The sequence below is a fragment of the Pedobacter kyungheensis genome (assembly GCF_000812965.1).
GTDB lineage: Bacteria > Bacteroidota > Bacteroidia > Sphingobacteriales > Sphingobacteriaceae > Pedobacter > Pedobacter kyungheensis.
In genome coordinates, this window is the sequence record NZ_JSYN01000035.1 from 57,672 (window position 1) to 113,183 (window position 55,512).

Below are 55,512 nucleotides of genomic sequence, written 5' to 3' on the forward strand. Positions count from 1 at the left end.
ATAACGCGCAATGGCGGCATTATAGTCACTTTGCGAAATCGTTCCAGCCCTTAGCTTAAAGGTTAAATCGGTTACGGTAGCTAATGGCTGCCCCATTGGCGTAGTGTTACTTGGCGCAATAATTAAGTTTTTGTTTACCAGTTCCTGCTCAAAAGCAATGGTTTGGGCAGCATTCATGAGTGGTAACTTATTTAAGTCTGGATGATTGGAAACCGCAGCATTTACAGAAAAATTGATAGCTGGTGCCTGATTGTTTTTTCCTCTTTTGGTATTAATTACCATTACACCGTTTCCGGAACGCACACCCCATATTGAAGCGGCCGCAGCATCTTTTAGGAAAGTAATACTTTCTACATCGTCTGGATTAATAGTAGAGATATCGTTTTCAGAAATGGCCCCGTCGATAACGATTAAAGGAAAACTTTCTGCATTTTGTGGACCTGGCAACGAGCTCCTGCCACGTACGGTCATGCCGTAATCGCTGGTACCCCGGGTACGTGTTCCGCCATTTATAGCATTCATGGTATTGCCATACACAAAACTATTATCACCCGAATTAAGAGTTATTTTTACACCGGGCACCATGGTTTCCAAACGGTAAAGTACATTTGGAACCGGTACTTTTTCAAGTTCTTTGGCCGTAATTACTGTTGCCGCTCCGGTAGCCCTTTCTTTCGATATTTTTTGATAACCGGTAGAAACCACATTTACTTCTTCCAGCTGATTAACAGCAGCTTTTAATACCATTCTTAAACTTTTGGTATTGGCGTTAATCTTTTGCGAGAAGGGTTCGTAGCCCAGATAGTAAACACTAAGTTCTGTTGCATCAGGACTCACAAACATGGCGAATTCGCCACTGGAATTGGTTAAAAAAGTTTGATTGGTAGCATTTGTTTTTAAGGTAGCCCCAGGCATGGGGTTACCATTCTCATCTTCTACCTTGCCTGTTATATAGTGCTCATTCGATTTATCGTTTACTTTTGCAGCATTCGGTTCAATAATCACCGATAAGCTGGTTTTCGTATCCCGGGTTACGATGGTATAGTTGCCTTCGCTTACATATAAAAACAGTAAATTATTTGGATACAATACATTTTTAAGTGCTTCTTCCAGGTTTTTAGCTTTTGATGCTCCATTTCTATCTGCTGTTTTGCCCTGAACAATGCGGTGTTCGTAAGCAAATTTGGCATTGTACTTTTTCGCAATCAGGTTAAGTGCATCAGCCAGGGGGATGCTGTTTTGCTGTGCAAAAGCACCCACAGCAATAGAAACGCCCACAAGCATAAGCACAATGCCCCTTTTTAGGGTTTGTGTAAATTGTTTCATTAAATTGTTTAGGTTGGTTAGTTAGTATTGGTTTATTAAACTTAGTTTTTCATCGTCTTTCCAGGTAAATGGTTTTTCCTTCTCGTCTTTCGTTTACGTTTAAAATATTTTTAAGCACAAAGAGCATGCTTTCTCTATTGAGGGTTGAAATAGTACCGTCAATCTTTTTATCGGCCATTGTGGTATCTGGCAAAATCACTTTGTATCCGTAGAGGTTTTCAAATTCGGCAATGATATCTCCGACCCGGGTTTGAGTCATTAATATTTTGTTGCCAATCCATGATGTTTGAGGTACTGTAGTGGTAACATTTACCATAAACCTGCTGTCTGTACCAAGTCTTGCCATTTCTCCGGGCTTCAGTATTCGCGCTTCTCCACTGGCAATGGCTTTAACCCTTACTTTACCTTTAATCAAAGTAACTTCGTTTACATTAGGCCGCGATTTCAGGTTGAAAACCGTTCCCAGAACCTCAACCTTAAGTTTATTGCTTTGCGCTATAAACAGCTCTCCGTTTTTAACAGCTGATGGATTTTGGTTAAAATGTTTCACTTTAAAGAAAGCTTCGCCCGTAAGTAACACCATACGGTTTTTAGTCCACTTAAATGCCCTTGGATAGCTTAACGATGAATTTGCATTCATACGCACTTCAGAACCATCGGGGAGCAACACTAATTTTGATTCGCCGAATGTGGTGTTAATATGTACTGTTGAGTTGAAAAACCAAACGCCAAAAAGGACCAAAAGTAAACTTGCCGCAATACCTGAGCTCCAGATCATGCGACGGATGCGTAAACGGCGTTTGTGTACCAAGCCATCAATAGACTGGTTAATCCGATCTAACAAAGCATCAGCCTGAGTAGCAGAAATAACCCGATCCTTACTGCTTAAAATGATTTGCAGCTGAAGCCTGGCCTGCAAAAATGCGGCTTTGTTATCAGGCTCATCTTTAAGCCAACTTTCCCAAAATTGTACATCCTGTTGATTTGCTTTTTTGACATAACGCAAAAAATCAGCATCAGCTAAAAAATCTTCTGAATTGAAGTTATTGTAGTTTGAGTTTGGCATAGTTGATTCATGGTTTTTAACCATTCAACTATACAAACAGCAGAAGTTAAATAATTACCCCACGGAAAATGATTTTTTTTCAGAAAAAAATAAAATCAATGTTTTAACGATACCAAAAGCGCAATGAGCACTGCTTTTTCAACCTGCAGAATTTCCCTTAATGCTTCCAGTGCTCTGGCGCTCAGCTTATAGGTACCCTTTTTGCTGAGATCCATCATCTCGGCAATCTGATCATAACTGAGTTCTTCGAAATAGCGCAGATAAATAATTTCTTTTTGTCTGGCCGTTAGCTGATTCATTGCTTCAGCAAGCCTTTGGGCCTTTTCAGTTTGTTCTTCTTTTAAAATATATTGAGATTCTACGGTAAAATCCATGGCAAAGCCATCACGTTCCTGTAACTCCTGATGCTCAATTTTACCTTGCTGGTTTCGGTAGTTAATGATGGTATTCCTTAATGAAGAGATGAGGTAATAGCGAACGTTATCGGTATCGCTTAACCGGGCGTGGTTGCTCCATATTTTTAGAAAAAGATCGTGAATGCAATCCTGAACTGCGTTTTCATCATGTAACAAGCGAATCCCGTACCGAAACAAGGCATCTGCATGTAATCGATAAATTTCATTTAAAGCCTGGCGATCGCCCTGCAATAAACGAGACCAAAATTGATTATTACCGGGATTTGCTTTCAATCAATTATAAATTTGCAAGCAATTTAGGAAATTACCGCTTGCAATAACACATTTTCAATAAAAAAAGCATGTTGGTTTAAACCCTACTGATTCTAAAGGCTAATTTTTAACCATATAAGCCATAACAAGCTTAAATTGCTTACCTGAATATAGGGCTATTGGTTAAAAAAAGATAATCTGGCTTTCTTACTGACTTTTCTTCTCAAAATACTCGCTCGGCATGCAGCCATAATACTGCTTAAATGCGGTAGAAAAATACGAGGGCGAATTAAAACCACACATATAGGTAATTTGTGCAATGGTATAGCGCTTGCTCTGCATCAGTTCGACCGCTTTATTAAATCTAATCCGTTTGATAAAATCAGTTGCCGATTCGCCTGTTATGGCTTTAAATTTTAAATAGAGGTTTGAGCGGCTCATGCCAATCTCCCTGCTAAATTTGTCTACCGAGAAGTCTGAATCGGAGAGGTATTTTTCTACAATCTCAATCGCTTCTTTTAAAAACTCTTCATCGAGCGTATTAAAAGCCAGGTTCTGAGGCACAACCTCTTTGTTTCCGCTGTAATATTCCTTTAAACGTTTGCGCGATTTTAACAGGCTGGCAATCTTCGCACCCAGCATATCTACCGAAAAAGGTTTGGTCATGTAATCGTCGGCACCCATTTCAAGGCCTTTAATTTGCTGGCTCACTTCTGTTTTGGCGGTTAACAACACCACCGGAATGTGCGAGGTATTGATATTCTGCTTTAATCTTTTACAAAAATGCAAACCATCCAATTCGGGCATCATTACATCACTTACCACCAGGTCGAACTGTTCTTTTTCTAAAATGTCCAATGCCATTTTACCATCAAAAGCAGTGGTAATGTCATAACTTTCTTTAAAATAATCCTGCAGATAATCTAAAATTTCCTTGTTGTCATCAACCAGGAGCAGTTTGCTTCTTTGCCCATCGTTTTCATCAGGTTCAGTGGTTAGTAACTGATCGGTATCAGGCTCGTTATTTCCGGAGAGGGCTTCTTCATCGGTAACAATAGAAAGTTCGTAACGGGTAGCTTCAGTTCTTACATCATGCTGATATGCGGCATCATCCATCGGAATGGCAACGGTAAAGCGACTTCCCTTTCCAGGCTCACTTTCTGCTTTAATTGTTCCGTGGTGCAACTCTACCAGGCTTTTGGTAAAAGCCAGCCCCACGCCCGAGCCTAAATTCATTTCCTGGTTGTTAACCTGATAAAAGCGATCGAAAACCTTGGCTATTTCGTCGGCAGCAATGCCCACACCGGTATCAGTTACGGTAATAAGGGCATAATTGTTTTGAGTACTGAGTTCGACATTGATTTTATGATGTGCACGCGTGTACTTGAATGCATTAGACAAGAGGTTGAACAGTATTTTCTCCATGGCATCACTATCGAAGTAGAAGGCTAATTTCGCTTCGCTGGAGTAATAGGTGTACTGCACCTCGTTCTTTTCTGATAATGGTTTAAACGACTCGTAAATCTCATGTATAAAGCTCACAATATCGCTTTTACCTACTTTGAGTTTCCGTGTGCCAGCTTCTGTTTTCCTAAATTCAAACAACTGATCAACCAGGTTATAAAGCCTTTTGGCATTAATGAGCATCATTTCGTGCCGCTTTGTAATTAACTTATCGGCCGAAGGTTTCTTAATCAGCTCTTCCAGTGGCGCCAGAATAAGGGTAAGCGGGGTTCTTAACTCGTGAGATACATTGGTAAAGAAATCCATTTTTACCTGATTGATGTAACGCACCCGCTCTTTATCAACCCGCTCTAATTTAAGCTGCTGCAAAGCCTTAATCCTTTCGGAAATAATGCGATAGGCTATGTAACTGCCGGTACCTGCCAGCGCCAACAGGAGCAGGTAAAACCAGGTAGCATTATACCAGGGCGGGGAAATGATTATTTTCATCGACCTTACCGCACTGGTTTCGCCATTTGGCCCCAGGGCCTTAATCAGAAAATTATAGCTGCCCGCCTTCAGGTTATTATAGGTTATTTTTAAATCTTCGGTACTTAGCCAGTCTTTATCCAAACCATCCAATTTATACAGGTAGCGGGTTCTGTTTGCTGAAATATAATTGAAGGTATTGAAATAGATGGTAAATTGTTTGTACGCTGAAGCAAATTTGAGTTCGTCGCTCTGATCGATATGGTTATCGAGTATTTTGGTATCGTCGCCGCTGGTTACGTTCTTATTAAAAACAGCCAGGCCGGTAAACGTTAACTTTAGGGGCAATTGCTGCTGCTTAATACCCGATGGATAGAAATAAGAAAGGCCTTTAATACCACCAAACAACAGCATCCCGTCTTTTGCCTTACAAAAAGCATAATCGTTAAACTGATTGTTCTGTAAACCATCACTTTCGTCAAAAGCCTGTGTTGTTTTGGTATCGGGATTGTAGCGAATAAGCCCACGATTGGTAGAAACCCACAAATTACCCTCGTTATCGGGCTGCAGGCCATAAATAGTGCCCTTAACAAAATCTTTCCTATCCTTATAGGTTACAAAGCTTTGCCGGCCGCCATCGTATAAAATCAGTCCTTCACGCGAACCAATCCAAACCCTCCCCTTTTTATCTTCGGTAATACAACTAATTACCTCATCGTGCAGCTGCCTGGCGAGGTCGTTATCAAAAAGCAGGTTATCGGGATAGAAAAGTGTAATGCCGTTGGTAGTTCCGATCCAGATCCGGTGTTTGCTATCTTCAAAAAGGTATGTAATATCATCAGAAGCAGGCCTTTTACCTGCCCTGTCTAAATGGATATGTTCAAAAGTCTGGTTCAGGGGAATAAACTGATCCAGGCCCGAGCGGGTACCGATCCAGATCCGGCTTTTATAATCTTTCAAAATGGCATAAACCAGATCGCCGGCAATGCTGTTGGGATCGTGCTCGTTATGGCGATATCGCTTTACGTTACCGGTTGCAGGATTTAAGATGTTAAAACCACCGTTATGCATACCTACAAGCAAATTCTGGTTATCATCAAAGGCGATAGCTTTAATGTTATTCGAGCTTAAACTGTTGGCATTGCTTTCGCTACTGGTAAAATAGCTGATGGTATTGGCAGCCCTGTTCCAGTAATTTAAACCTTTATCATTGGTACCAATCCAGAAATTGCCCTTTACATCTTCTTTAATTACGCTGATTACTTCATCATTTAAAGATAAGCGGCCGGTATTCTGACTTAAGAGGTTAAATTTGATATCGCTTTTGTGGTAGTAATTAACCCCGCCATAAAATGTACCCAGCCAAATGCCGTTTTGCCGGTCTTTAAAAAAGCAACGCACCGAATTCTGACTGATGGTATAAGGTTGCGAAATCTGGTGATAATAATTTTCTAAAGTGCTGGTATTGGGATTTAAAACAGATAATCCTTTAAATGTACCCAGCCAGAAATTACCCTCCTCATCTTTGCCAATACACCTGACATTGTTATCGGCAATGCTATTTTGGGCAGATTGATGGGTAAAAAAAGTAAGCTTAGCATTTTGGCTTTCGTATTTAATGAGTCCGTTGCCTTCTGTGGCCACCCACAAATTGCTGCCGTCGATATTTACATCGTTGATGGCCGGTTTATCTACACCTAAGTTTAACTTTTTAAGCCGGTGGCCTTGTCCGCTAAACTCAAAAAGGCCAACATCGGTACCAATTAACATATTTTTGTTCCAGGCACTGATGTAGGTAATCTTTTTTATACCATGTTCAATGGCATCGAAATTAACGGGTTTAAACTGTGCTGCACCAGCTGTAAGCTTAAATACACTGCCCGTAATGGTAGTCGCCCAAATGCTATGGGCTGCATCTTCTGTAATAGATGAGATATACCACTCGCCCAGGCTACCGGGCAACTTATAATTTGCAAAATCGTCTGATGCATAGTTATAACGGCTAACGCCTTTATTGCCACCAATCCACATTAGGCCTTTATGATCGACAAACAAACAACGGATATAATGTGATTGCAGGCCGTTCTTTTCGCCATCTACCGGACGATAAACTTTAAAACCTTTGCTATCATACCGGTTTAAGCCATCCTGAGTGGCCATCCAGATAAAGCCCAGGCTATCTTGTTTAATCGAAAAAACGGTACTTTGCGAAAGGCCTTTATCGACAGAAATGTTCCTGAAATGCCGGCCATCTACCTGTGCCAGGGCAGCTTGCGAAAACACAAGCAAGGGGATTAATGCAGCGCAAAAGCATACACAGCCTTTTCTGATCTGATGTTTAATATTTTTTATCATCCCGTAATTATTCTCCTTCAACATAGCTGATGCCCGATTTAGAAAAGTATGTATTTGGCTTTACTGCATCAATTTAAACATTTATCATTATTAATGAAACTGTTTTTTGAACAGCTCACATTCTGACCTCCGGCTTTCTTTTTAACCACAAAGCACACGAAGGAAAAAGATGCAGAGGACACAGGGTTGGGTGTTTTATTACATCGTCCATTTTACATCTTCCAGCTTTTTCACCACCTAAGACACCTAAGAACACCTGAGGGCACCAAGCTTTTAGCTTTAGTCTTTCAGCTTTAAGCTTTTTCACCACCTAAGACACCTAAGAACACCTAAGTAGCAAGCGATATCTTAAGCACCCAGACTTCTGACCTCCGCCCCCCGACATCCGACTTTTCTTTTAACCGCAAAGTACACAAAGGAAAAAAACGCAGAGGATACAAAGTTGGGTGTTTTATTACATAGTCCATTTTACATATTCCATTATCTCAATTATCATCCCCCTGCCCCCTTCAAAGGGGGAAAGATCTACTTTAATCGAGATGCTAATCGAAATCAAAGCTGCATTTTTTGTATCTCTAAACACCAATGATCCCTGTTCAGAACCCCGATGGCACTGTTCCGAACTCCGGCGACCTCGTTCCGAACCTCGACGACACTGTTCCGAACCTCAACGACCCCGTTCCGAACTCCGATGACCCTGTTCCGAACACCGACGACCCCGTTCCGAACCCCGGCGACCTCGTTCAGAACCCCGATGGCACTGTTCAGAACCCCGACGACACTATTCAGAACACCGACTATCCCTGTTCCGAACCCCGATGACACTGTTCCGAACACCAATGACCCCGTTCCGAACACCGGCGACCTCGTTCAGAACCCCGGCGACCCCGTTCCGAACCCCGGCGACCTCGTTCCGAACACCGACGACACTGTTCAGAACACCGACTATCCCTGTTCCGAACCTCGACGACCTCGTTCTGAACCCCGATGGCACTGTTCCGAACACCGACGACCCTGTTCCGAACACCAAATTCACGACTATCCACCACCTCAGCACACCTAAGGGCACCAAGCTTTTAGCTTTAGTCTTTAAGCTTTTTCACCACCTAAGACACCTAAGAACACTTAAGTAGCGGGCGACATCCTCTCAGACTCCAAACTCCAAACTCCAAACTCGCTCGACCACCTCAGACACCTAAGCACACCTGAGTAGCAAGCGACATCCCCCTCAAACTCCAAACTCCCAACTCTAAACTCTAAACTCACTCGACCACCTCAGACACCTAAGCAATGGGCGATATCCTAAACGCCCAGACTTCCGACCTCCGTCTCCGGGCCTCTGACTTTCTAACAAGCAATAAACCGGTAGCTGGAAGAAAATTATAGGGCTACTGTAAATTGATCGCCATTGCTTTTACACCATTGTTTAAGGTGGTTGCGCATAGCAATCAGTTTCTTTTTATAGGCTTTATCGACCGCCAGATTTTTAATCTCGCCGGGATCATTGGCTAAATTAAACAGCTGCTCTTTAATCGCTCCTTTATTGTACACGATGTATTTAAAATCTTTGGTAATTACGGCGCGTCCGTTAATGCCAAGCAGTTGTTCGTTATCGGCAAAATCAGTTTCAATAACGAGTGTATCGCGCAGGTTTTGAGCTGGATTGTTTAATCGCTTGCTAATATCCAAACCTTTTAAGTAAGCAGGCTTTTGAATACCAGTTAAACCACAAATTGTGGGGATAATATCTGTTCCATTGCACACCAGCATTTCATCTGTCCGGGGTTTTAATGAGCCATCCATCTTAGCAATAATAAAAGGAACTTTAGCGGCTTCTTCGTACAAAATCTGTTTCTGGTTCCAGCTATGCCCGGCATAACCATCGCCATGGTCGGCCGTAAAAATGATGATGGTATTTTTTTCTACGCCATATTTTTTGAGCGAATACAATACCTGATCAATGTACTGATCTACTTTTTCTACCAGACGATTGTAGGCCCAGCGGTATTGGCGCCATTTTTCGGGTGTATAATTTACCGATGGATAAGTACGTAAGCCTACTGTTTTTTGCTGATCGCGTACAATCTGGGGTTCATTAGCTGGAATTTGCCAGTTAGCCGGCAGTGGCGGGCACTGATCTGCAGGCGGGGCATTTTCAAGTACATCCATTTTTAAATCTTCATCGCGGGCCCATTCGCAAATATCGTGTGGGTTGAGGAATGAGGCCACCAGTAAAAATGGCTTTTCTTTGTTCTCTTTAATAAAACGCGCGCAAAAAGAGGGCGTTGCCCCATCGTTATAATCTAAGAAATTGGTGTTCTCGATGTAGGTAAAACCATGCTGACTCACCTTTTTAGTGGGTACCGGCAAATGCCATTTCCCCACATAACCAGTTTGATACCCACCCTGCTGAAATATTTTACCCATCATGAGCAGGCTATCGGGCCACTGTCCGTCTTTTTCGGTTGCGTTGCCTACAAAGCCTGTTTCGAAAGGCATTTTACCACTAAAAATGGCGGTACGCGAAGGAGTGCATAAAGGCTGTGCGCAATAAGCCCTGGTAAACCGAACCCCATTTTTGGCCAGCTTATCCATAGCCGGGGTATTCAGGTCCTTGTTACCGGCAATACTCATGGCTTCGGCCGTTTGCTGATCGGTCATAATGATCAGAATATTTGGACGCGATTGCTGCTGGGCAGAAAGCTTTTGCAGGCCAATAAGGAAGCTGAGGCAAACCAGAATGAATTTCATAGTATAAATATACGGAACGAATGAAGCAGACTATCTCACCATATCACGGGCACTTTAAATCTTTCACCTGATGGGATAGCTGCTGCAATGATTAACTAATTTTAATATTTAGGGTTATTGCGGGTAATGCCACTGTTTACATCCCTCTCATTTTGCGGAATGGGATATAACTCATGCTTACCAGCAACAAAATTATTGGCTGCATTATATGGATAAACCGAGTTGATTACTTTTAAGGCAGCCTGGGTTGTTTTAATTTTATCGGCCAGCACATTCCATCTGATTAAATCGGCTTTACGCGTGCCCTCAAAACACAGTTCCCAGGCACGTTCATCCTGCACTGCCTGAAAGAAAGCAGATTGACTTAAGGCAGCCGGCAAATCTACGCCAGTTGCGGGCGCCATTAAAGTAACCGTTGCTGTAGCACCGCTCCCAGTAGCTGTACCAGTATTGGTAATGGTTATTGCAGGAGCCGATGTGTAGGCAAAGCCATTGTTTAACATGGTTATAGCCGTTATTTTGCCACCGCTAATGGTAGCCACGGCTGATGCATCGCTACCGCCCCCACCGGTAAATTTAATTACCGGAATGGCAGTATAACCAGTGCCGCCGTTACTAAGGGTAACGTTTACCCTGCTTCCGCCCAGTGCCTGGCCATAAGCACGGCGGCGTACGGTATTAATGGCCTCGTAAGCCAAAGTATTAGGTCCTCCATTTAATTCATTTTCAACTTCGGCGCGCATCAGCAATACATCCGAATACCGCATCAATACGGTATTAATATTTGTATTTACGCGTTCCAAATTAGAATTGTTCTGGTACTCCCGGCTCCATTTGGCTGGTGCCCAAATCCGGTTGTTGGTAAGCAAGCTCAGCCGGTTACCAGAAGCATCAAGGCTATATTTGGCAATCGAAAAATCCCTTCTTAAATCGCCATCTTTAAAGGTATCGTAAAAAGTTTTGGTTACAAAGCAACGGTTTTGCGTAGTACCATAAGGAGAAGTAGTGCTACCTGCAGTTTGCGGGGCATTAAAGGTTCCATAACTGGATTGATTGGTTGTGGCCAACGTAGAGGTATAAACCCCTGCTTCGAAAAGGCTTTCTTTGGGCTCGAACTTTTGTATGCTTTGATTTTTGAAAACCATCGAATAATCTGGATTCAGGGCATACAGTCCTGAGCCAATTACCTCGTTAATCTGTGTTTGCGCCAGTTGATAATAGGTTTTATAGTCGGCTGGTCTTTGCATGGTTCCATCGGCCCTTAACGAATAGCCACCTGCAGCTAAGGCAACCCTGGCCAGGATGGCTTTGGCACCAAATTTATTTACGCGCTCATCGGTTGGCAGTGCAGCGGGTAATAAATCTGCTCCTTCCTGCATATCTTTAATAATCTGTGTATAGATTTGATAACGGTCGGTTAAGGGCAATTTTAAATTATCACCTGTTTCTGAATTTTTAAGTTTAAAAGGCACATCGCCCCATAACCTTACCAGTTCGGAATAGTAGAAACCCCGTAAAAATTTAGCTTCGCCCAGCATCCTGTTTAAGGCTGCTTTCTGATCGCTGCTGCCACTATTGTAGACATCCATTTTCGGGATCCGGTCTATTACCAGGTTGGCCCGGTCAATACCATTGTAAAAGGCACTCCAGGTTTCGTATAAAAATGGCGTTTCCGGAATTCCCAGGTAATGCGGAATAATTCGCCAATCGGGAGTAACCCCATCGCTTATAAACTGGATATCCGAATCGTTATCATAAATAAGGGGTACATACCAGGCATAAGTTGATGGGTATTTCATAATTTCATAAACGCCTGTAGTAGCCAGCTGGGCTTCATCTACTGTGCTGAAAAAATTGGAAGTAGTAAAATATGAATATGGATTGGCCTCGGTGGCTTTTTTACATGAGCTAAACGATGCGGCCATTAACGCAGTGGCCAGCGCACAAGCTTTTATTTTGGATGTTAAGATTTTCATAACGGAATATAATTTTGGTTATAGAGAGATATTAATTCCCGCTACAAATGATCGCGGTCTTGGGTAGGCACTAAAATCTACACCTGGTGTAAGCGCATTATCAATAACACTAACCTCCGGATCGTAACCCGAATATTTGGTAAATACATGCAGGTTATAAGCGGTAACGTATATTCTGGCATTGGCTATTTTAACCTTTTCGAGCCATCTTTTCGGGAAAGTATAACCCAGGTTTACATTGCTTATGCGCAGAAAGGAACCATCTTCAATTACGCTATCGTACATACGCCCGCTGGTATTACCCAGTATAGATGCAACGGAGTTTTTACCCTGATTAAGTGCTGTTAGCTCTGCCGGATCGGTAACCACCTGCCCTGCTGCATTAATAGTCCTCCATCTGTCGGCCTGAAAAGCCAGGTTATTGCTAAAATCGCTGGCAATGGCTAAGTTATTCTTAACATTGGCATTAAAAATTTTGTTGCCCTGGGTAAAGTTCAGGAATATGCTTAAATCAAAACCTTTATAGGCAAATGTGTTGTTAATACCTCCCGAGAATTTAGGATTGGCATTGCCAATGATAGTACGATCGGCATCGGTAATTTTTCCATCGCCGTTAAGATCTTTAAATTTGATATAACCTGGCTGTACGGCAAGCGCATCTTGAACAACTCCCGGCTTTAAGCTGTAAGTTTTAGCCGTAGCATCGTAATTAAAATCGCTTACCTGGTAAAGCCCGTCCTGCTGGTAACCAAACATGGTACCTACCGGCTGCCCAACTTGTAAAATGTAATCCTGATAGCTGTTGTTATAGCTGCTGGTGATTAACGAATTTTCACCATCGCTTAATTTTAACACTTTGGTTTTGTTGAATGTGATGTTGAAATTGGTGCTCCAGTTAAAGTCTGATTTTTTAATGTTTACGGTATTTAAGGTAAACTCTACACCCCTGCTTGAAGTAGAACCAATATTTTGAAACTGGCGGGTAAAACCTGCACTGGCCGGAATACGGGTATTGTATAACAAGTCTTTAGAGCGGTTATCGAACCAATCGACAGTTAAGGCAATGCGTTGTTTTAACAAACCAATATCTAAACCAATATTGGTGGCTTTAACGGCCTCCCATTTCAGGGATGGATTGGCTAAGCTATTCTGAAATACCGTAGGTAAAATACTGTTATTCGAGGCATATTGGCCAGAAGTAAAAATACCCAAAGCGGCATAATTGGCAATGCGGTTATTACCAGAGGTACCATAACTGGCCCTCAGTTTCAAATCAGAAAGGAAATTTAACGACTTCATGAATTGCTCTTCTGTTACCTTCCAGGCAAAAGAGCCTGAAGGAAAATAGCCCCATCTGTTTTCTTCGCCAAACTTAGAAGAACCATCGGCCCTTAATGTTGCGGCTAAAATATACCTGCCTTTATAGCTGTAATTGGCGCGGGTAAAGAACGACAATAGTTTATCTTCTTCGGCATAAGATGAAGGGAAAGCCGCGACGGTACCCAGGCCCAGATTATACCAACCACTATTTACATTGGGAAAATTGGTAGCACCGGCATTCACACTTTCCGAATAGTTATAAATATACTCCTGCCCTACGGTAATATCGAATTTGTGGTCTTTACCGTAAACATCGCTATAGGTAAGGGTATTATTATAATTGAAACGATTATTAAAAGTAGTAGCTATGCCTCCTGATGCCCCTTTATTCCGGATTGCCGTAATGGATTCTGAATCGTTAAAAGTTTTATCAACCCTCGAGGTGTTGGTAAAGCCTACCAAACCATTGTAAGTAAATTTATTGCTGATGGCATATCTGGCCGTAGCACTTGCATTTAACGAACGGATGCGTTGATCGCGCAGACGGGTATTTACGGTTACAATCGGACTTTGAAAGGCAGGGTTACCGGGATCATCCAGCGGGTCTAAAACATCATCTATTAAACCGATATCCGAAACGTTTGGCAAATTTACCGGACGGTATTGCAATAAGGTTTGTAACATGCTCAGGCGCGCATTACCACCTTCCTGGGTACCGCCCGAACCATATATTTTCTGGTTAGAGTAATTAACAATCCCGTTCAGTTTTACTTTTTTGCCCGGTGTATTGGTTACCGTTAATTTAGCAATATCGCGATTGGCGCCGCTTTTAAGCATTAAACCATCGTTTACGTTACGTGAATAGAATAAGTTATACTTCGTATCGCCGCTACCTCCGTTTACACTGATTTTATGATACTGGCTTGAAGCTGTTCCGCCAAATATTTCATCCTGCCAGTTAATACCCTCCCTGTTTCCATAATTAGCAGCAAGCGATTCGAAAGTGCCGAAAGTGCTTAGAAACTTCTGTGCCCTGGTAGCATCACGGGTTGAGTTTTCATAAATATACAGCATATACTCGTACGGACTCAGTACCGGTAAAAACTTAGGTGCCTTTTGCACACCCACATAGCCATCGTAACTGATCGTGGTTTTGCCACCTTTGGATTGTTTTGTGGTGATTAAAATTACCCCGTTAGCGCCCCTTGCACCGTAAACAGCTGTTGAAGCGGCATCTTTCATTACATCAACCGATTCGATATCGGTTGGATCTAAAAATGCCAAACCATCGGTTTGAGGCACACCATCAACCACATATAAAGGTTCGTTGCTCTGTGTAATAGACGAACCACCACGTATTTTTATCTGAGGCGTAGAACCCGGATCGCCACTTGGCATGGTTACCTGCACACCTGCCATACGCCCTTGTAAGGCCTGGGCAACATTGGCTACAGGTGTTTTTGCAATCTCCGCTCCTTTTAATGATGATATAGCTCCGGTTAAATCTTTACGCTGAACGGTTTGTCCGTAACCGATAACCACTACATCATTCAGGTTGTTTACATCATCCTGCAGTTTTGCATCAATAGTAGTGCGACCGTTTATTTTTTGTTCGACTGTTTTTGTGCCCAGGTAACTAAAAACCAATACGGCATCGGTTTTAACGCTGATTTGATAAGCGCCTGAATTAGAAGAAACCGTGACATTTTTAGTTCCTTTTTCTGTAATTGTAGCCCCGGGAATGGGTTGGTTGGTTCCATCTCTTACCACGCCTTTTACGGTGACTACATTTTGGGCCTGTAATCCTTTAAAAAAGCAGAGTAAGCCAATTAATATGATAATTCTTTTCATTTTTTGATTTTGGTTAGTTGTAAATTGTGCTTAAAGCATATAAGCTGATGCGCATAGTTAGGTGATTCTTCTTTTCATGATCTCCTGCTGCTGTCTGGTTAGTTGTTTTTTTTAGTTTGTTTCAGGTTATTTCTTTATCTGGTTAAATCAACGGAAACGAATTTAGCAATCGGGGTAAAAAAGGAGTTTCAAATTTGTTTAAAATACTATCAAATTTGACTAATACCGCCAAATTAATACGTTTCAGGCGCTTTTAATAACAAAATGAGTAAGAAATAAATTATTTTTTTACTGAAATATATAGCCGTATAAATACTACAAAAAAGAAATTACCGGTATTATTGGCTGGATATTGAGCTGTTTTAATGTTCATTAACCACATCAGACATTAATGGAATGGGCATTACAAATGCACTTCTCAATAATCTTTGTTTATAACCTATCGTGTGCGCACATCTCTTGCAATTCCATTCGCAGTATTCGTCATTGCCAGCTTGATCCGATAGCTATCGGATGGCAATCTTTATATAGAAAGCAGATTAATGAACCATTTAAAGGCTTTATTTTTCCCGCAGATAACACAGATTTTTACGCAGATTTTAGTTTGGTATAAACTTTACCCACAGTTTATCGTCCCCGTTTGTCACAAAGTGATTCCTTTGGAATAACGGGGATGCCTGAGCTTAGCGATTTTATCGCTGAAGGATTGAATTAATAGCATGTGCATTACAAATGCACTTCTCAATAATCCTCGTTGCAAACGAGGACTATATGAATACAAAGAAGAATAGCCCTCGCTGCATACGAGGGCTATAGTATTAAATTTTACGTGGTTACGTAATCGAATGCTTTAAATTTTTGAAAAACGTTGGCTGCACAACCGAGTAAGCCTGCCTTGTTGCCCAACTTGGCCGGAACAACCAATGCATGGAGTGAGGCCACCGGAACGGCTAATGTTTTGATCCTCCGCTCTATTTCCCTGGTGTAAAAAGCTCCGGCTTCGCTTATACCGCCGCCAATTACAATTTTTTCAGGACTAAAAATATTAATAAAACTGGTGATACCTGTAGCCAGGTAATCGAAATGTAGTTCCATTGCTTTCACTGCATACTCCTCACCTGCCAGGTACTTTTCTATGATATATCTGCCATCAACTTCATCTGTTTCGGGTATGCCCGGATGAATAAACTGATAATGTTTCAATAATGCTGTTACCGAAGCATAGGCTTCCAAACATCCTTTGGCACCACAGGCACAAGCTAAACCATTGTGCTGTACAATAATGTGTCCTAATTCTGTTCCCCTGTTTCTAAACCCGCCGTACAGTTTATTATCAATCATCACCGCGCCTCCTATTCCTGTGCCAACGGTAAGGAAAACCACATCGCTACAATCTTTGGCAGCACCATAACTCATTTCGCCAAGGCCCATTAAATTGGCATCATTATCCATGATAATGTTATAACGGGTTACATCCTGCAAAATTTCGCCCAGGGCCAGCTGCTTAAAGCCCGGTAAATTATCGGCACCGGCAATAATTTTATTGTTGTATATGGTGCCCGGAAATCCTATGCCAACACCGAGAATAGGTTGTTTAACTTTCGAAGCGCAGGTTTGGATCGCCTCTACAATAAGCGCAATAATTGCACCCTGTGTTTTGGCCTTTTTAAGCGAAATTAGTGTGGAATATAAAATTTCTCCCTGCTGGTTTACCACACCACATTTAAGCGATGAGCCACCAACGTCAATCCCAATCGCACAAGATTGGTCCATGTTGGCATTGTTTAAAGTTATCATTTGTTTGAGGTTTTAGTCTTAGTTTATTCAGCCTGCCTGCCAGCTCACAACATTTTCTAATTCAATCCGCATGCTTATCATACTTATTAAACTGGTGGCATAATCATCCTTCTTAATCCGGGCTAAAAATAAAATGTAGCGTGTATTGAGGACTTAGGTTTCGGCTTAAAATATTTTAACATTGGCTAGTGTTCCCCTCAAATACCTTCCAGAAAATACGCTTTAATTTCGAATACACTAAACAACCGCTAAAAATGATGTTTTAACCAAATTCAAAATATTTCTGGTAAAAATCAAAAGTGTTTGTGTCCGGATGCTCCTAATTTCACAATTATAAAACAATTATCAACAAATATCAAAGATTCAAACCTTAACACAATGAAAAAAGCTTTTTGCTTAATAATGCTGGCCACTACACTTTTATTAAACAGCTATGCTGTGCCTGTACAAAATGACCCACCGGCTGGTTGGCTTAAAAAAACCACTGATGTGATCGCATTTCAGTTGAACAAAGCCAGCCAAACCTATAAACCCGGTCAAAATCCACGTTCTGTTAATCCGAACGGAACCGTAAGACTTGCCGGTTTAACCGATTGGACTACGGGATTTTTTCCAGGCAGTTTATGGTACGGATATGAGCTTACGGGAGATGAGCAATTGGCAGCTGAGGCTAAGAAATTTACACTGGCGCTTGATTCGATCCGCAACATTACCAATACGCACGATCTGGGTTTTATGCTTTATTGTTCGTACGGAAATGCTTTTAGGCTAACCGGCGATAAAAGCTATCTGCCCGTACTGGCCGATGGAGCAAAACACCTGGCAGCCCGGTTTAACCCTAAAGTTGGCGTAATCCGTTCGTGGGATTTCGCCTGGTGGCACTATCCTGTAATTATTGATAATATGATGAACCTCGAATATTTATATTGGGGCGCCAAAACCTTTAACAACCCCAATTACACCACCATAGCCAATACGCATGCTACCACAACTATGAAAAACCATTACCGCAAAGATTTTAGTTCGTACCATGTGGTAGATTACGACGCAACAACCGGAAAAATAATTAAAAAAGCTACCCACCAGGGCCTGACAGACGAATCGGCCTGGGCCCGCGGACAAGCCTGGGGTTTATATGGCTTTACCATGTGTTATAAAAACAGTAAAAACCCAGCCTTTTTAGCGCAGGCAGAAAACATTGCCAGATTTATTATGAACCACCCGAGCCTGCAGAAAAATAAGATTCCGGCATGGGATTTGGATGTTCATAATGCTGATGATCTGGATACTGATGGTGCAGCTCCCCGGGATGCTTCTGCTGCTGCTGTAATTGCCTCTGCCCTGCTCGATTTAAGTACTCAGGTAAAAGATGGTCAAAAATATTTTAACTATGCCGAAGATATTTTGAAAACCTTATCTTCTGACGCTTATCTGGCTAAACCAGGAGAAAACCAATATTTTTTACTGAAACATAGCGTAGGGGCATTTTTATACAATTCTGAAATAGATACACCGCTCGATTATGCAGATTACTATTATCTGGAAGCATTAAATCGCTATAAAAAAATTAAAGGTTAATAAACCATACAGACGATGATTAAGAAGTATTTGTTAACAGTCAGCATTTTTTGCCTTTCGGCACTTGCTTTAATTGCTCAGGAGCCAGCTGTAGGCAGCAATAGCTTTAGCGGCATCAACCTTTCTCAACCAGGCCTCGAAAATGTAGCTAAAGCTGTTGCCAAAAACGATTACGACAAGGCCTCTGCACAATTACTGGCCTATTTCCGCAAACGCAAAACAGCCTTAAGTCCAGACAAAGCTACTAATAAGGTTAATGCCAATACCTTGCAACTTGCCGATGATATTTTGCAGCATAAATTTAAACCCCACAAAGGTTATGGCACCTTTGATTACGGAAAAGACATTAACTGGCAGTACCGTCCGGTTAAAGATCAGTTGCTGAGTACATTTTTACATCGTACTACTTTCTGGGAATCGCTGGGCAGTGCGTATTTAGCTACAGGCGACGAACATTACGCCAAAGAATGGATTTTTGAAGTGCAGGACTGGATTAAAAAGAACAGACAAGGTGCTTATGCCGATGATAAAGATTATGCCTGGAAAGCTTTTGTGGTTTCGTTCAGGCTAAATAACTGGGCAACTTTCTTTAACCAGTTTATCAATTCGCCAAATTTTACGCCGCAGTTTCTGTTAACGTTTCTAAACAGTTATAATGAGCAAGCCAATTATGTAATGGCCAATTATACTGATATGGGTAACCACCGCCTGTACGAAGCCGAACATTTGCTGCTGGCAGGCACCAGTTTCCCTGAATTTACCCAGGCCAATACCTGGCGTAAAAGTGGTATAACTGTATTAAATGAAGAAATTACCAAACAGGTTTATCCCGATGGGATGCAGTTTGAGTTATCGCCATCTTATCACATTGGTACGATTGGTACATTTTTGCGTGCGCTTAAAATGGCGAAAGATGCCGGAATAGCCAGCGAATTTCCGAAAAGCTACCGCGACCTGGTTGAAAAAATGATTACCGCCGTACCTAAATTTTCTTTTCCTGATTATACTTTCCCTTTATACGGCAATTCGTTTATCACCAGTAAAGGCGCAATGATAAAAAATTATCAGGCCTGGGCAGAAGTATTTCCGGAGGATCAAGAGATTGCTTATTTTGCTACCGATGGCAAATCGGGCAGCCGACCGGCATATTTATCAAGCGCTTTAAACAATGCAGGATTTTATGCTTTTAGAAATGGCTGGAACCAGAAAGCTACGGTGATGCAAATCAAAGCTGGCCCACCAGCTGAATTTCACTCGCACCCTGACAATGGAAATTTTGTGCTATGGGTAAATGGCCGCAATTTTACGCCCGACGCCGGAAGCTTTATATATGCTAACGTAGGTAACCAGGAAAACAGTAAAAGAGACTGGTACCGCAGCACCAAAGCACACCAAACCCTTACGTTGGATAACAAAACCATCGAAAATAATGCCAGGTTGGTTAAATGGGAACCCAATGGCGATGTACAAGTGCTAAGCTATACCAATCCGGATTATAAAGGTTTAGACCATCAGCGTACTTTCCTGTTTATCGATCAATCGTACTTTCTCATTATCGACAAAGCCAGTGGCACATCATCAGGCACGTTGGGTATCCATTTCGTACTGAGTGAAGATGCAAAAGCTGATGCTGACCTAAACAACCTCCAGTTTAACACCACCTATGCCGATGGCAATAACCTCAGCATTCAGGTATTGAACAAAACAGGCATTAGCCTGAAAGCTGAAGAAAGTTTTGTTTCGTACGAGTACCAGAAAGAGACACCACGCCCTGCTTTTGTTTTCGAGAAAGAGAAGCTTAATAACCAACCGGGTACTTTTGTAAGTTTAGTCATGCCTTATTCTGGTACTGTAGCCCCTAAAGCGTCGTTAAAAGAAAATGCAGGCAACAATTACGAAACCGGAACAATAGATCTTACCTTAACCATAAACGGCAAGGAAAAAACCATTAAACAACAACTATAATTACACCAATAGCAATATAAACATGATACGTTTTAAAGCAAAAATATTGTTTTCTACCCTTTTGTTGATGGGTACGTTGGCAAAAGCCCAAAACCCTATTAACAAAGCAAGCTTTGATCTGATCAATTTGGAGTACCCCGGTCTGCAGAAAGTAAAACAAGCTGTTGATGCCGGCCAATACCAGGAGGCAGGTAAAGCACTTTTACAATATTATAGAAAAAAACTAGGCACAAAACCCGATTTAAGTAATCTGGAAACACCAATTGATACCGGCAAGTTATCTCCAAAAACTAAAGAGGTAGCAGATAATGCCCTTCAGCATCGTTTTAAAACGCAGGAAAGCTATGGTTATTTCGATTTCGGCCAGGATATTAACTGGCAACTCTGGCCCGTAAAAGATAACGAAGTACGCTGGCAACTTCACCGTGTTAAATGGTGGCTTCCCATGGCCTTGACTTATCGTGCTACGCATAATGAGCAATATGCCAAAGAATGGATGTTCCAGTTTGAAGACTGGATGAAAAAGAATCCTTTAGGCTTATCGGCCGATAATGATAAATATGCCTGGCGCCCGCTCGAAGTATCAGACCGCATACAAAGTTTAGTACCCACACTGACTTTTTTCATCAAATCGCCCAATTTTACCCCCGCGTTTTTATTAACCTTTTTAAAAAGTTATGCTGAGCAGGCAGATTACCTGCCTAAAAATTACGCGGCAGAAGGCAATCACAGGTTATTCGAAGCCCAACGTACACTATTTGCAGGAGCATCATTACCTGAGTACAAGAATGCTGCCGCCTGGCGTAAAAGCGGAATAGAGGTGTTAAATACGGAGATTAAAAAACAGGTACTTCCCGATGGCGTACAATACGAATTATCGCCTGTTTACCATGCGGCAGCCATCGATATTTTTATTAAAGCCTACCAGGGCGCACAAAAAGCAGGTGTTGAAAGCGAGTTTCCACCAAGCTTTAAACAAACCATCGAAAAAATGGCCATGGCTTTTATTAACATCACCTTCCCTAACTATAACCAACCCATGTTTGGCGACTCGTGGATCCGGGAGAAAAAAACTCGTTTAAAACAGTTTCAATCCTGGTCAGCTATGATTCCAGAGAATCCATTCATTCAATATTTCGCAAGCGATGGTCAGAAAGGCAAAAAACCAAACTGGTTATCTAATGCATTAAGTACAGCGGGTTTTTATACCTTCCGCAATGGCTGGGATAGCACATCGACCATTTTAATGCTGAAAGCAAGTCCTCCGGGCGAATTCCATGCGCAACCCGATAACGGCACTTTTGAACTTTGGGTAAACGGCCGCAATTTTACGCCCGATGCAGGTTGTTTTGTTTACAGCGGCGATGCCGAAATTATGAAGCAACGCAACTGGTACCGCCAAACCCGGGTACACAGTACGCTTACTTTGGACAACCAAAATATGCTGATTACCAAAGCAGTGCAAAACAAATGGCAAAGCAGTAAAAACCTGGATATTTTGACTTATACCAATCCCAGCTACAAAGATTTAAACCACCGCAGAACAGTACTGTTTATCGATCAAAAATACTTTTTAGTTATCGATCAGGCCCTGGGCACCGCTACAGGCAACCTGGGCGTACATTTCCAGCTTAAAGAAGATAGTAATCCGGTATTTGATGGGGCAAATAATAAGGTGTACACCACTTATGCTGATGGCAATAACCTGTTAATTCAATCGCTCAATACCGATAAAATTACTTTGCATGAGGAAGAGGGAAAAGTTTCTTACGAGTATGGTAAAGAAATGAAACGCCCTGCATTTGTATTCGAAAAGCCAAAAAATGATGATAAAACACAACAGTTTATCAGCGTAGTTTATCCATACAACGGCAACAAAGCACCAGAGATAAAAATTAATGAAAATGCCGGTAACGATTATAAAAACGGCAATCTCAATATCTCAGTTAGCATTAACGGTAAAACAAACATAGTAAAAGCAAAGCTGAACGGTGACAACACCAATCCATAAAGATTAAATCAGGAGGTAATGGTAAAACATTACCTCTTTTTGTTTAGCCCTAAAAGATTAATATGATATAAAAAATTTCAACTAATCCCTTACTAACCAAAACAACATTTATGAGAAAAAAACCAATTTACTTTAAAAAGTATATGGCTATAGCCGTATTATTTTTAGCCAGCGCGTGCAGTAAAATTCAAAAAGAAAGCGAGCAACCTGCCCTAACCTTTAAGCCTGTCTCGTTAATGAGTGGAGGAGCCCCGGCCAGCTATGGCTATGGCGATACCATTTTAAACATCAATTATGAAAGTGGCACGCTCAATTCGGGCATTAGCGGTCTAACAGCCACAAATGCCACGGCAACTGATGCGGCTTATATCCTTTCGCCCGGGGCTACAGGGAATTATGCCATTGCACACAAAGTAACTTATGGCGATTCTACCTATTACTCTGATGGCAACTGGCGCAGTGAAGCAGCAACAAATGGCGTACCTGCAAGCTGTTACCTGCCTGGTGAGGAACGGAGATATGAGTTTAGCGTATTGTTAAAAGACTGGACGCCCTGGAATACCGGCGACCCGATTAATGAAACCAATTTTTTCCAGTTAAAAATGTCGGGTGGTGAAGCCGTTCCGCTGCAAATCCGTACCCAAAGAAATGCACTGCGAGTGGTTTATGGCAATATGGATAATACCAAAACGGTGGTCGACATTCTGAACGATTTGCGCCCTTCGGTAAACCAATGGATCCACTTCAGGGTAGATGTAAAATGGGCCACTACCGCCACAGGCTCTATGAAAATTTATATGAAATTACCTGGTCAAACCGATTTTGTTTTAGCCAACGAAAGGAATAATGTGGTTACTTTTACCGGCGATGTGGGCAGCGGAAATGTGGGCTATGTTAAATGGGGCGTTTATGTGGTACCTCCAAACCTTACACGCATTGTGTACCACGACGATTTGCGGATTATTAACCTCAACTACCCACCTACCAGTACCGGATTGATTTGGGGTAACAGCATACCAGATGCCAACCCGGCCTACTTAGACGGCCCTTATACCAAAGCTGGCAACATCAGCTTACCTGCAAATTACAATAGCAGCACTAACATTTATCAGCATCCGTATATTCAGTACCAGGATTCGCAAAATATTGTATATGTGAATAGCACCAATCCGGCTCCCAACCCTGCCGACAATGTGGTAGGTACGCCATCGTCTGATTTTTCCAGATCTACGCTTGCTGCATCGGGCATGTCGGGTAGTACGCCGGGTCCGAGTGGGCGCTATTTACTGGGTGGCTGGGCAAATGCATCATCGTCAAGTACTCCCACACCAATTGATCTTACCGAATATTACGAGCTCCGTTTAGCGCCAAAAAGCGGTTATTATTTCAATTTCGGCGATATTAAATTTACCGTACTTCGCGGCAGTACAAGCCATCCTAATACTTTTGTGCTGCGCTCAAGCGTCGATAACTTTGCCAGCAACATTTCAGCTCCGGTTAGCATTAGTGGTACCACTACGCCTACCCTCATTTCGTTTAATGCAACTGCACTCACCAACATCAGTACGGCGGTAACGTTCAGGTTATATGCCTATGGGGCAACAGCAACCAGCGGTAATTTACTGGTTGGGCTTAACGATTTTCAGGTAAATGGTCAGGTACTGCCTTTGCCATAATTATGATTTAAAAACAAAAAAGGCTTTCTTAACCATTAAAGAAAGCCTTTTTCCAACATTATTAAGCTATTTAGCTTAAAATGATCTGGTAATTTACATTTACTCTTTTGGGATAATTACTTTGCTCATTATTTAAAGAAACAAAAGCTGCACTGTTGTGTACTTCGTTCTTTAATGCATGCTCATAGTGTGTTTGAATAGCTTCCTGATAATCGCCCTGAAAGTTTTTGGCAGTTTCGGCTAAAAGATTTCGGTCATTTAAGTTTTCCGGCAATAAAGTGATATCGCAGTTACCCTCACTTATTTCTTTGACTAAGTATTTCATTTTTGTTTTAAATCTTTGTTTCCCGCTTTATAAATAAGATTACGCGAACGGCCAAAAATAGTTGAAGTCTGTATTTTTCATGTAATCTAAAAGTTAATTTTTCGGGTAAATCATGTATCAATTTTAATTCAAAACGTATGATTTGAACCACGCATTAACTTTTCCAGTAAGGAAAAATCTTATAAAACACTGTTTTTCAGCAACAAAAAGAATATCACTTCCTGATTGGGCAAGCTACAACCAGGCTTAAGGTTTCAGGTTAAAATAATTACTTAAAAAAACACTTTGAAATTTAATTGCATTTGCCCAGTAGTCCCAATTGTGTACGCCAGGGCGGGTGGTAAAATCGTGTGGGATATTGTTGTATAGCAATTCATCGTGCAGACGGATGTTCGCTTTATAGAAAAAATCATCTATCCCACATTCAAAAGCAATAGCCAGCGATCCGGGTTTAATCAGGTAAATCATATCAATTACGCTGTTCTGTTTCCAGCGCTCCGGAAATTCATCCTCTTTACCCAGTCTTTTCGAAATATTCCATCCATTCGGGAAAGGTTTAATATCAACACCACCGCTCATGCTTCCCACGGCGCCATATACATCCTGATGTTTAATGGCCAGGTAAAATGCCCCGTGACCGCCCATACTTAAACCCGTTATTGCCCTACCCTTTTTTTCGGCAATCGTTTTATAATGTTCATCAATATAACTCACCAGTTCGGTAGCTACGTAGGTTTCATATTTCCATTCGGGGTCGATAGGGCTATCGAAATACCAGCTGGTTACATTACCATCTGGGCATACGATGATAAACTGGTACTGATCGGCCAGATTTTTAATTCCCGGCACTTTTTTAACCCACTCGGCATAAGTGCCACCAGCACCGTGCAGCAGGTAAACCACCGGAAAAGATTTTCCGCTTTTATAGCTATCGGGCTTAATTACTACGGCCTTAATATTTTTTTTCATCGATTTGCTGTAGGTTACAGCGGTATCTACTTCTGCCGCGCTGGCAGCACAGGTAAACAGGAATAAACAAATGGCTACTAAAAAGCTATTTTTCATGCGTAATTTTTTAATGAGGTTACAATGCGATGCTAAATTTATAAAATTACACCACATTCTTTGCCAGGTGTTAATTTTATTACTTTTGGTTTATTCTAATCAACATGAAATTTACCTCTTTCCTTTGCGGTGCTTTACTGGTAACTGCACTAATTACTAAAAGTACAGCACAAAGCAAGCTGCAATCTGCCAGTTTCATCACTTTTAATGGCTACAGCAATACTTTCGCCGAAAAACTCCAAAAAAATGAACCCGTAACCGTTGCCTTTTTAGGTGGCTCGATTACCAATATGGAAGGTTGGCGCGGAATGGTTTGCAATTACCTTGCTAAAACCTACCCACAAACTAAATTTAAATTCATCAATGCAGGCATCCCATCGTTGGGTAGTTTGCCACATGCTTTCAGGCTCCAACAAGATGTACTGGATAGTGGTAAAACAGATCTCTTATTTATCGAATCGGCAGTTAACGACCATGTGAACCAAACTGCAGCAAAAACACAACGCCGGGCATTGGAAGGCATCATCAGGCATACTTTAAGCAAAAACTCCAAAACCGATATTGTGCTGATGGCTTTTGCTGATGAAGATAAAAACAATGATTTTGACAATGGCAAGATACCCACAGAGGTAAAAGTGCATAGCGATTTGGCCGAATACTACCATTTGCCTTTTATTAATTTAGCTTTAGAAGTAGATAAACGTATTGCCAATAAAGAATTTACCTGGGCTGGCGATTTTAAAGACCTGCATCCTGCTCCTTTCGGACAACAACTTTATTTCAACACCATTAAAACCTATCTGGAAGAAAACGAGAAAAACTCCGGAAAGAAAGCCAGTGGCAGCTTGCCTAAAATTTTAGATAAGTTTGCCTATACCAAAGGGCAGTATGTGAGTGTTGCTGCAGCAGAAAACTTAAACACCTTTAACATCAATAAAAACTGGAAACCTAACGATGAACTGGAAACAAGGCCTGGTTTCGTTAACATCCCCGTGCTCGAAAGCACTACCCGCAACAGTACTTTCGATTTAGTTTTTAAAGGTAATGCGGTAGGTATTGCTGTGCTATCAGGCCCTGATGCAGGCATGCTGCATTACCGAATTGATAACGGAGAAGAAAAAACAATCGATTTGTTTAGTCAGTGGAGCACGAGCCTGCATTTACCCTGGTATTTGCTGCTGGGCGATGAACTAGGCGGTGGCGAGCATAAATTGAGCGTTCGCATTAGCGAATATCACAATAAAAAATCATCGGGTTATGCCTGCCGGATTGCGCATTTTTTGGTGAATGCGAATTAAAACGACTAAACCTGCGGAGTATTTCACCCCTACATTTGTCGCATTTACACTTTTCAGGTTGCAAAAGTTACAATAACTTTGATTAACAATTTAAACCCAGAAAAAAAATGAAAAGCAATGCAATCACCATCGAAACCACAGTAAACAGTCCGGTAGAAAAAGTTTGGGAATTTTGGAGCAATCCGGAACACATTACCAAATGGAGTTTTGCTTCGCCCGACTGGCATACCCCTTACGCCGATAATGATTTGAGAGTTGGCGGTCAGTTTAAAAGTACCATGGCAGCCAAAGATGGCAGCATGAGTTTCGATTTTGGAGGTACTTACACCACTGTAGATCACCTTAAAAAAATCGAATATACTCTGGGCGATGGCCGCGAAGTGAGCATCATTTTTGATGCACTGGGCGAAAGCACCCGTGTTACTGAAACCTTCGATCCGGAAGAAACTAACCCAATTGAAATGCAACGTGGCGGATGGCAAGCCATTTTGGATAATTTCAAACAATATACTGAAGAATCTTAAACATCACGCATATTCCTTATAGATTGAAAAGTCTGTAAGGAATATGCCATTTTTAGCTGTTTTATCATCTTAAAATAATCCTACAGTAACAATTCAATGATTATTTGATTCGCATAATTTTTGATTTGAACCAAATACTTTGATTTTGTGGCCATAATTTACATTTGCCGTGTAAATTATACACCATGTACCGTTTATCTCTATTCTTTCTATTCTTATTTCTATTTATTAATCTTAACACCGGTGCAAATGCCCAAACACTCAGCTTAAAACAGGCTGTTAGTACCGCACTGGCCAATTACGGAACCATTAAAGCCAAAGATAGTTATGCAAATGCATCTAAATCTACTGTGGTGCAGGCCAAAAGAGAGTACTTACCCAATTTTAGCCTGAGTGCCCAGCAAGATTACGGTACCATTAATGGCCAAAACGGACCGCAATATGGTTTTGGTGGTTTAGGTACTGCTTCATCAGGGCCGGCACTAGATAAGCAAAACTGGAATGCTGCATTTGGTGCACTTTACCTGGCCAACATCAACTGGGACTTTTTTACCTTCGGAAAGATTAAAGACCGGATAAAAGTTGCCAATGCCACCTACAACCGGGATAAAAACGACCTGGAGCAGGAGAAATTTCAACAGGAAATCCGGGTTTCTGCAGCTTATTTAAACTTACTGGCCGCACAACGCATCACTAAATCGCAGCAAAAGAATTTAGACCGCGCCATTACCTTTCAAAACACGGCCATCATCAGAGCTAAAAACGGATTGATTGCCGGAGTAGATTCATCGTTGGCCAAAGCCGAAGTTTCGAACGCTAAAATTGCCTTAACCAAGGCTAAAGACCTGGAACAAGAGCAAGCTAACCGGCTGGGCGTTTTAATGGGTTTAACGGCTACCCACTACGATTTAGATACTGCATCGATTACCCGCATACCGCAAAGCTTGCTTGGCGACAGTATTTCGAGCACTCACCCGCTTTTAAGATTTTATCAGAACCGGCTGGAAGTGAGTCAGCAACAGGCGAGTTATTTTAAGAAGCTTTATTACCCCACCCTTTCGTTATTCGGGGTGATGCAGGGTCGTGGCTCGGGTTTTAGTCCGGGTTATGCTTTAGATCAGACCGCCTTTTCATCAAGTTATCTGGATGGCATTAACCCAACCCGTGGCAACTATTTGATTGGCATAGGAATAAGCTGGAACCTTTCTACCTTGCTTAAAAACCATCCGCAGGTACGTGCACAAGAATATATCAGCGAGGGTTTAAAAGCAGAATATAACCTGTTAGATCAGCAATTGAAAGCCCAGCTGGCACTGGCCGAAACCAAACTGACCAATGCCATGGCCAATTACCGCGAAGCACCGGTTCAGGTAAAAGCAGCTTCTGATGCGTACCTGCAAAAAAGTACCTTATACAAAAACGGACTTACTACAATGGTTGATCTGACACAGGCACTTTTTACACTCAACCGTGCCGAAACCGACCGCGATATTGCGTATACCAATGTTTGGCAGGCTTTGCTGCTAAAATCTGCAGCACTTGGCAACTACGACCTATTTATCAACGAATTTTAATTTGCCCCATCCATGAATTTAATACGTTTCGCACTCCGAAAACCCATTTCTATACTGGTTTTAGTTGCCGGGTTGTTCTTTTTCGGTATTGGTGCCATCAACCAGGTTAAGGTTGATATCCTGCCACAAATGAACCTGCCGGTAATTTACATTGCCCACCCTTTTGGCGGTTACACTCCCGATCAGATGGAAGCTTACTTTGGCAAGCAATATGTAAACATCCTGCTTTTTGCCAACGGTATTAAAAGTATCGAAACCAAAAATACGCAGGGTTTAATGCTCATGAAACTTACCTACTACGAAGGTACCAACATGGCACAGGCCGCAGCCGAGCTGAGCGCCCTCTCTACACGGGCCCAGGCCATTTTCCCGCCAGGCTCGCAACCGCCTTTCGTTATCCGTTTCGATGCTTCATCACTTCCGGTTGGCCAGCTGGTATTGAGCAGTCCTAAACGCACCAATAACGAACTACAGGATTTGGCCAATACTTATGTGCGACCCACTTTCTCGTCTATTCCGGGTTTACTTTCTCCTGCCCCATTTGGTGGTAGTCCGCGTACCATAGAGATTAACGTTAACCCTTCTTTACTGCGTTCGCACAACTTAACGGTCGATCAGGTAGTTGAAGCCATCCGCCTCAATAACCAAACTGCCCCTTCAGGAAACGTGCGCATTGGCGATAAAAACTACCTTACCCCTACCAATTATACCATCAAAAAGGTTAAAGATTTCGAAAACATTCCCCTGTTTAAAGGCAGTGTACAAAATCTTCAGCTCCGCGATGTGGCTACGGTTAAAGATGGTGCCGATCTAGTTGCCGGTTATGCCTTAATTAATGGCAAGCGCTCGGTGTACTTAAGTATCGCAAAATCAGGCGATGCCTCTACCTGGGATGTGGTTAAAAACTTAAAGAAAAACTTACCCAATATCCAGAATGCACTACCCGAAGATGTCAAACTCTCTTATGAGTTTGACCAGTCGGTGTATGTAATCAATGCCGTAAAAAGCTTGATCAGCGAGGGAGCTATCGGTGCAATTTTAACCGGTTTAATGGTATTGCTGTTTCTGGGTGATAAACGTGCCGCATTGATTGTAATCCTAACCATTCCAACTTCTATCATTGCCGGAGTACTGTTCCTAAAATTATTCGGACAAACCATCAACATCATGACGCTGAGCGGACTGGCTTTAGCAATTGGTATTTTGGTGGATGAATCAACAGTTACGATAGAAAATATACACCAGCATTTCGATATGGGCAAACCCAAGGCATTGGCCATTTGGGATGCCTGTAAAGAAATTGCTTTCCCTAAATTATTGATCCTCTTTTGTATCCTCGCCGTATTTGCACCAGCCTTTACCATGTCGGGCATTCCAGGAGCCTTATTCCTGCCGCTTGCATTGGCCATAGGCTTTTCGATGATTGTTTCGTTCCTGCTTTCGCAAACATTTGTACCCATTATGGCCAACTGGCTGATGATTGCACACCCGAAAAAAGGCGCCGAACACCATCCGGGCATTACACAGGATGAAGCCGATTTTAAAGCTACCGGTATTACCCTCGAATCGGAAAAAGATACCCTGAACCAAAAAAGGGTGCTGGTAGAGCGCGAAGATTTCAGTGGTGATGGTAAAATTGGTGTTTTCGACCGTTTCAGAAACCGCTTTATGCGTTTCATCGACCGGATTTTACCTTACCGCAAACCTGTGGTGTTGGGCTACCTGGTGGTAATTATTGGTTTGGCAGCACTTCTACTGGCAAACATTGGCCGCGATGTTTTACCCAGAGTAAATTCAAGCCAGTTTCAATTGCGTTTGCGCGCACCCGATGGAACCCGTTTGGAGCGCACCGAAGAAAAAGCCAATGTAGTTTTGGCCGAGCTTAAAAAAATGGTTGGTACCGAACATGTAAGCATCTCTTCTGTTTTTGTGGGTCAGCACCCAGCACAGTTCTCCGTAAACCCCATTTATCAGTTCATGGCTGGTCCGCACGAAGCTGTATTTCAGGTGAGTTTAAAAGATTACGAAGCCGATATGGACGATTTCAAAGATCAGTTCAGGGCAAAAATCAAACAACTCTTGCCTGATGTTAAATTATCGTTCGAACCGATAGAACTCACAGACAAGGTATTGAGTCAGGGGTCTCCTACACCAGTAGAAGTACGTATTTCGGGCAAAAACAAAAAGCTGAATGCTAAATATGCCAATAAAATTATAGCCGAGCTGAAAGAAATCCCTTACATGCGGGATGTACAGATTGCACAACCAATTAAATATCCTTCGTTGAATATTGAAATCGACAGAACGCGTGCGGCACAAATTGGGGTCGATATGGCCGATATATCAAGATCACTGATTGCCTCTACTTCATCATCGCGTTATACAGATAAAAATATCTGGCTGGATGAAAAAGCGTCTTTACCTTATAACGTGCAAGTGCAGGTGCCACTGAACCAGATGGCCAGCAAAGATGATATCGGTGAAATCCCACTATTAAAAAATTCTGCCAGACCCGTACTGAGCGATGTAGCTAAAATTACACCTGATACTACCGCTGGCGAAAACGACAATATTGGGGCTATGCCCTTCCTTTCGGTAACGGCGAACCTTTACCATACCGATTTGGGAACTGCTGCTAAAGATGTAGATAAAGCCATTAAAAATATTGGCGAATTGCCCCGGGGATTAAACATTGCTACCTTTGGTATGAGCATTGTACTAACCGATACTTTAAACAGCCTCCAATCAGGACTATTTGTAGCCATTGTGGTGATATTCTTGATGCTGGCAGCCAATTTCCAATCGTTTAAAGTACCATTGGTTATTTTAGCCACAGTACCAGCAGTTATTTTGGGTTCTTTATTATTGTTAACCATTACGGGTTCTACTTTAAACCTGCAATCGTATATGGGTATCATCATGTCGGTTGGGGTATCTATCGCCAATGCAGTATTACTGATCACCAATGCCGAGCAGTTGAGGAAACACAATGGAAATGCGCTTGAATCGGCACGTGAAGCAGCGGCTTTACGTTTGCGCCCGATTATTATGACGAGTATTGCCATGATTGCGGGTATGCTACCCATGGCCATTGGGCATGGCGAAGGTGGTGGGGCTGTTTCGCCACTAGGCAGGGCGGTAATAGGTGGCTTACTGGCCTCAACATTTGCCGTACTCCTGATTTTACCACTGGTTTTTGCCTGGGTACAAGGCAAACAAACAACCGATTCGATGTCGCTCGATCCGGAAGATAAAGACAGTATCCACTACATTAAAGGTTTAGAAGAAAACGAATAAAATCATCACAAATGAATACGAAGATATTTTCAACAGGGTTATTAAGTGCAGGCTTTTTGGTACTGACGGCAATTTATGGTTGCGGTCATGCCGAATCGAAAGGAGAACCCAAAAAAGAACAGGCACCGGCAATTGCCACTTTCGATCTTAAAAAAGAAAAACTGTCGACAAAATTAAGCTTGCCCGGCGAATTGATTGCCTTACAACAGGTAGATTTATATGCCAAAGTAAGCAGTTTTGTACGTACACTAAAAGTAGATATCGGTTCGGAAGTAAGCAAAGGGCAATTGTTAATGACCCTCGAAGCGCCAGAATTAAGTTCGCAACTTTCTGCCAGTCAATCGCGCATTAAAGCTCAGGAAGCCATTTATACAGCCAGTAAAGCCAATTATAACCGTTTGTACGAAACCAGCAAAACTCCTGGTACCATTTCTACCAACGACCTCGATCAGGCCATGGCTAAAAAGAATGCCGACCTGGCCCAGCTCGAAGCAGCAAAAGCGGCTTATAAAGAAATTGGCTCCGTTCAGGATTACCTGACCATCCGCGCACCGTTCAGCGGCATTATCTCTGCCCGTAATGTAAATTTGGGCGCTTATGTTGGTCCATCAGGCAAAGGTTCTGATTTACCTTTGTTTACTTTACAGGATCAGAAAAACCTGCGTTTAGCGGTATCAATCCCAGAAATTTATACAGGTTACCTGAAAGCGGGCGATGAAATCAGTTTTACAGTTAAATCTTTACCCAGCCAGGTATTTAAAGCCAAGGTTAAACGTTTATCAGGCGCTTTAGATTTACGCTTACGTGCCGAACGCATTGAAATGGATGTAGCCAATGCAAGCAAAATATTGTTGCCAGGCATGGTTGCCGAAGTCAATATTCCGCTGCCTGCAAATGCCAGCACCTTCATCATCAACAAAAAGGCGTTGTTAGATACCAGCGAAGGCTTATTTGTACTAAAAGTGCAAGACAATAAAGCCGTGAAGGTTGAAGTGAAAAAAGGCCGTGAAGCAGATGACCGTGTAGAGATATTTGGCAATTTAACAGAAGGTGACAAATTAGTTGCAGAACCTACCGAAGAAATGCACGAAGGAATGGCGATTAAACCATAACTTTACTTGATAAGCAATAAGCGATGTTAACCAAAAATCAGGAGCTTTCTACCATCCAGAAAAACGAAACCCTGGAGGATTTTTACAATAAGCTAAAAATTAACCGCCCGGAAATCCCTACGCCAAGTTTAGGGATGATTAATGATCTGGGGCATTTTAACGTTTTTAACCGTGCTACGGTTTGTACCAACGTACCTTCGGTTTTTAGCCGTCGCGATTTTTATAAAATTTCATTAATTGTTGGCAACGGGATATTGCATTATCCTGATGCCGAGATCGAAATCAAAGGTCGTGCTTTGTTGTTTACCAATCCGAATATTCCATACTCCTGGGAAAGTACTTCGCCAAAACCTGCCGGGTATTTTTGTTTGTTTACCGAAAACTTTATCCATAACCGCAACGAAACCCTGCGCGATTCGTTGCTCTGGCGCATTAACGATTGCCCGGTGATTCACATCAGCGAAGAACAGGAACTCATCCTGACCGATATCTTCTCCAAAATGATGAAAGAGATGGATGGCGATTACATCCACAAGTATGATTTGCTTAGAAATTATGTACAACTTATTGTGCACGAGGCTTTAAAAGTTAAACCACAGGGCGACGTATTGAAGCAAAATAATGCCTCGGTACGCTTAACCGCACTTTTCATCGAATTACTGGAAAGGCAATTCCCTATTGGCTCTACAGAACAAATACTCGAATTGAAAACCGCACATGATTTTGCCTGCAGACTACTGGTGCATGTAAACCATTTAAACCATGCGGTAAAAGAAGTGACAGGCAAAACCACTTCCGAGCATATTTCGAGAAGGGTAACAACAGAAGCAGTAGCCCTGCTGAAACATACAGAATGGAATATTGCGCAAATTGCCTATTGCCTCGGCTTTGAATATCCGGCCAATTTCAACATCTTTTTTAAACGCCAGATGCAGTGTACGCCTAAAAAGTTCAGGGCTAGTTAGGCTTGCTTAACAATCTTTCCAGTCGGTCGGTGAGGACACCCGACCAATAGAAAAACGCTAAATAAATCCCTATCGATTGGTGTCTCACCAACCGAAATTTGAGTATCCTCACAGGCTAGAAAAGGCACTAATGCACAGACAGATAAAAAAAATAATGCGTTAAAAACGCTTGATTATCGCGCACTCGTTGGGAAACGAGCGCGAGCGAGAATCTATTACCTCAACTCCACCGTATGATCACTTTTATCTGCATCAAGTATATACCGGTAAGGATCTACGGCAACCGTTTCAGGCTTGTGATCAACAACTAGCTTTAACAGGGTTTGATTTTGTGTTATGTGATATTTCTGCGTGTAAACAGGCCTTGTTTCGGCAGTCCAATCTTGTGCAGGCTGATTGAAACATCCTATTTCAACCTCAAGATCGGGCGATTGTTTCGGACCATCGCTTAACCGTTCGGCATTAACCAGCAGATCTAACTGGTATTTTCCGTTTTTAAGCAAGGTGCATTGCTGTAGTTTCAAACCAAGATCATAAGTAACCACCTGGTTGAAACAATCATCAATAAACTTTCTTTGTTCAGGTGAAGCTGCTTTAAGCAAAGCATTAACCAGATCGCTTGCCGCAGCCTTTGTTTTGGGATAAGCATGGTCAGCAATCAGCTGTTTCAATACCGCATTAAATTTCTGGTCGCCCATTAATTCTTTTACCGCATACATGTTTATGCCTCCTTTCTGGTAATTAACATAAGGCTGATCGAGCGTTTTAACCAGAGGTAATTCTTTTTCAGTATTGTTACGGTTTAAGAAATAGAGTCGATTATCGTAATCCAGATATTGTTGCAGGTACATTTTACCAAAAGTCTTTGCTATCACCACATTTTCAGTGTATTTGGCCAGCGATTCTGTAAGCATCGCATATCCTGGCCCGCCAAAGGGTGCCAGCTTATTTGCCCACCATTGGTGTGCTGTTTCGTGTGTGGCAATGGCATAACTGTGGTTTATAGTTCCTTGCTGACTAAAATTACCCAGAAAATTAATGTTCTCGGCGCTGAAAATAATCCCCGGATAAGCTGTAGCTGCACCTTTGTATTGTGGAATTTCTGCCAGTGTGAGTTGTTTTAGCGGATAAGTTGCAAAGTTTGCATTTCCATAATCAAGCGCATCTTTAATACCTTTAAACATGGCTGTTAAATTATACTCCTGCCCTTGCTGGTAGTAAATATTTAAGTCAACACCTTTGAATTGCTCCCGTTTCACATTATATCTGGCCGAGCTTAAAGCAAACATAAAATTAACGGGTTTATCCGTTTTGTAACTGAAATAGCGGCGGTTATTGGCCAGCCAGCTTTTTTGCAATTCACCAACTGTAAGCACTTGCTGCTCGGGCGTGGTAGAAATGGTGGTTTCAAAGTCAATTAGTTCGTATTTTCGGCTAAATGTTGGTTCAACACGTTCTGCGGCTAAACCGTATTGCTTCCTGGCGCGTTTGTCATCACTTTCGAAACGAGAGCTGTAGCCCAACTGAGGAACAAATTTCTCCAGCTCAATGTAGCTCCCATTTTTTACAATTGAATTTTCTTTATCAAAAGGGGTAAAACCATTCCTGATGACAGTAATGACAAAGCTCATCATAATACTATCGCCTGGTTGCAAAGGATTATTTAGCGTAATAAACTGTTGTTTAAACGTTTGGTCTACCTCAGCTTTCTTCGCTCCGGCAATATCAGCAGAAAAAGAATTTACAGCGGGATTCAGGCTGATCCAAATTTTGGATATCGGTTGCTGGGTTTCGTTCTTCAGCTTGTAATCACCTTTAACGGTATATTTCCCTTCATCCGGAAATAAATCGACCACAGTTTTAACCGATTTAATAACAGGTTGTGGCATAGTGGCCAAAGGCTTATAGTGTTTTTCGTAGTTCAGCTGCCAGTTTAACCAGGCATTTTTATTTTGATAATTACCAACAACATTGCTTTGGTAATAAATATGGCCACCACACGCCATCCAAACTAAAAAAGCGGGAATCAGGATTAATCGAGACCGCTTTAAAGCAGAAATAAATCTTTTCCATTTATTGGCAAGGGTAATTTCGACGCTATTTTGCCACAATCCGGTGGTTAGTACTGCAATTATGGTTACAAATCCCAACCAATACAACATGTACCAGTTAAAAGCACCAGCATAGTAGCCAAAACCGTTAAAATAAGAATGCAACAGATCAGGCACCGTTGCAAAACGGAAAAGATAATGTTCCAAACCAAATCGATCGGCATAAAGCAATATAAAAACCACCACCATACTCAACATCATGCCTACATATTTATTACTGCTTAAATTTTGAATAAACAGAATAAGCACCACAAAAAGCAAAAGCGGAAAGGCGCTATAGTAGTATAATGAAAAATAAATGGGCAGCTCGAGGTTAAAATAACCATGACTAAGCTGTAAAACGATACCGATACCAATATTTAAAGAAACGAGGATAAATACCAGTGCAAAGAGGCTCATCGCTTTAGCCGCCCACATTACCGAACTACGTACGGGAGTGCTGTAAATGAGCGACTGTATATTAACCGATTTTTCCCTGGCTACGGTTTCTGCGGCATAGAATATAATCAAAATCAATGCAAATTTGATCGCCCTGATCTCTTCTACGATTATGCCGGTTGCGGGATAACTGTGAATACCGTAAACCCCGCTAAATAACTGATCCTTTAATTCAACTCCAAAAAGGAATACCCAAAGTAAGAGCATCACCATAATGGGGATATTTTTAAACAGGTGAACCATTTCTAGCCGAAGCTGCGCCCTTAAAGTGGCCAATTGATAACTTAAACCTTTTGGTATAACCTGTAAATGTTTAAATGGAATAAGAGATACCTTTTCAATCGTGCCATTTTTTTGTTTTGCCTGCCTTTGCTGTTGTATCCTGAAATTAAAGATCCGGTAAGTTAAGCCAAGGAGTATGCCAGAAATAACCATCCACATTACCCGGTTTACCAGAAACAATCCCTTTACCGGAAAGAGTTGCTGGTTACGCTGTAAGCTTGTCCACGTTCTGGTTTCTCCAAAAAAAGAAGCCAGTCCAAAAGGGTCTAAAAGGATAGGCAAAGCATCAGGAGTAATGCCTTTAATGGTAGAAGTAGCCAGTAAAGGCGAATTTCCGAAAATGGAAGCCAGCATATACAAAATGTAAATTAACACCCCTGCCACGTAAATGGCCCTAACGTTTTTGGTTAGCAAACTGATACAGTACAAAGCTCCTGCCGAGAAAATCACATTGGGCAAAGCAAATACCAGGAGTGCGTGCAAAAAATACGAAAGCTTAAAAGCCCCCAACTGGTCAGCAGCAACAAAGAAAGTACCGATAAAAATACCTGCAGCAACCAGTAGCAGCAAAGCAAAAACAGCAATAAGCAAGCCCAAAAGTCTCACCAAAAAATAAGTGCGTTTAGTAATGGAAGTGGTAAAAATAACCGCTTCCATTTTGTACATGGCATCTCTCAATACCACATTGGCGCTAAAAAGCGTAGCCGAAAATATGGAAAACAGTGAAAGCAAAGCCATGATATTCGTAATTACGTAAGGTGAGTTTTTATGTACCTCATCGGTACCAAAACCGCCCTTGGCTACGCAAACCATGCCCAAAACTAAAAACAGCAAAGCGCCTATTTTAAAGGCCACCTGACTAAAATGGTACTTCAGTTCAAATTTCAGTAATTGTGCAATCATACTAAAACCTCCCGTTTCCCTTTTGTACCGAATAAAGCGGCAAAATAAACTTCCTCAAGACCAGGATAAACACGCTCAAAGCCTGCAGCTGGAAGCTGATCAGCTAATACAAAAACATTTAACTGGCCAGCTATAATCCTGGTCGAAATCACATCGAACCGGGTTGAGTATTGATCAAGCTCGGCCTTGATAATGACCTTTCGCCAGATTTTGCCATCCAGGTTTTCGGTCAGATTTGCTGGTTTACCCTGCAAAATCAATTTTCCATTGGCCATTACAGCCATTTCAGGGCAAAGATCATTCACATCTTCCACAATATGGGTCGAAAGGATTACTACGCGCTCTGTTCCAATTTCATTCAGCAAATCGTGAAAACGGTTTCGCTCCTGAGGATCTAAGCCAGCAGTTGGCTCGTCAACAATAATCAATTGCGGATTGCCCAATAGTGCCTGTGCAATGCCAAAACGCTGCCGCATACCACCTGAAAAAGTGCCTACCGATCTTTTTCTTACCTCGAATAAATTGGTTTGCTGCAATAAGGCCAAAACCTGTTCTTTTCTGTCATTGGTGTTAGGCAAGCCTTTTAAAACAGCAAGATGGGTTAATAAATCTACAGCCGAAATTTTGGGGTAAACACCAAAATCCTGCGGCAAATAGCCTAACTTGTTACGCATTTCCTGCGGATTTTGCAGTACATCGTTACCGTCGAAATAAATGTAACCACTATCTGGCAGCTGCAAAGTAGCCAGCGTACGCATGAGTGATGATTTACCTGCACCATTTGGTCCCAATAAACCAAACATGCCATTTGGAATGGTTAAACTTACAGCGTCGAGCGCCTTTACCCCATTAGGATAAGTTTTGGTAAGTTGTTGTATTTTAAGTCGTGCCATCTTATTTTGTATCGAATGGCTGCAAATTAGGCTCAGGAAAATTGTTTTCCATATTTAAGTGATGAAGGCAGTGAAAGTGATGATGAAAGTAAAATAACCTGACCCTGAGGTGTATTTTGAGGTCTCCCCCTCCTTTCGTCATCAAAAACGAGCCTTTCGTCATTAATATTTTAGCGCTTAGGATAGCTTTTCTAATTTTAACAGGCTTTTACCTATCTTACCCTATGCCCAACGCCAAAAACTATCAATACCAGGACTTTTTCATCTTTACGGGACTTTTGCTTTGGGTAGCGATATGCAACTGTTATAATCAAAGTACAAATGTCTGGCTTACTTATGTCACCGGCATTTTAACCTTAGTTTTTTGCCTTTTACCGGTATTGCTTTTTGCATTTTTTAAACCCATTTGGAAAGAAACATTGCCCAACAAAAAGTATATACTTTACTGGTGCTGTTCCTTTTTAATACTGCTACCCATTTTTACGCTAATAGCCGCTCAGTTTCAAACCGAACCACTCGATCTATCGGATAAGCTTACTACTGCAATGTCTGCATTAGCGCTTGAGCTTTTGCTCATTGTTAACCAGTACTATCAAAAAAAGGTGCAACACATTAAGTGGATCAAAAAAATTGGGTTGGAGAACGCTGTACTCATTACAATCATCTTAATTGCGGCAACCATTTCAGTAATGGCCGTATCGAGTTTAGACAACCCGATTTACCAAAGAAATGGCTTTCGTTTGGTTGGTTTCGAGTTTAACATCAAGATACTGTTCCACAATTTTGGAACATTTCTGGTCTTCTTTTTTCAATTCCTGATCATGTACCTGTGCGGCTACGTACTTTTCCTGATCAACAGCAGATTACTGGTTTCGAAAATACTTAAAGAAAAAGGACTGTTGATCTACTTGTTAAGCGTTTCGGCTACTGTTGCACTGCTTTATCCTTTACTCGCACAACTCCTCATTTCGTTACCCATAAATACTGTATTTGGAAGGAGTATATTCGAAGCCAATCCTTTCGAGCTCGAAAATGCCTTTGGTGCGTTTGCCATTATGCTTTTTAGTTTACCCGTGGTATTGGCCTTGCAATGGGGCAAACAGAACAACATTATCCTTTCTTTAGAAAAAGAAAAATCGCAAAATGAACTCGATTTATTGAAACAACAGCTCAATCCGCATTTCTTTTTTAATACATTGAATAACCTGTATGCACTCAGCCTGCAAAAATCGGATAAAACCCCCGAAAGCATTTTACAGTTATCTGAGCTGATGCGCTATACCATTTACAAGGGGAAAGAAAAAACTGTTAAACTGGTACAGGAGCTGGATTATATTAGCGATTACATCCAGTTACAACAAATCAGGCTGCGTAAAACACTCCATTTCAAATTTGAAAAGCAGGTTAGTAACGATCAGATTGAAATTGCGCCGCTTTTGTTTATTGTGTTTATTGAAAATGCTTTTAAACATGGTATTGAACCGGCCGATGGGGCCGCCAGCCTGAAACTCTCCTTAATCAGTACTGAACGTGAATTAACTTTCCAGGCTGAAAACTCATTTGATCCAGACGAAATAAGTCCCGATAGCGGCATTGGGATCGATAACCTACGAAAAAGACTCGAATTGCTTTATCCTGGTCAACATACTTTGGATATTAGCACGATTGGCAATATCTTTAAGGCAACCCTAAAAATCCGTTTCGCATGAGCTTACGTTGCCTGATTGTAGATGATGAACCCCTTGCGCACGAAGTGATTGTGGCCTATGCCAAAGACATTCCCTTTATCGAAATCGCCGCACATTGTTACCGGGCTACGGAAGCACTTGATTTTTTAAGCAAACAGGAAGTAGATTTAATTTTTCTCGACATCAGGATGCCTAAATTAAACGGCCTTGATTTTTTACGTGCGTTACAACACAAACCACAGGTTATCATTACCTCAGCTTACGAAGAATATGCCCTGGCGAGTTTCGATCTTGCCGTTTGCGATTACCTGCTAAAGCCTTTCAAATTAGAGCGTTTTTTAATGGCCGTTAACCGGGCTTTAACCTTTCAGCAATTAAAAAAGCAATCAGGCTCGCCAATTGAAACAATCGACACAGCACAACAGCGAAATGCCCAAATTTCAATCAAAGTAGATAAAAAGCACATTTTACTGCAGCTGGATGAAATACAATTTTTAGAAAGCCTGGGAAATTATGTAAAAGTCTGGAAAGCGAATGGCTTTCTGCTCACCCCACGCACCTTAGGTAGTTTTGAAGATGAGTTGCCTGCCCAAATGTTCGCACGCATCCATAAATCGTTTATCGTTAACAAGAAAGAGGTCGATTATTTTGAAGGCAATTCTATTATACTCAAAAGCCAGCAGCAGGTGCCGATAGGCAAAAATTATAAACCCTTGATCAGGCAATTGCTCCAGCTCTGAAATGTTTATATTTGAGTTCATCAAACCGATCTCATGCATAACTTTTTCCCTGCCCAATACTCCACATTATCTGCTGTTGCTTTAAAAGATTATTTAATTGAAGCCTATCAGCTGGATGAGTCTACAACCTGCCGCCTGCTGATCAGAAATGTAAGCGACACCTATATTATGGAGAATGAAAGCCAGAAATACATTTTTAAAATTTACCGCGATGCACACCGCAAAAGAAATGAAATTGAAGCTGAAGTTGAACTGCTCAATATACTGAAAGCCAACGGCAACCGGGTATCTTATCCCATTACCGACTATGAGGGCAAGCAAATCCAGCAGCTTAATGCCATTGAAGGCCTCAGAAATGGTGTTTTATTCTCTTTTGCCGAAGGAATGGTTATCCACGAGCTGGAAAATGAACAACTGCTACAATTGGGTAAAGATATAGCCAAACTGCACCAAACTACTTCGGTAATCAAACTCAAAAATCCACGACCAGTATTTAACTTCGAAACTACTTTATTTGAACCTCTTCGGGTTTTGGCGCTACATTTTGAAACCATGCCTGAAGAATATGAATACCTGAATAAAGTGGCAGATAAAGTGATTAAAAAGTTCGAAACATTTGATACGGCTAACTTTAGTAGCGGCTACTGTCATTACGATTTCTTCCCAAAAAACTTTCATTTTGATGAAAAGGGCAATATTACCTTCTTTGATTTCGATTTTGCGGGCGAAGGTTTCCTTATTAATGACCTGATGTCGTTCCTGAACCATTATTTTTTTCACCAGATGAATCAGCTCACCACCAAAGAGCAGGCTGAAAAAGATTTTGAAGTCTTTTTAAAAGCTTATCAGGAAATCATGCCCTTAAGCAAAGATGAATTGGCAGCTATCCCCTATCTGGGCATTTGTTTCCACATTTTCTTTTTAAAATTCTTTTACGATAATTACGACGATTGGTCGAACATTTTTTTAACACCCCGATATGTAAAACATCGTGTTGCACTAATCAAAAAATGGGAAGAACTTTATTGTAACTTTTAGGCAAGGCTTGCTTAAATTCCTTCAGGCTTGTTTATCTTGTATAGTTATTCAAAATCAATATCATGGATCAGAAAATAATCAACCTGTACGATGCGTACACCCACAGCCAGATCAACCGCAAAGATTTCATGAAAAAGCTAGCCATTCTAGCCGGCAGTACTGCTTTAGCGGCGACCATTTTACCCATGCTAGAAAATAATTATGTGGCCGCTGCTGGTTTTACCAGTGATGATATTGAGGTCGAAAATATTACTTACCCTGGCGTAGATGGCGAAATGAAAGCCGTTTTGGCTAAACCGAAAGGTAAAAAGAAACTGGGATGTGTATTGGTTATTCACGAAAACAGGGGCTTAAATCCGCACATTATTGATGTAACCAAACGGGTAGCTGCCGAAGGTTTTCTTGCTTTGGGTGTAGATGCACTTTCGCCCTTTGGTGGAACACCAGCTGATGAAGACAAAGGACGTGAACTCATCGGGAAACTGGATGCAGAAAAAAACCTGCAAAACTATTTAAAAGGCCTTGAATATTTACGCCACAGCAAAGATGGTAACGGTAAGGTGGGTTGTATGGGCTTTTGCTGGGGAGGCGGTATGGCCAACAAACTGGCTGTTAACGATCCTAAACTACAGGCTGCTGTTGCTTATTATGGTGCCCAACCCAATGCTGCCGATGTTGCCAAAATTAAAGCAAGTGTAATGCTCCATTACGGAGGTTTGGATGAACGGATTAATGCCGGTATCCCCGCATATGAGCAGGCTTTAAAAGACAATAAAATTGATTATAAACTTTACATCTACGATGGGGTAAACCATGCTTTTAATAACAACACCTCACCTACACGATATAATGAGGCTGCTGCTAAACTGGCCTGGCAACGCACAATGGAGTTGTTTAAACAGAAGTTGGGATAGTACCTTACTGGGCGTAATATCTAGCTCAACTTCTTCAGTCTCCGTCATTTCGAGTGGAACGCAGCGGAGCCGAGAAATCTAACTCGAAAAGATTTCTCCCCGTCTGTACGGGCAGGCACTACGGTCGAAATGACGACCCACTCGTAGAAATGAAGACCTTCTTATGATTGAATTGACGTTTTTTCTCTATATTCATCAACATGGAACGAGGTGGCTGCATTTATATCCTTACCAATTTTCAAAAAACTACCTTATATATTGGGGTTACCTCCGATTTAAGGAGCCGCATCTATGAGCATCAAAACAAAATTTATCCTAAATCCTTCAGTGCAAAATACAATTTAACACACTGTATTTATTACGAAGTTTTTTCTTCAATAGAAGAAGCAATTGATCGTGAAAAGCAATTAAAAAAGTGGAATCGAAGGAAAAAGGAAACTTTAATCAATGATTTCAATCCAAACTGGAATGACCTTACAGACATTATTAACGAATGGGACTAATAGCTAATCATCATTTAAATACGCAAAACAATATCCGTCATTTCGAGCGGAGCACAGCGGAGTCGAGAAATCTAACTAGCAAGTAGTAAGCGCCATTAAACCTATCTTGAAAAGATTTCTCCACTACGGTCGAAATGACGATCTTCTATCTTGAGCACCCGCCCATTCCGTACCCGTCATTTCGAGCAGAGCGCAGCGGAGTCGAGAAATCTAATTAAAGCACCAGTTGATAAACCGATCCTTTTTCTCCGGCTAAAATTACGCTTTTGCCTTTTTTGGCTTTTTGCACTGCATTAAAACTTTTATCCGAAATGTGTTTCCAGTTTTGACCACCATCAGTAGAAATATCTGTTCCTGAGGTGCCGGTTGCAATTAAGGTTTTGGCATTGATATAAGTTACCGCCGACCGGAAACCTAATACAGGTGCTGCAGGCTTTTGCCAGGTTTTGCCACCGTCGCTGGTCAGCAACACATTATTTGAATTTTCTTTATCTTTTAAATAATTACCACCAACTACTACACCTGTTTTTTCGTTAAAAAAATCAATTGAAAAAGGTCCGGTGCTGTTTTCGCCCTGTAAAATCGGGCATTTAAAAACTTGCCAGCTTTGTCCATAATCTGGCGAAAAATAAATATTGGAAACCGTTCCACCTGTAGCTACCCAGGTTTTGCCGCCCAGCAGGGTTTTAATCGTTGTACCACTAGCAGCAAAACCAGCCTCACCCTTTGCCAAAGGAAGTTTTAAATTCGCTGAAACATCCTGCCAGGTTTTCCCGGCATCAGTTGTTTTGAGCAAAGGCATTTTATCGTTAATGGGATCGCCGAAAATGATACCTTTACTTTTATCCCAAAAGCCCAAACCATCTAAAAATATGGCCGAATCTACATTCTTATAATTTTCGGTCCAGGTTTCGCCGCCGTCAACCGTTTTTAAAATATAGGCCGGCGATGCAATGCCAACGATAATGGCCTGCCGGTCATCAAAAGCTTCAATATCCCTGAAATCGATCTTTTCGTACCCTTTGGGTTTTAACCATTTCCAGGTTGCGCCACCATCTGTAGTTTTACCTACCGAACCATTGCTTCCGCTTACCCAAATTACCTGATCAGAAACCACACTTAAACCCCTCAAACTCGTTTTGGCACTTTCGTTCAATGGTTTTATCGAATACGATTGTGCAGCGCAAAAAAAAGGTGCCATTAGCAGGCACCATAAAATTTTCTTCATGTATAAATTATTTAACCCTTCTAAATGTTTCAGAGCGACCTAAAAGTGAAATACCCACATAGCCTCTAACGTTTAACACATCGGTACTTTTTAAGCTTAAGTTACAGCTGTATGTTTTTCCGCTTTTCGGATCGTAGATGGTACCATCTGTCCATTTACTACCATCGTAAACAAAATCTTTTAAGATTTCGAGGTTTAACAAGGCACGTTTTTGCAGGTTTTCATCCGGGTTCTTGGCATCTAATTTCGGTTTACCGTTTAGGTTGGGCTCCTTCATCCAGGCCAGTTTGCCAAAGTATTTATCTCCTTTTTTATAAATCTCTATCTGTCCCTCTCCTGACGGATTAAGCCATTTGCCCAAAATTGCATCTTTATTTTGCGCAAGAGCAGAAAATGAAACTGCTAAAAACAGCAGCATTAAAAATGGTAACTTTCTCATCTTTTATTTATAGTTAGTGTGTTAAAGATAATCATTTGACCTTACAGGCACTACTAAATAAAGCTAAAAAGTATAAGAAAGTTTTACAAGCCTTGAAATTTACTTAGCAACAATCGGCAAATATTTTTGACGATAGGCATAAAACAAGAAAAGATTAAAGAGTAACATTACACCAACCATCGGCAAATCTTTAGGTCCCAGAAATGCGTGATAGAGGAAAATGTTCAAGGTAACCGGAAAGATAATGATCGCTGCCAAAGGCGCTGTTCTTCCGATAAGCAAGAGTAAACCTCCAATCAGTTCGGTAACTTTAAGTAGCGGAAAAAGATACACCGAAGCCATCAGGCCACTCATAAAGGTAGTTTGTGCCGGAGTCATTTCAGGTGCTTTAGGCATCAGATGAAGGAAATAACTTACCGAAGCGAATAAATACATGGCGGCTAGAAGCACGCGTACAACAATAACTGCAATTTTCATAGTGATTTAATTTTAGTTTCTTTATTTAAAAATAATAAAAGCTATTAGGTTGATGGTTAATAGCTAATAGTCAATAGCTATAATCAATATCCTGAATATTTTAATTGGTATATAGGTAAAGGCTGATAGTTAATTGCTGGATCCTCCTGCAGCACCATGTCGCCGGTAGAATAACAAAGCGGTAAAGAAGGGTTAATGGCTACAGACCATCGACTATAAACCATTAACCAACTTTAAAACCTATTTCTGCCCGTAATCGTGGTTTACCATCCACTGAATTCCGAACTTATCGGTGGCCATGCCAAAAAGTGCACCCCAGAACATTTTTTGTAGTTCAAGGGTTACGGTACCACCGGCTGAAAGGCCGCTAAAAAGCTGATGTGCTTCTTCTTCGGTTGCTGCATCAACTGAAATGGAAATACCAGTACCAAAAGTAGATGCCGGCATCGGATCGGTAACATCAGTACCCATAAGCACGTTACCTCCAATTGGCAATGCGATATGCATTATTTTTTCCTGATCGCCTACAGCCATTCCCTCGCATCCGGGCGAATCTTTAAAGCGTTGCACTACTGCAAACTCTCCACCGAAAACAGATTTATAAAAGTTAAATGCTTCTTCGGTGTTACCATTAAAATTTAAATACGTGTTAATTGATGCCATGTTTTGTTGTTGTTAATCCCTCCCGGGAAGTTTAATTATGATTTGGTTTATTATTTAATGTTATTGTTCAGCCTTAAACTTGGTAAGTGTAATGTCCATCCAGGATGCCCAGCATTTACCATCAAAGCGTTCCCACTGCCCCTCAATGGTATTGGTTTTAAAATTACCTTTAAACCTTTCGTTATCGCCGAATATAAGAATGATATCGTCGATTATTTTCAGGGTAGCTATCGAAATAATCCCATCATTACCAAAAGATTGAGATCTGAAAACATCATCCATATCATCGTAATGCGTAATTTCTAACGATCTGATTTCTTTCCCGTTAAACTTCACATCCACTTTATGCGTTAAAAAGAAACCACCATCCACCCATTCATAACAATCGGTACCGCTAATTACCTCCCCGCTTTTGGTCAGTCCTTCGGTTTGCCATTTACCAATATATGGATTTAACAGATCAAGCTTTTTATTTCTCATAAATTTAGTTAAAATCGGCAGTATCTAACTTACTATAAATATTTTTTAACTGCCGGGTGTGCCGCTGAGTATGATAAATAATAAAATAAACAGCTTCTAAACGGGTTAAAAAGCCATAAACGGGCAGCTCAAACGCTGTGCAGGTCTTAGTGAGATCGAGCGTTGTAATCACCTCAGCAACATGATTACGGATCTGCTTTAGTTTGGCCAGTAATTCGGCTCTGTCGTATTCTTTATTTTCGGGGTAAATAAATTCCGGAGAATCAAATTTGACATTGAAATTCAAAAAATCGTTTTTTATGCTTTCTACCATAATATCAGCAGGCTTATTGGTTTCGGTAGTTGGCCCGTTAATTACCTCTACAAAACCACCATTGGCCATAATCAGGTGACTGGCCAGTTGCCCAGCAGTCCAGCTGCCAGCAAAAGGTACTTCATTAACTTGTTTTGCACTAAAATTTGAAAACAGATTTTCCAATGCAGATAAAGTTCCTTCTGCTTCTTTAAATACCTTTTCCATATTACATGTAGTTCATTCCCGGATAATTTAACAGCCTTCGCCATAAAGCAATTTGTCCGATACAATTGGCTTCGCGGTAGGTATTAAAACTAATCATTTCATAAAGTGTTATTTCCATACCGGGCATTTCGAATTTTTCATCAAGCTTTTCATCCGTAGCCTGGGCCAGAGCATCCTGTAACAAGGGCGAAATTTGTTTCCAGTCTGTCTTAAAATCGGCCAAAGCCGGATAAACTGCATCATCAATAATCCCTTTATGATCGGCAAAGAGTTCGCCAGTGGCTGATTTCAAATCAATACCGAACGATTTAGCCAGAAAATAACGGCCATCTACCACACTACCGGTTATCCAGGCCAGGTGGTTAGCCTTCGTATCTAATCTCTTTTGAGCATCTTTTTCATCAATCCCTTCTAAAGCCCTTAATAAAAAATCGGTTTGCATTTCGTACAACACCATCAGGCCATACATTCTGCTGCTAATAGGTTTTGTTTTCATGTTATTGTAATTAGGTTGATTATGAACATAAAGTTAGGGCTTTATTTAAGCACCGACCCTTGCCGTAAAAGTCAATATTGAGGGGCATTTCAGACATTTTTTTATATCTTGTACGCAGAACCTAAATTTAACCAGATGATACAAGTTGGTGTATTAATACCCAAAAACTTCAGATTACTGAGTATAGCTGCCATTTTGGATGTTTTTGATACTGTAAATGGCTTTTATAGAAACGATAATATTGAAACACCTTTTGCCATTCGTTTAATTACACTGGATGACAAAAATTACAACTTTAGCGAGCATCCATCAACTTCAATACATGATACACCAATACTGGATCTGATTTTAATTCCATCTTTTGCTACCAGCGATATTGGGGCCAGCATTGCAGCAAACAAACATTTTCTGCCCTGGTTAAATGCACAGCACCATGCAGGTGCCGAAATTGCCACATTTTGCACAGGCGCATTTTTGCTGGCAGCATCGGGTTTACTTAACGGCAAAGCGGCTACCACCCATATTGATGCCTGCACAGCATTCGCCGCTGCGTTTCCACTGGTACATTTAAAGGCCGATAAAACGGTAACGCAAGATGGTAAACTGTTTACCAGTGGCGGGGCAACTTCTACCTTCCACCTGTTGTTGCACCTGTTACAAATTCATTGCGGAAAAGAAATGGCCATTAAAGTAGCCAAAATTTTTGCTATCGATATGGATCGGGTAAATCAATTGTATTTCAGTACATTTCAGCCTATACGTCACCATAACGACGATATTGTAGCTTCGGCACAGGAGAAAATAGAAAACAATTACCAGGACGTGGCCACCATCGAGGAAATGATCAAAGATATTCCATCAAGCAGAAGAAACATTGTGCGCCGGTTTAAACAGGTAATTGGCATTACCCCTATCGAATACCTGCAACAAACACGCATAGAAGCGGCCAAAAAATTGCTCGAGCAAACGGCACAGCAAATGACCGAGGTGATTTATAATTCAGGCTATAACGATCCTAAAGCTTTTAGAAAAGTGTTCAGAAAATCGGTTGGTATGACGCCTACGCAATACAGGGAAAAGTTTCAAACTAGGTAAATTTTTATATTCCTATAGAAAAGATTAATACCGAAAAAAAACTAATTAAATAGTTTTCAACACAACCATTAATTATGTTGATATTTTTTTTCAAACAAATGCGAAATGCTGCAAAATTTAAGATAACTTAATATTATTATTACAATAACCAAACAACAATTGATATGAGCACATTCCTTTTAATTACTGCCGCATTTTATATTATTTCCTTTGGATTAATGTTTTATTGCTATTTCTCCGCTGAACAGATTCCCAGCGATGATGAAAAATTTTAATCAATTCCTTTACTTTTAGTCGTCAAATTAACCTCTCATTAATACCTAAAATAGATCAGGTATTTAATTGCAAACATTCTGCCTTCATTGTTATCAATAAATATTTATTTATTTGCTATCCACTTAATTAAGTAAGGGGTAGCTCCTGTATACCATAAAACTGTTGCAATTAAAAATATAGCAATCAAAATCCACAAAATAGGCCATCCTTCAAATTTGTGTTTTGAACCTGGGATATAAGGCTCATCAAGATTATGATGATCATTATCTATCCTATTATCCTTTTTAATCGGTTTCGGATTAGAATTATTACTCATAAAATATTCAGTTAGAAGAACAAAATTAATCTATAAACCAAGAAATCAAAAATAAGTTTAGGATTAAAATGATTTAATGCTAAAAAACCTGAAATCTTAATTCTTGTCGTTTAATTTCGTGTAATTACAAGTAAAACACATTTATCTGTGTTAACTTTAAACAAAATTTAATTTTGAAATTTACTGTTTAGAAAAAGCCTGCTGGTATTTTAGTGGCGATTTTCCCGTAATTTCCCTGAAATATTTATGAAAACTGGTAAAATTGTAAAAACCACAATCGTAGCAGATTTCCTTTACCGTTAAATCATTTTCGATCAGCAATTTACAGGCCTGCCCCACCCTGATTTCGTTAAGGAACTGGGTATAGGTTTTCCTGCTTTTGGTTTTAAAGAATTTACAAAAAGAATTCGGGCTAATCTTGGCTACAGCTGCAATTTCTTTCAGCTCAATTTTCTTTTTGTAGTTGCTGATGGTATAATTGTAAATAGATTGGATCCGGTCTTTTTCGTTTTCTAAAAAGTTTGGTTTAAAACCAAGCGAAACCAATATATTCTTTTCGCTGCAATTGGCAATTACGGTAAGTACCTCCAGTAGCCTGATGATCCGCATGGTACCCGTGGCTTCGATAATCTGGGGCATTAAAGTCGCAATTTTATCTTTAGCCGCCCCTTCCAGTTTAATGCCCTGCTTGGCCTGGGCAAAAATTCGTTTTATTTCCTGGTTCTCGGGAAGGTTAAGAAAATCTTTACCTAAAAATTCTTCTTTAAAATGCACGGCATATACATCAACCGGCTCTCCATCGGTAGTTTCGAAAAACTCCGGGTCAAAGCGCCAGTAATGTGGCAGGTTACTGCCCAGCAAAACAACATCGCCATCATTAAAATTTTTAATGCTGTCGCCAATAAATTGTGTTCCCCGCCCCTTTTTAATATAAATTAACTCTAAGGCAGCATGATAATGCCACAGGTTGTTTACGTCTGGCATAATATCCCTTCGGGCACTAAAAGAATCTACCGAATTAGTAGATACATTAAGTAAATGCGGTTTCATAGAATCTTAAAAAATCAATCTAATATGCAGTAATATTTCGCAATGTATAAATTTTAGCCAATATCATTTAATAATTGGATGATAAAGTTAAATTTTTATTAACGCTTTAGGACTTAATTTGTAAAGTTTCAACTCAACAAACATACCTATGAAGGTGGAATTATTAATTCCTTGCTATACCGACCAGCTGTACCCCAAAGTAGCCTTTGCTATCTTATTACAACTGGAAAAAACAGGCTTAGCTATCCATTTTCCAGTAATCAAACTTGTTGCATGGAACGCATTTTAGCACGCACTGAGCAAGAAGTTTAACTATCTTTATTTCAGTTCAAACCAGATAACCAATATAAAACCAAATATGAGCCACAGCACAACAACGAATTTCACCACATCCGATGCGGCAAAGAGCGGCAAAGGATATCTTTTCCCGCTAATTTTAGTCACCAGCCTCTTCTTTTTCTGGGGCTTTGTGCACAATCTCGATCCGGTATTGATTCCGCACCTGCGCAAAGCTTTTCAGCTCAGCGTTTTCGAATCCACACTGGTCGATTCGTCGGTTTTTATCGCCTACTTTTTGCTGGCACTGCCGGCAGGTTACATTATGCGGAAATACGGCTATAAAAGTGGTATTATTTTAGGGCTGATATTATTTGCTATTGGTTGCTTATTGTTTATCCCGGCGGCCAATACAGCCAAATATGTCTTTTTTCTGGGGGCGCTTTTTATTATTGCCTGCGGATTAACTTTTTTAGAAACTGCCGCAAACCCTTATGTTACCGTATTGGGCCCTCCTGAAACGGCTACGCAGCGTTTAAATTTCTCGCAATCTTTTAATGGTTTAGCCGCTTTTTTAGCCCCTATTGTAGGTGGCAAGCTGATTTTTACCGAATCGACCTATACCGATGAGCAGCTGGCTAAAATGCTACCGGCAGCCAAACAAGCTTATGTATTACAGGAAGCATCGACTGTAAAGGCTCCCTATTTAATTTTAGGCATCCTCATTATTGTGGTAGCTATTCTCTTTATTTTCACCAAACTACCTGACATTAAAGAAGAAGAACATGTTGATGAAAAAAGCACTTTCGGCCACGTATTGGGTCACAGTCATTTGCGCTGGGCAGTTATCGGGCAGTTTTTTTATGTAGGTGCCCAGGTTTGTGTGTTAAGCTTGTTTATCAGTTTCATCACCTCATCTGCCGGGCTCACCCAGGAGCAAGCCGCATGGTATTCTGGTGCAGCAGGCCTTGCGTTTATGCTGGGCAGGTTTGCCGGCACTTTTTTCATGAAATTTGTGGCTCCACATAAACTGTTAATGCTTTATGCCTTAATCAGCGCTGTATTAACCCTTGTCTCTATTTTTGCAACGGGTATGATTACCGTTTACGCCCTAATTGGGGTTGCCTTCTTCATGTCGATTATGTTTCCAACCATCTTCTCATTGGGTATTGCCGGCTTAGGTAAAGACACCAAACTGGGCTCTTCACTTATTGTAATGTCGATTGTTGGTGGCGCATTTTTGCCTCCGGTACTCGGATTAATTTCAGATGCCACACACAATATCCAATACGGCTACATTGTACCATTTGTTTGCTTTTTAGTGGTCTTTTATTTCGGTTGGAGAGGATGGAAACCCAATCACGTTGAAAAAGAAGTGGCTTTAACCGCTTAACAGAATAAAAAAAATAATAAATACAATTTATAGATGAAAAAATTAGTCATCAAAATTAACCATGCCGATAACGTGTTAGTTGCCTTGCAGGATTTACCTGAAGGTACTACAATAGCACATGAAGGAAATACCTATGTTACGCAGGAAGAAATTCCGGCAAAACATAAGTTTTTTATGCAGGATATGCATGCAGGTGATGAAGTTATGATGTATGGTGTTTTGGTAGGCAAAGTGCAGTTCGATGTTAAGGCCGGCATGCGCATGAATGTAGAAAACACCAAACATGCTGCCGAACCTTTTGCTTATCGTGATGTAGCTTATAAATGGGAAGCACCTGATGTACAAAAATATGCCGACCGCAAGTTTTATGGCTATCACCGCAAAAACGGTACAGTAGGTACCGCAAACTACTGGTTGTTTATCCCAACAGTATTTTGCGAAAACCGCAATTTAGATATCATCCGCGAATCGCTGTACAGCGAACTGGGTTATGCCGTGGGCGATAAATACAAATCGTACACCCATAAGCTCGTTCAGGCTTTCGAAAACGGCGAGAATATCCACAATATCAGCTTTGAGCCTAAAGCCGACCGAACTACCCGTACCTTTAAAAATGTTGACGGCATTAAATTCCTGACGCACAATGGTGGCTGTGGCGGCACCAGACAGGATTCTGATACTTTAAGCAAATTATTGGCAGCTTATGCCAATCACCCGAATGTGGCTGGCATTACCGTTTTAAGTTTGGGTTGTCAGCATTTACAGGTAGCCGATTTTAAGCGCGATTTGTTAGCGCTTGACCCAAATTTTGACAAGCCCTTACTGATTTTTGAACAACAGAAAACACAAAGTGAAGAACAGCTGATTCAGGATGCCATCAGAAATACCTTTGAAGGCTTGATGTTCATCAATAAACATGAGCGCGAAGCCGCACCTTTAAGCAAATTGTGCGTGGGCGTAAAATGTGGCGGCAGCGATGGTTTCAGTGGTATTTCGGCCAACCCGGCTGTGGGTTATTGCGCCGATTTACTGGTAGCACTTGGCGCTAAAGTATTGTTGGCCGAGTTCCCTGAGCTTTGTGGTGTAGAGCAGGAAATGATCGACAGATCGGTAGATCGCCCTACTGCCGAGAAGTTTATCCGTTTAATGACAGAATACGATGACCTGGCACATAAAGTAGGCTCTGGTTTTTACATGAACCCTTCGCCCGGAAATATTAAAGATGGCTTGATTACTGATGCCATTAAATCGGCCGGAGCCGCGCGTAAAGCTGGTGCTTCGCCGGTGGTAGATGTGCTCGATTATACCGAACCGGCAACCAAAGCAGGCTTAAGTTTGGTTTGTACCCCAGGTAACGATGTAGAAGCCACCACAGGTAAGGCAGCAGCCGGTGCCACATTGATCTTATTTACTACAGGATTGGGTACCCCTACGGGTAATCCGGTTTGCCCAACCATTAAAGTGGCTACCAATGCTGTTTTGGCTAAACGCATGAGCGATATTATAGATATTGATACCGGACCTGTTATCAGCGGCGAAAAAACCATTAACGAAATGGGCGAAGATATTTTAGAATATTGCATTAAAGTAGCCAGTGGGCTTGAAATACCAAAGGCTGTACAACTTAACCAGGACGATTTTATTCCATGGAAAAGAGGCGTTAGCTTGTAAATAATGGAAAATGGAATGAGGTAAGATGGATAATGTTTCAGGTTAGATGTAAAATGGATGATCTGGGAGCTTAACCTTCCATAGTTAAATCGTCATTCCCGCGCAGGCGGGAATCTTAATGCATTTATACTTAGTTATAAACTTACACTCCATCCCCTGTGGTTAAATTAAAAAAATAAAAATATTCCAAAAATGGATTTAAATTTAAAAGGAAAAATAGTTCTGGTAAGTGGTGGTGCAAAAGGTATTGGCGCAGCAATTGTTAAAGCTTTGGCAATCGAAAACGCCTTTCCAATCATCATTGGTCGTAACGAAGCCGATAACCAGCACATGTTGCAGGAAATTAAAGACCTTGGCTTGAGTGGCGACTATTTTACCGCCGAACTTACTTCGCCCCAAAGTTGCAAAAACATTATCGATGCCATATTAGCTAAATACAACCGTATTGATGGCTTGGTTAACAATGCCGGGGTTAATGATGGTGTAGGTCTTGAAAGTGGCACTTACGAAGGCTTTATGGAATCGCTGCACAAAAACGTAGTACATTATTATTTATTGGCACAGCACGTTTTACCTGAGCTTAAAAAAAACAAAGGATCGATTTTAAACATTGGCAGCAAAACGGCCGAAACCGGTCAGGGTGGTACATCGGGTTATGCTGCAGCTAATGGTGCGCGTAATGCACTAACCCGCGAGTGGGCAGTAGAACTGCTGCCTTATGGTATCCGCGTTAACGCCATTATTGTGGCCGAGGCCTGGACCCCACTCTACCAAAAATGGATCAGCTCTTTCGATCAGCCGGAAGAAAAACTGAAGAGCATTACTGATAAAATCCCTTTCGAAAACCGGATGACCACTGTTGAGGAGATTGCCAATACCGCTGTGTTTTTATTGTCAGATAAATCTAGCCATACCACTGGCCAGCTGATACATGTTGATGGTGGCTATGTGCATTTAGACCGGGCGCTGTTGTAAAAGAATAGATGGAATGAGATAATGAAAAGGATTACCTGGATAATGGGTAATCCTTTTTTGTTTGGGAACGTCATCTCGGATTTGTCATCAATAACGGATCCCAAAAGAAATTCGTCATTGCGAGGAGGAACGACGAAGCAATCTTACAACTATAGGTTTACAGCGACCGCATTAAGATTGCTTCGTCGGCTGAAAAAGCCTTCTCGCAATGACGA

At 41.2% G+C, this 55,512-nt stretch carries 41 protein-coding genes (1 of these 41 cut by a window edge); 20 read left to right on the plus strand and 21 right to left on the minus strand.

Annotation, left to right across the window (positions count from 1 at the left end):
- The 4 genes from OC25_RS23410 to OC25_RS23425 form a co-directional block, all read right to left on the minus strand.
- Nucleotides 1-1,326: the beginning of a SusC/RagA family TonB-linked outer membrane protein gene (locus tag OC25_RS23410; RefSeq protein ID WP_052266410.1), read on the minus strand. The gene continues 2,277 nt to the left of window position 1, outside the view; only the first 1,326 of its 3,603 coding nucleotides appear in the window; the start codon lies at nt 1,324-1,326; its stop codon lies off the left edge, out of view.
- Nucleotides 1,327-1,375: 49 nt separating this feature from the next.
- Entirely contained in the window at nt 1,376-2,392 is a 1,017-nt protein-coding gene (locus OC25_RS27105; RefSeq protein ID WP_167335432.1) for a FecR family protein, read from the minus strand.
- Between the two features lie 95 nt (nt 2,393-2,487).
- On the minus strand, nt 2,488-3,081 hold the full coding sequence (locus OC25_RS23420) for an RNA polymerase sigma factor (protein ID WP_039481618.1): 594 nt from the start codon (nt 3,079-3,081) through the stop codon (nt 2,488-2,490).
- 186 nt (nt 3,082-3,267) lie between these two features.
- A complete protein-coding gene (locus tag OC25_RS23425) occupies nt 3,268-7,371 on the minus strand; it encodes a hybrid sensor histidine kinase/response regulator transcription factor (protein WP_245222133.1) in 4,104 nt (1,367 codons plus the stop codon).
- 561 nt (nt 7,372-7,932) lie between these two features.
- Here OC25_RS23425 and OC25_RS23435 point away from each other — a divergent pair.
- The gene (locus OC25_RS23435) at nt 7,933-8,169 is read left to right on the plus strand and encodes a hypothetical protein (RefSeq protein WP_039481625.1); all 237 of its coding nucleotides are present in this window, start codon (nt 7,933-7,935) and stop codon (nt 8,167-8,169) included.
- A 558-nt stretch (nt 8,170-8,727) separates the two neighbouring features.
- On the opposite strand, the gene OC25_RS23440 is transcribed toward OC25_RS23435, so the two are convergent.
- The 4 genes from OC25_RS23440 to OC25_RS23455 all read right to left on the minus strand — a co-directional run bounded on the left by OC25_RS23440 (nt 8,728) and on the right by OC25_RS23455 (nt 17,042).
- Nucleotides 8,728-10,098 (minus strand): sulfatase family protein, encoded by a 1,371-nt coding sequence (locus OC25_RS23440; RefSeq protein WP_039481628.1) that lies wholly within the window; start codon nt 10,096-10,098, stop codon nt 8,728-8,730.
- A 101-nt stretch (nt 10,099-10,199) separates the two neighbouring features.
- Nucleotides 10,200-12,074 (minus strand): RagB/SusD family nutrient uptake outer membrane protein, encoded by a 1,875-nt coding sequence (locus OC25_RS23445; RefSeq protein ID WP_039481633.1) that lies wholly within the window; start codon nt 12,072-12,074, stop codon nt 10,200-10,202.
- 18 nt (nt 12,075-12,092) lie between these two features.
- Entirely contained in the window at nt 12,093-15,245 is a 3,153-nt protein-coding gene (locus OC25_RS23450) for a SusC/RagA family TonB-linked outer membrane protein (protein ID WP_039481636.1), read from the minus strand.
- Nucleotides 15,246-16,070: 825 nt separating this feature from the next.
- A complete protein-coding gene (locus tag OC25_RS23455; RefSeq protein WP_245222135.1) occupies nt 16,071-17,042 on the minus strand; it encodes an ROK family protein in 972 nt (323 codons plus the stop codon).
- A 378-nt stretch (nt 17,043-17,420) separates the two neighbouring features.
- Here OC25_RS23455 and OC25_RS23460 point away from each other — a divergent pair, with 378 nt between their 5' ends.
- From OC25_RS23460 to OC25_RS27110, 4 genes are all read left to right on the plus strand, one after another.
- Nucleotides 17,421-18,620 carry a glycoside hydrolase family 88 protein gene (locus OC25_RS23460; protein ID WP_039481643.1) on the plus strand — a complete coding sequence of 400 codons (1,200 nt, stop codon included), beginning with the start codon at nt 17,421-17,423 and terminating at the stop codon, nt 18,618-18,620.
- A gap of 15 nt (nt 18,621-18,635) precedes the next feature.
- Nucleotides 18,636-20,585: a heparin-sulfate lyase HepC gene (gene hepC / locus OC25_RS23465; protein ID WP_039481645.1), complete on the plus strand. Its 1,950-nt coding sequence runs from the start codon at nt 18,636-18,638 to the stop codon at nt 20,583-20,585.
- Between the two features lie 22 nt (nt 20,586-20,607).
- Nucleotides 20,608-22,596, plus strand: a complete 1,989-nt coding sequence (gene hepC / locus OC25_RS23470) for a heparin-sulfate lyase HepC (RefSeq protein WP_039481647.1) — start codon at nt 20,608-20,610, stop codon at nt 22,594-22,596.
- Nucleotides 22,597-22,706: 110 nt separating this feature from the next.
- Nucleotides 22,707-24,272, plus strand: coding sequence for a heparin lyase I family protein (locus tag OC25_RS27110; RefSeq protein ID WP_052266412.1), 1,566 nt, complete (start codon nt 22,707-22,709; stop codon nt 24,270-24,272).
- A gap of 70 nt (nt 24,273-24,342) precedes the next feature.
- Here OC25_RS27110 and OC25_RS23480 read toward each other — a convergent pair whose 3' ends face one another.
- Both OC25_RS23480 and OC25_RS23485 read right to left on the minus strand, forming a co-directional pair.
- Nucleotides 24,343-24,597, minus strand: coding sequence for a hypothetical protein (locus tag OC25_RS23480; protein WP_039481649.1), 255 nt, complete (start codon nt 24,595-24,597; stop codon nt 24,343-24,345).
- A gap of 246 nt (nt 24,598-24,843) precedes the next feature.
- On the minus strand, nt 24,844-25,662 hold the full coding sequence (locus OC25_RS23485; protein WP_039481652.1) for an alpha/beta hydrolase: 819 nt from the start codon (nt 25,660-25,662) through the stop codon (nt 24,844-24,846).
- A gap of 104 nt (nt 25,663-25,766) precedes the next feature.
- Here OC25_RS23485 and OC25_RS23490 point away from each other — a divergent pair, with 104 nt between their 5' ends.
- The 6 genes from OC25_RS23490 to OC25_RS23515 all read left to right on the plus strand — a co-directional run bounded on the left by OC25_RS23490 (nt 25,767) and on the right by OC25_RS23515 (nt 34,432).
- Entirely contained in the window at nt 25,767-26,960 is a 1,194-nt protein-coding gene (locus OC25_RS23490; protein WP_052266413.1) for an SGNH/GDSL hydrolase family protein, read from the plus strand.
- Nucleotides 26,961-27,067: 107 nt separating this feature from the next.
- On the plus strand, nt 27,068-27,484 hold the full coding sequence (locus OC25_RS23495; RefSeq protein WP_039481655.1) for an SRPBCC family protein: 417 nt from the start codon (nt 27,068-27,070) through the stop codon (nt 27,482-27,484).
- 185 nt (nt 27,485-27,669) lie between these two features.
- Complete coding sequence (locus OC25_RS23500) at nt 27,670-29,058, plus strand: TolC family protein (protein WP_039481657.1); 1,389 nt, start codon at nt 27,670-27,672, stop codon at nt 29,056-29,058.
- Nucleotides 29,059-29,070: 12 nt separating this feature from the next.
- The gene (locus tag OC25_RS23505; RefSeq protein ID WP_039481659.1) at nt 29,071-32,355 is read left to right on the plus strand and encodes an efflux RND transporter permease subunit; all 3,285 of its coding nucleotides are present in this window, start codon (nt 29,071-29,073) and stop codon (nt 32,353-32,355) included.
- A gap of 11 nt (nt 32,356-32,366) precedes the next feature.
- Nucleotides 32,367-33,467, plus strand: coding sequence for an efflux RND transporter periplasmic adaptor subunit (locus tag OC25_RS23510; RefSeq protein WP_052266414.1), 1,101 nt, complete (start codon nt 32,367-32,369; stop codon nt 33,465-33,467).
- A 23-nt stretch (nt 33,468-33,490) separates the two neighbouring features.
- On the plus strand, nt 33,491-34,432 hold the full coding sequence (locus OC25_RS23515; protein ID WP_052266415.1) for a helix-turn-helix domain-containing protein: 942 nt from the start codon (nt 33,491-33,493) through the stop codon (nt 34,430-34,432).
- A gap of 215 nt (nt 34,433-34,647) precedes the next feature.
- Here the strand turns inward: OC25_RS23515 and OC25_RS23520 are convergent, their stop codons facing one another.
- Nucleotides 34,648-38,166 (minus strand): ABC transporter permease/M1 family aminopeptidase, encoded by a 3,519-nt coding sequence (locus OC25_RS23520; RefSeq protein WP_039481661.1) that lies wholly within the window; start codon nt 38,164-38,166, stop codon nt 34,648-34,650.
- Nucleotides 38,163-39,059, minus strand: a complete 897-nt coding sequence (locus tag OC25_RS23525) for an ABC transporter ATP-binding protein (protein ID WP_039481664.1) — start codon at nt 39,057-39,059, stop codon at nt 38,163-38,165. Before OC25_RS23525 ends, OC25_RS23520 begins: the two co-directional genes overlap by 4 nt.
- A 224-nt stretch (nt 39,060-39,283) precedes the next feature.
- Here OC25_RS23525 and OC25_RS27115 point away from each other — a divergent pair, with 224 nt between their 5' ends.
- From OC25_RS27115 to OC25_RS23550, 5 genes are all read left to right on the plus strand, one after another.
- A complete protein-coding gene (locus tag OC25_RS27115) occupies nt 39,284-40,768 on the plus strand; it encodes a sensor histidine kinase (RefSeq protein ID WP_052266416.1) in 1,485 nt (494 codons plus the stop codon).
- The gene (locus tag OC25_RS23535; protein WP_039481666.1) at nt 40,765-41,487 is read left to right on the plus strand and encodes a LytR/AlgR family response regulator transcription factor; all 723 of its coding nucleotides are present in this window, start codon (nt 40,765-40,767) and stop codon (nt 41,485-41,487) included. The genes OC25_RS27115 and OC25_RS23535 overlap by 4 nt, the downstream gene beginning before the upstream one ends.
- A 33-nt stretch (nt 41,488-41,520) precedes the next feature.
- Complete coding sequence (locus OC25_RS23540; RefSeq protein WP_039481668.1) at nt 41,521-42,525, plus strand: phosphotransferase enzyme family protein; 1,005 nt, start codon at nt 41,521-41,523, stop codon at nt 42,523-42,525.
- 62 nt (nt 42,526-42,587) lie between these two features.
- Nucleotides 42,588-43,439, plus strand: coding sequence for a dienelactone hydrolase family protein (locus tag OC25_RS23545; RefSeq protein WP_039481671.1), 852 nt, complete (start codon nt 42,588-42,590; stop codon nt 43,437-43,439).
- Nucleotides 43,440-43,639: 200 nt separating this feature from the next.
- Entirely contained in the window at nt 43,640-43,942 is a 303-nt protein-coding gene (locus OC25_RS23550) for a GIY-YIG nuclease family protein (RefSeq protein ID WP_039481673.1), read from the plus strand.
- 214 nt (nt 43,943-44,156) lie between these two features.
- On the opposite strand, the gene OC25_RS23555 is transcribed toward OC25_RS23550, so the two are convergent.
- From OC25_RS23555 to OC25_RS23585, 7 genes are all read right to left on the minus strand, one after another.
- The gene (locus OC25_RS23555; RefSeq protein WP_039481674.1) at nt 44,157-45,170 is read right to left on the minus strand and encodes a WD40/YVTN/BNR-like repeat-containing protein; all 1,014 of its coding nucleotides are present in this window, start codon (nt 45,168-45,170) and stop codon (nt 44,157-44,159) included.
- 7 nt (nt 45,171-45,177) lie between these two features.
- A complete protein-coding gene (locus OC25_RS23560; protein WP_039481677.1) occupies nt 45,178-45,609 on the minus strand; it encodes a DUF2147 domain-containing protein in 432 nt (143 codons plus the stop codon).
- Between the two features lie 99 nt (nt 45,610-45,708).
- Nucleotides 45,709-46,086: a DoxX family membrane protein gene (locus OC25_RS23565; protein WP_039481679.1), complete on the minus strand. Its 378-nt coding sequence runs from the start codon at nt 46,084-46,086 to the stop codon at nt 45,709-45,711.
- Nucleotides 46,087-46,326: 240 nt separating this feature from the next.
- Nucleotides 46,327-46,749 (minus strand): VOC family protein, encoded by a 423-nt coding sequence (locus tag OC25_RS23570; RefSeq protein ID WP_039481681.1) that lies wholly within the window; start codon nt 46,747-46,749, stop codon nt 46,327-46,329.
- A gap of 60 nt (nt 46,750-46,809) precedes the next feature.
- Nucleotides 46,810-47,229 carry a hypothetical protein gene (locus OC25_RS23575; RefSeq protein ID WP_039481682.1) on the minus strand — a complete coding sequence of 140 codons (420 nt, stop codon included), beginning with the start codon at nt 47,227-47,229 and terminating at the stop codon, nt 46,810-46,812.
- A 4-nt stretch (nt 47,230-47,233) separates the two neighbouring features.
- Nucleotides 47,234-47,749: a DinB family protein gene (locus tag OC25_RS23580; protein WP_039481684.1), complete on the minus strand. Its 516-nt coding sequence runs from the start codon at nt 47,747-47,749 to the stop codon at nt 47,234-47,236.
- 1 nt (nt 47,750) lies between these two features.
- Entirely contained in the window at nt 47,751-48,245 is a 495-nt protein-coding gene (locus OC25_RS23585; RefSeq protein WP_039481686.1) for a DinB family protein, read from the minus strand.
- A 135-nt stretch (nt 48,246-48,380) separates the two neighbouring features.
- Between OC25_RS23585 and OC25_RS23590 the strand changes: the two genes are divergently transcribed.
- Nucleotides 48,381-49,340 (plus strand): GlxA family transcriptional regulator, encoded by a 960-nt coding sequence (locus OC25_RS23590; RefSeq protein WP_039481724.1) that lies wholly within the window; start codon nt 48,381-48,383, stop codon nt 49,338-49,340.
- A 379-nt stretch (nt 49,341-49,719) separates the two neighbouring features.
- Here OC25_RS23590 and OC25_RS23595 read toward each other — a convergent pair whose 3' ends face one another.
- Together OC25_RS23595 and OC25_RS23600 are read right to left on the minus strand one after the other, a co-directional pair.
- Entirely contained in the window at nt 49,720-49,932 is a 213-nt protein-coding gene (locus OC25_RS23595) for a hypothetical protein (RefSeq protein ID WP_039481689.1), read from the minus strand.
- Between the two features lie 180 nt (nt 49,933-50,112).
- Nucleotides 50,113-50,982: an AraC family transcriptional regulator gene (locus tag OC25_RS23600; protein ID WP_039481693.1), complete on the minus strand. Its 870-nt coding sequence runs from the start codon at nt 50,980-50,982 to the stop codon at nt 50,113-50,115.
- A 358-nt stretch (nt 50,983-51,340) separates the two neighbouring features.
- Here OC25_RS23600 and fucP point away from each other — a divergent pair, with 358 nt between their 5' ends.
- The 3 genes from fucP to OC25_RS23615 all read left to right on the plus strand — a co-directional run bounded on the left by fucP (nt 51,341) and on the right by OC25_RS23615 (nt 55,297).
- A complete protein-coding gene (gene fucP / locus OC25_RS23605) occupies nt 51,341-52,651 on the plus strand; it encodes an L-fucose:H+ symporter permease (protein WP_052266417.1) in 1,311 nt (436 codons plus the stop codon).
- Nucleotides 52,652-52,684: 33 nt separating this feature from the next.
- Nucleotides 52,685-54,322: a UxaA family hydrolase gene (locus OC25_RS23610; protein ID WP_039481695.1), complete on the plus strand. Its 1,638-nt coding sequence runs from the start codon at nt 52,685-52,687 to the stop codon at nt 54,320-54,322.
- 192 nt (nt 54,323-54,514) lie between these two features.
- Nucleotides 54,515-55,297 (plus strand): L-fucose dehydrogenase, encoded by a 783-nt coding sequence (locus tag OC25_RS23615; protein WP_039481698.1) that lies wholly within the window; start codon nt 54,515-54,517, stop codon nt 55,295-55,297.
- Nucleotides 55,298-55,512 lie beyond the last annotated feature (215 nt).

What these genes read in the sequence shown, in the direction of transcription:
- OC25_RS23425 (WP_245222133.1), bottom strand. Translation starts at nt 7,371, where the DNA reads ATGTTGAAGGAGAATAATTACGGGATGATAAAAAATATTAAACATCAG.
- OC25_RS23520 (WP_039481661.1), bottom strand. Translation starts at nt 38,166, where the DNA reads ATGATTGCACAATTACTGAAATTTGAACTGAAGTACCATTTTAGTCAG.
- OC25_RS23615 (WP_039481698.1), top strand. Translation starts at nt 54,515, where the DNA reads ATGGATTTAAATTTAAAAGGAAAAATAGTTCTGGTAAGTGGTGGTGCA.
- OC25_RS23445 (WP_039481633.1), bottom strand. Translation starts at nt 12,074, where the DNA reads ATGAAAATCTTAACATCCAAAATAAAAGCTTGTGCGCTGGCCACTGCG.
- OC25_RS23450 (WP_039481636.1), bottom strand. Translation starts at nt 15,245, where the DNA reads ATGAAAAGAATTATCATATTAATTGGCTTACTCTGCTTTTTTAAAGGA.
- OC25_RS23545 (WP_039481671.1), top strand. Translation starts at nt 42,588, where the DNA reads ATGGATCAGAAAATAATCAACCTGTACGATGCGTACACCCACAGCCAG.
- OC25_RS27115 (WP_052266416.1), top strand. Translation starts at nt 39,284, where the DNA reads ATGCCCAACGCCAAAAACTATCAATACCAGGACTTTTTCATCTTTACG.
- OC25_RS27110 (WP_052266412.1), top strand. Translation starts at nt 22,707, where the DNA reads ATGAGAAAAAAACCAATTTACTTTAAAAAGTATATGGCTATAGCCGTA.
- OC25_RS23560 (WP_039481677.1), bottom strand. Translation starts at nt 45,609, where the DNA reads ATGAGAAAGTTACCATTTTTAATGCTGCTGTTTTTAGCAGTTTCATTT.
- OC25_RS23600 (WP_039481693.1), bottom strand. Translation starts at nt 50,982, where the DNA reads ATGAAACCGCATTTACTTAATGTATCTACTAATTCGGTAGATTCTTTT.
- OC25_RS23435 (WP_039481625.1), top strand. Translation starts at nt 7,933, where the DNA reads ATGATCCCTGTTCAGAACCCCGATGGCACTGTTCCGAACTCCGGCGAC.
- OC25_RS23440 (WP_039481628.1), bottom strand. Translation starts at nt 10,098, where the DNA reads ATGAAATTCATTCTGGTTTGCCTCAGCTTCCTTATTGGCCTGCAAAAG.
- OC25_RS23490 (WP_052266413.1), top strand. Translation starts at nt 25,767, where the DNA reads ATGAAATTTACCTCTTTCCTTTGCGGTGCTTTACTGGTAACTGCACTA.
- fucP (WP_052266417.1), top strand. Translation starts at nt 51,341, where the DNA reads ATGAGCCACAGCACAACAACGAATTTCACCACATCCGATGCGGCAAAG.
- OC25_RS23540 (WP_039481668.1), top strand. Translation starts at nt 41,521, where the DNA reads ATGCATAACTTTTTCCCTGCCCAATACTCCACATTATCTGCTGTTGCT.
- OC25_RS23500 (WP_039481657.1), top strand. Translation starts at nt 27,670, where the DNA reads ATGTACCGTTTATCTCTATTCTTTCTATTCTTATTTCTATTTATTAAT.
- OC25_RS23550 (WP_039481673.1), top strand. Translation starts at nt 43,640, where the DNA reads ATGGAACGAGGTGGCTGCATTTATATCCTTACCAATTTTCAAAAAACT.
- OC25_RS23485 (WP_039481652.1), bottom strand. Translation starts at nt 25,662, where the DNA reads ATGAAAAATAGCTTTTTAGTAGCCATTTGTTTATTCCTGTTTACCTGT.
- OC25_RS23565 (WP_039481679.1), bottom strand. Translation starts at nt 46,086, where the DNA reads ATGAAAATTGCAGTTATTGTTGTACGCGTGCTTCTAGCCGCCATGTAT.
- hepC (WP_039481647.1), top strand. Translation starts at nt 20,608, where the DNA reads ATGATACGTTTTAAAGCAAAAATATTGTTTTCTACCCTTTTGTTGATG.
- OC25_RS23460 (WP_039481643.1), top strand. Translation starts at nt 17,421, where the DNA reads ATGAAAAAAGCTTTTTGCTTAATAATGCTGGCCACTACACTTTTATTA.
- OC25_RS23495 (WP_039481655.1), top strand. Translation starts at nt 27,068, where the DNA reads ATGAAAAGCAATGCAATCACCATCGAAACCACAGTAAACAGTCCGGTA.
- OC25_RS23570 (WP_039481681.1), bottom strand. Translation starts at nt 46,749, where the DNA reads ATGGCATCAATTAACACGTATTTAAATTTTAATGGTAACACCGAAGAA.
- OC25_RS23525 (WP_039481664.1), bottom strand. Translation starts at nt 39,059, where the DNA reads ATGGCACGACTTAAAATACAACAACTTACCAAAACTTATCCTAATGGG.
- OC25_RS23480 (WP_039481649.1), bottom strand. Translation starts at nt 24,597, where the DNA reads ATGAAATACTTAGTCAAAGAAATAAGTGAGGGTAACTGCGATATCACT.
- OC25_RS23455 (WP_245222135.1), bottom strand. Translation starts at nt 17,042, where the DNA reads ATGATAACTTTAAACAATGCCAACATGGACCAATCTTGTGCGATTGGG.
- OC25_RS23585 (WP_039481686.1), bottom strand. Translation starts at nt 48,245, where the DNA reads ATGAAAACAAAACCTATTAGCAGCAGAATGTATGGCCTGATGGTGTTG.
- OC25_RS23555 (WP_039481674.1), bottom strand. Translation starts at nt 45,170, where the DNA reads ATGAAGAAAATTTTATGGTGCCTGCTAATGGCACCTTTTTTTTGCGCT.
- OC25_RS23515 (WP_052266415.1), top strand. Translation starts at nt 33,491, where the DNA reads ATGTTAACCAAAAATCAGGAGCTTTCTACCATCCAGAAAAACGAAACC.
- OC25_RS23590 (WP_039481724.1), top strand. Translation starts at nt 48,381, where the DNA reads ATGATACAAGTTGGTGTATTAATACCCAAAAACTTCAGATTACTGAGT.
- OC25_RS23595 (WP_039481689.1), bottom strand. Translation starts at nt 49,932, where the DNA reads ATGAGTAATAATTCTAATCCGAAACCGATTAAAAAGGATAATAGGATA.
- OC25_RS23575 (WP_039481682.1), bottom strand. Translation starts at nt 47,229, where the DNA reads ATGAGAAATAAAAAGCTTGATCTGTTAAATCCATATATTGGTAAATGG.
- OC25_RS23505 (WP_039481659.1), top strand. Translation starts at nt 29,071, where the DNA reads ATGAATTTAATACGTTTCGCACTCCGAAAACCCATTTCTATACTGGTT.
- hepC (WP_039481645.1), top strand. Translation starts at nt 18,636, where the DNA reads ATGATTAAGAAGTATTTGTTAACAGTCAGCATTTTTTGCCTTTCGGCA.
- OC25_RS27105 (WP_167335432.1), bottom strand. Translation starts at nt 2,392, where the DNA reads ATGCCAAACTCAAACTACAATAACTTCAATTCAGAAGATTTTTTAGCT.
- OC25_RS23535 (WP_039481666.1), top strand. Translation starts at nt 40,765, where the DNA reads ATGAGCTTACGTTGCCTGATTGTAGATGATGAACCCCTTGCGCACGAA.
- OC25_RS23610 (WP_039481695.1), top strand. Translation starts at nt 52,685, where the DNA reads ATGAAAAAATTAGTCATCAAAATTAACCATGCCGATAACGTGTTAGTT.
- OC25_RS23580 (WP_039481684.1), bottom strand. Translation starts at nt 47,749, where the DNA reads ATGGAAAAGGTATTTAAAGAAGCAGAAGGAACTTTATCTGCATTGGAA.
- OC25_RS23510 (WP_052266414.1), top strand. Translation starts at nt 32,367, where the DNA reads ATGAATACGAAGATATTTTCAACAGGGTTATTAAGTGCAGGCTTTTTG.